General features: G+C 62.0%; 42 protein-coding genes and 4 pseudogenes (2 of these 46 cut by a window edge). 24 read left to right on the plus strand and 22 right to left on the minus strand.

The window, feature by feature from the left end:
- The 5 genes from virB10 to L1081_RS28670 form a co-directional block, all read left to right on the plus strand.
- Positions 1–979: the 3' portion of a type IV secretion system protein VirB10 gene (virB10, locus tag L1081_RS28650; protein WP_489416887.1), read on the plus strand. 359 nt of this gene lie to the left of the window's left edge; 979 of the gene's 1,338 nt are visible here — the last part of the coding sequence; its start codon lies beyond the left edge, outside the window; it ends in the stop codon at positions 977–979.
- A complete protein-coding gene (gene virB11 / locus L1081_RS28655) occupies positions 948–2,102 on the plus strand; it encodes a P-type DNA transfer ATPase VirB11 (RefSeq protein ID WP_489416888.1) in 1,155 nt (384 codons plus the stop codon). Before virB10 ends, virB11 begins: the two co-directional genes overlap by 32 nt.
- On the plus strand, positions 2,068–4,023 hold the full coding sequence (locus tag L1081_RS28660) for a type IV secretory system conjugative DNA transfer family protein (protein ID WP_489416889.1): 1,956 nt from the start codon (positions 2,068–2,070) through the stop codon (positions 4,021–4,023). The genes virB11 and L1081_RS28660 overlap by 35 nt, the downstream gene beginning before the upstream one ends.
- 67 nt (positions 4,024–4,090) lie before the next feature.
- Positions 4,091–5,299: an LPD7 domain-containing protein gene (locus tag L1081_RS28665; protein ID WP_489416890.1), complete on the plus strand. Its 1,209-nt coding sequence runs from the start codon at positions 4,091–4,093 to the stop codon at positions 5,297–5,299.
- A gap of 462 nt (positions 5,300–5,761) precedes the next feature.
- Entirely contained in the window at positions 5,762–6,478 is a 717-nt protein-coding gene (locus L1081_RS28670; RefSeq protein WP_489416891.1) for a TraX family protein, read from the plus strand.
- A gap of 73 nt (positions 6,479–6,551) precedes the next feature.
- Here L1081_RS28670 and L1081_RS28675 read toward each other — a convergent pair whose 3' ends face one another.
- Positions 6,552–7,595, minus strand: a complete 1,044-nt coding sequence (locus L1081_RS28675) for a relaxase/mobilization nuclease domain-containing protein (protein WP_489418001.1) — start codon at positions 7,593–7,595, stop codon at positions 6,552–6,554.
- A 55-nt stretch (positions 7,596–7,650) separates the two neighbouring features.
- A complete protein-coding gene (locus tag L1081_RS28680) occupies positions 7,651–8,097 on the minus strand; it encodes a hypothetical protein (protein WP_489416892.1) in 447 nt (148 codons plus the stop codon).
- Positions 8,098–8,142: 45 nt separating this feature from the next.
- On the opposite strand from L1081_RS28680, the pseudogene L1081_RS28685 reads away from it, so the two are divergent.
- Positions 8,143–8,439, plus strand: a pseudogene (locus tag L1081_RS28685) (integrase arm-type DNA-binding domain-containing protein); the annotation flags it as partial.
- 226 nt (positions 8,440–8,665) lie between these two features.
- Here the strand turns inward: L1081_RS28685 and L1081_RS28690 are convergent.
- The 5 genes from L1081_RS28690 to L1081_RS28710 all read right to left on the minus strand — a co-directional run bounded on the left by L1081_RS28690 (position 8,666) and on the right by L1081_RS28710 (position 28,638).
- Positions 8,666–9,919, minus strand: a complete 1,254-nt coding sequence (locus tag L1081_RS28690) for a glycosyltransferase (protein WP_489416893.1) — start codon at positions 9,917–9,919, stop codon at positions 8,666–8,668.
- A gap of 145 nt (positions 9,920–10,064) precedes the next feature.
- Positions 10,065–23,834, minus strand: a complete 13,770-nt coding sequence (locus L1081_RS28695) for a calcium-binding protein (protein ID WP_489416894.1) — start codon at positions 23,832–23,834, stop codon at positions 10,065–10,067.
- A gap of 22 nt (positions 23,835–23,856) precedes the next feature.
- Positions 23,857–25,092: a hypothetical protein gene (locus L1081_RS28700; protein WP_489416895.1), complete on the minus strand. Its 1,236-nt coding sequence runs from the start codon at positions 25,090–25,092 to the stop codon at positions 23,857–23,859.
- A gap of 67 nt (positions 25,093–25,159) precedes the next feature.
- Entirely contained in the window at positions 25,160–26,515 is a 1,356-nt protein-coding gene (locus L1081_RS28705; RefSeq protein ID WP_489416896.1) for an HlyD family type I secretion periplasmic adaptor subunit, read from the minus strand.
- The gene (locus L1081_RS28710) at positions 26,512–28,638 is read right to left on the minus strand and encodes an ABC transporter transmembrane domain-containing protein (protein WP_489416897.1); all 2,127 of its coding nucleotides are present in this window, start codon (positions 28,636–28,638) and stop codon (positions 26,512–26,514) included. The genes L1081_RS28705 and L1081_RS28710 overlap by 4 nt, the downstream gene beginning before the upstream one ends.
- Before the next feature lie 385 nt (positions 28,639–29,023).
- Between L1081_RS28710 and L1081_RS28715 the strand changes: the two genes are divergently transcribed.
- The 3 genes from L1081_RS28715 (at position 29,024) to L1081_RS28725 (ending at position 31,180) form a co-directional block, all read left to right on the plus strand.
- Entirely contained in the window at positions 29,024–29,179 is a 156-nt protein-coding gene (locus tag L1081_RS28715) for a hypothetical protein (protein WP_489416898.1), read from the plus strand.
- Between the two features lie 61 nt (positions 29,180–29,240).
- The gene (locus L1081_RS28720; RefSeq protein WP_489416899.1) at positions 29,241–30,146 is read left to right on the plus strand and encodes a DUF6088 family protein; all 906 of its coding nucleotides are present in this window, start codon (positions 29,241–29,243) and stop codon (positions 30,144–30,146) included.
- Positions 30,143–31,180 (plus strand): nucleotidyl transferase AbiEii/AbiGii toxin family protein, encoded by a 1,038-nt coding sequence (locus L1081_RS28725; protein ID WP_489414404.1) that lies wholly within the window; start codon positions 30,143–30,145, stop codon positions 31,178–31,180. The genes L1081_RS28720 and L1081_RS28725 overlap by 4 nt, the downstream gene beginning before the upstream one ends.
- 198 nt (positions 31,181–31,378) lie before the next feature.
- On the opposite strand, the gene L1081_RS28730 is transcribed toward L1081_RS28725, so the two are convergent.
- The 4 genes from L1081_RS28730 to L1081_RS28745 form a co-directional block, all read right to left on the minus strand.
- Complete coding sequence (locus L1081_RS28730) at positions 31,379–32,149, minus strand: hypothetical protein (protein ID WP_489416900.1); 771 nt, start codon at positions 32,147–32,149, stop codon at positions 31,379–31,381.
- A 405-nt stretch (positions 32,150–32,554) separates the two neighbouring features.
- The gene (locus L1081_RS28735; protein ID WP_489416901.1) at positions 32,555–33,598 is read right to left on the minus strand and encodes a relaxase/mobilization nuclease domain-containing protein; all 1,044 of its coding nucleotides are present in this window, start codon (positions 33,596–33,598) and stop codon (positions 32,555–32,557) included.
- Between the two features lie 55 nt (positions 33,599–33,653).
- The gene (locus tag L1081_RS28740) at positions 33,654–34,235 is read right to left on the minus strand and encodes a hypothetical protein (protein WP_489416902.1); all 582 of its coding nucleotides are present in this window, start codon (positions 34,233–34,235) and stop codon (positions 33,654–33,656) included.
- Positions 34,236–34,795: 560 nt separating this feature from the next.
- Entirely contained in the window at positions 34,796–35,317 is a 522-nt protein-coding gene (locus L1081_RS28745) for a cupin domain-containing protein (protein WP_489416805.1), read from the minus strand.
- 172 nt (positions 35,318–35,489) lie between these two features.
- Between L1081_RS28745 and L1081_RS28750 the strand changes: the two genes are divergently transcribed.
- From L1081_RS28750 to L1081_RS28775, 6 genes are all read left to right on the plus strand, one after another.
- Positions 35,490–35,885, plus strand: coding sequence for a helix-turn-helix domain-containing protein (locus L1081_RS28750; RefSeq protein WP_489416903.1), 396 nt, complete (start codon positions 35,490–35,492; stop codon positions 35,883–35,885).
- A gap of 637 nt (positions 35,886–36,522) precedes the next feature.
- Positions 36,523–37,236, plus strand: a complete 714-nt coding sequence (locus L1081_RS28755) for a transporter substrate-binding domain-containing protein (protein ID WP_489416904.1) — start codon at positions 36,523–36,525, stop codon at positions 37,234–37,236.
- 15 nt (positions 37,237–37,251) lie between these two features.
- Positions 37,252–37,923 (plus strand): ABC transporter permease subunit, encoded by a 672-nt coding sequence (locus L1081_RS28760; protein WP_489416905.1) that lies wholly within the window; start codon positions 37,252–37,254, stop codon positions 37,921–37,923.
- A gap of 4 nt (positions 37,924–37,927) precedes the next feature.
- Positions 37,928–38,608 carry an ABC transporter permease subunit gene (locus L1081_RS28765; RefSeq protein ID WP_489416906.1) on the plus strand — a complete coding sequence of 227 codons (681 nt, stop codon included), beginning with the start codon at positions 37,928–37,930 and terminating at the stop codon, positions 38,606–38,608.
- 13 nt (positions 38,609–38,621) lie between these two features.
- Positions 38,622–39,209, plus strand: coding sequence for a hypothetical protein (locus L1081_RS28770; RefSeq protein ID WP_489416907.1), 588 nt, complete (start codon positions 38,622–38,624; stop codon positions 39,207–39,209).
- A 2-nt stretch (positions 39,210–39,211) separates the two neighbouring features.
- Positions 39,212–39,964, plus strand: a complete 753-nt coding sequence (locus L1081_RS28775) for an ATP-binding cassette domain-containing protein (RefSeq protein WP_489416908.1) — start codon at positions 39,212–39,214, stop codon at positions 39,962–39,964.
- Between the two features lie 29 nt (positions 39,965–39,993).
- Here the strand turns inward: L1081_RS28775 and L1081_RS28780 are convergent, their stop codons facing one another.
- Positions 39,994–40,545, minus strand: coding sequence for a chorismate mutase (locus L1081_RS28780; protein WP_489416909.1), 552 nt, complete (start codon positions 40,543–40,545; stop codon positions 39,994–39,996).
- 392 nt (positions 40,546–40,937) lie between these two features.
- Here L1081_RS28780 and L1081_RS28785 point away from each other — a divergent pair, with 392 nt between their 5' ends.
- Positions 40,938–41,291: a DUF433 domain-containing protein gene (locus L1081_RS28785; protein ID WP_489418002.1), complete on the plus strand. Its 354-nt coding sequence runs from the start codon at positions 40,938–40,940 to the stop codon at positions 41,289–41,291.
- Here the strand turns inward: L1081_RS28785 and L1081_RS28790 are convergent.
- Positions 41,265–41,786 carry a cupin domain-containing protein gene (locus L1081_RS28790; protein ID WP_489418003.1) on the minus strand — a complete coding sequence of 174 codons (522 nt, stop codon included), beginning with the start codon at positions 41,784–41,786 and terminating at the stop codon, positions 41,265–41,267. The two genes, L1081_RS28785 and L1081_RS28790, sit on opposite strands and share 27 nt — an antisense overlap.
- Positions 41,787–41,871: 85 nt before the next feature.
- Between L1081_RS28790 and L1081_RS28795 the strand changes: the two genes are divergently transcribed.
- From L1081_RS28795 to L1081_RS28805, 3 genes are all read left to right on the plus strand, one after another.
- On the plus strand, positions 41,872–42,237 hold the full coding sequence (locus L1081_RS28795) for a helix-turn-helix domain-containing protein (protein WP_489416910.1): 366 nt from the start codon (positions 41,872–41,874) through the stop codon (positions 42,235–42,237).
- A 513-nt stretch (positions 42,238–42,750) separates the two neighbouring features.
- Complete coding sequence (locus tag L1081_RS28800; protein ID WP_489416911.1) at positions 42,751–43,062, plus strand: type II toxin-antitoxin system HigB family toxin; 312 nt, start codon at positions 42,751–42,753, stop codon at positions 43,060–43,062.
- A 34-nt stretch (positions 43,063–43,096) separates the two neighbouring features.
- Positions 43,097–43,471, plus strand: coding sequence for a helix-turn-helix domain-containing protein (locus L1081_RS28805; RefSeq protein ID WP_489416912.1), 375 nt, complete (start codon positions 43,097–43,099; stop codon positions 43,469–43,471).
- Between the two features lie 736 nt (positions 43,472–44,207).
- Here L1081_RS28805 and L1081_RS28810 read toward each other — a convergent pair.
- The gene (locus tag L1081_RS28810) at positions 44,208–45,146 is read right to left on the minus strand and encodes a zincin-like metallopeptidase domain-containing protein (RefSeq protein WP_489416913.1); all 939 of its coding nucleotides are present in this window, start codon (positions 45,144–45,146) and stop codon (positions 44,208–44,210) included.
- A 752-nt stretch (positions 45,147–45,898) separates the two neighbouring features.
- Between L1081_RS28810 and L1081_RS28815 the strand changes: the two are divergent.
- The 4 genes and pseudogenes from L1081_RS28815 to L1081_RS28830 form a co-directional block, all read left to right on the plus strand.
- Positions 45,899–46,276 (plus strand): annotated as a pseudogene (locus tag L1081_RS28815) (IS3 family transposase); the annotation flags it as partial.
- A gap of 15 nt (positions 46,277–46,291) precedes the next feature.
- The gene (locus L1081_RS28820) at positions 46,292–46,537 is read left to right on the plus strand and encodes a helix-turn-helix domain-containing protein (protein ID WP_489416914.1); all 246 of its coding nucleotides are present in this window, start codon (positions 46,292–46,294) and stop codon (positions 46,535–46,537) included.
- Positions 46,538–46,991: 454 nt separating this feature from the next.
- Positions 46,992–47,378: an ester cyclase gene (locus L1081_RS28825; RefSeq protein ID WP_489416915.1), complete on the plus strand. Its 387-nt coding sequence runs from the start codon at positions 46,992–46,994 to the stop codon at positions 47,376–47,378.
- A 1,258-nt stretch (positions 47,379–48,636) separates the two neighbouring features.
- Positions 48,637–48,889, plus strand: a pseudogene (locus L1081_RS28830) (IS3 family transposase); the annotation flags it as partial.
- A 95-nt stretch (positions 48,890–48,984) separates the two neighbouring features.
- Here L1081_RS28830 and L1081_RS28835 read toward each other — a convergent pair.
- A complete protein-coding gene (locus L1081_RS28835) occupies positions 48,985–50,895 on the minus strand; it encodes a putative Ig domain-containing protein (RefSeq protein WP_489416916.1) in 1,911 nt (636 codons plus the stop codon).
- 1,276 nt (positions 50,896–52,171) lie between these two features.
- On the opposite strand from L1081_RS28835, the pseudogene L1081_RS28840 reads away from it, so the two are divergent.
- Positions 52,172–52,339: pseudogene (locus tag L1081_RS28840) on the plus strand (group II intron reverse transcriptase/maturase); the annotation flags it as partial.
- A gap of 73 nt (positions 52,340–52,412) precedes the next feature.
- Here L1081_RS28840 and L1081_RS28845 read toward each other — a convergent pair.
- The 7 genes from L1081_RS28845 to L1081_RS28875 all read right to left on the minus strand — a co-directional run.
- Complete coding sequence (locus tag L1081_RS28845; RefSeq protein WP_489416917.1) at positions 52,413–52,688, minus strand: spore coat protein U domain-containing protein; 276 nt, start codon at positions 52,686–52,688, stop codon at positions 52,413–52,415.
- Positions 52,689–52,696: 8 nt separating this feature from the next.
- Entirely contained in the window at positions 52,697–52,939 is a 243-nt protein-coding gene (locus L1081_RS28850) for a hypothetical protein (protein WP_489416918.1), read from the minus strand.
- 71 nt (positions 52,940–53,010) lie between these two features.
- Positions 53,011–53,169 (minus strand): hypothetical protein, encoded by a 159-nt coding sequence (locus L1081_RS28855; RefSeq protein WP_489416919.1) that lies wholly within the window; start codon positions 53,167–53,169, stop codon positions 53,011–53,013.
- The gene (locus tag L1081_RS28860; RefSeq protein ID WP_489418004.1) at positions 53,159–54,400 is read right to left on the minus strand and encodes a lipase family protein; all 1,242 of its coding nucleotides are present in this window, start codon (positions 54,398–54,400) and stop codon (positions 53,159–53,161) included. Before L1081_RS28860 ends, L1081_RS28855 begins: the two co-directional genes overlap by 11 nt.
- Before the next feature lie 104 nt (positions 54,401–54,504).
- Entirely contained in the window at positions 54,505–55,908 is a 1,404-nt protein-coding gene (locus L1081_RS28865) for an MmgE/PrpD family protein (RefSeq protein ID WP_489416920.1), read from the minus strand.
- Positions 55,909–55,977: 69 nt separating this feature from the next.
- Positions 55,978–56,982 (minus strand): NAD(P)-dependent oxidoreductase, encoded by a 1,005-nt coding sequence (locus L1081_RS28870; protein WP_489418005.1) that lies wholly within the window; start codon positions 56,980–56,982, stop codon positions 55,978–55,980.
- Positions 56,983–56,993: 11 nt separating this feature from the next.
- Positions 56,994–57,671, minus strand: the 3' portion of a protein-coding gene (locus tag L1081_RS28875) for a hydantoinase/oxoprolinase family protein (RefSeq protein WP_489416921.1). 1,455 nt of this gene lie beyond the right edge of the window; only the last 678 of its 2,133 coding nucleotides appear in the window; the start codon falls outside the window, past its right edge; the stop codon is at positions 56,994–56,996.

The following is a 57,671-nucleotide window of genomic DNA, read 5'->3' on the forward strand; positions in this document are numbered from 1 at the left end:
GAAGGTTCCGCCGCTCGGCCGCATCGATCCGCCCAGAGCGATGCCGGAAGCAGCAGCGACCGCCGCCCCTCCCTCCCCGCCGCCACCGTCGGCAAACGGCGCCAACACGGGACCGCCGCAGAAGACACCCGAGCAGATCGCATTGGAACGACAGCTGGGCGCCCCGGTGCTTCGGCGTGCCCAAGCCGCACAGGCGCACAGCGCCACGACGCCGCACGCGTTCGCGGATCCGACGATGCTGCCTGCCGGCGGCGTGCCAAGCATGGCCCAGCTGATCGGTACGCTGCAGCCGCCCCACGCCGGTTCGGCGGCACCCGGCGGCAGTCAGCTCGCCGCCAGCCTTCGGCCCACGCCGACCCCGGCGGTCGTCGCCCAGACCCTGCCGACACGGCGCATGCTTTTGCCCAAAGGCGCGTTCGTCGATTGCACGCTGGAAACCGCCATCGATTCCACCTATGAGGGCATGGCCACCTGCATCGGCGCGAGCGACGTCTACGGGGCAGACGGCAAGGTCGTGCTGCTGGAGCGTGGCACCAAGTACGTCGGCGAACAGCGTGGAACGCCGCGACAAGGACAGGGCCGCGTCTTCATCGTCTGGAACGAGGCGCGCACGCCGACCGGCGTCGTGGTCCAGTTGGCTTCTCCGGGCACCGACGAATTGGGACGCAGCGGCCTCCCCGGCTTCGTCGACACCCATTTCTGGGATCGCTTCGGTGCCGCGGTCCTGATCTCGGTGATCGACGGCACGATGCAGACGATCGCCGCCCATCAGCAAAACAGCACCTCTGTCGGCAGCGGCGGCGGCGTGGTGATCGGCCCGCAGGGCAGCCGCGACGTCATCACGGAGGTCCTACGCAACACCGTGTCGATTCCGCCGACCGTGATCAAGAACCAGGGCGAGCGGATCCAGATCCTGGTCGCCCGCGATGTGGATTTCAGGAGCGTCTATGCGCTTCGAACCGAACCGGCCATCCCTTGATGGCGAGCCCGGCGCCGCCGCAGGCGACTGGCAGCCGGCGCGGGCGCGGGCGCACGCGCGTGACGCAGCCTCCGCTGAGTCGCCATCGTCGCTTGCTCTCTTTCTCGGTCCGCTCGGCAGCTTATTGGATGATCCCGCGGTGACCGAGATCTGCATCAACGAGCCCGGTGCAGCCTTCGTGGAACGGCAGTCCGGCTGGACACGCGAGGCGTTGCCGTTCGCGAACTTCGACTGGTGCATGTCCATCGCCAAGCTCGTGGCCAACTTCACGCGACAGCGCATTTCGGCCAACGAGCCGCTCCTGTCCGCCACGCTCCCGGGCGGCGAGAGAATCCAGATCGTGCTGCCGCCTGCGACCCTGGACCAGACCGTCTCGATCACGATCCGGCGTCCCTCGAACACGCTCTGGACCCTCGAAGAGCTGGGGAATTTGCACATCTTCGAGACCACGTCCAGTGCTCCCGCGACTCCGGCGCGCCAATCTGAACTGGCGTCCCTGTCACCCGAAGACCGGGAGCTGACAGAACTCCTCGCACGCCGGCAATTCGTGCCCTTCCTGCGACGCGCCGTCCGGTTTCGCAAGAACATCCTACTGTCCGGCGCCACCGGGTCCGGCAAGACCACGGTCGGCAAGGCGCTGATCCTCGAGGTGCCGTCCGAGGACCGCCTGATCACCATCGAGGACGTGAAGGAGCTGTCGCTGCGCAACCAGCCCAACCACGTGAGGCTCTTCTACTCGCAAGGCGCCCAGGGGCAGGCCGAGGTCACGCCTGGCCAACTGCTCGCCAGCGCCAAGCGGCAACGCCCCGACCGGGTGTTCGTGTCCGAGCTTCGCACCGGCGAGGAGGTTTACGACTATCTGGTGTCCGTGAACACCGGCCACCCAGGCTCGATCACCAGCGTGCACGCCGACAGCGCGGAGATGGCCTTCGTCGCGCTGGCGCAGTTGATGAAGCGCAGTCAGGCGGGCCACGGCATGACCACGCGTGACGGCGTGGAATTGGCGCAGATGAGCGTGGACATCGTGGTGCAGTGCGCGCGAGAGCGCCGGGACGGCCTGCTGCGGCGCATCGTGCAGGAGATCTGGTATGACCCTGGCACCAAGATCCGAAGGCTTGCCTAGCCCCTTCAGAATCGCGGTCGCGCTGCTGGTGGCGGCGCTGGTCGGCATGTACGTCGCCGGCCAAGCTTTCCTGATCGCGATGAATCTTCCGCCACAGCGCGCCACGCTGCTGACCCTACACGAGTACTGGCAGGCCTACGGCGAGCGGCCGGACGTGCGCCGTGTCCTCATTGCGTCGCTGGCCGGCTCCCAGGGGCTGATGCTCGGTTTGGTCGGAATTGCCATGCTGCCTCGCCGCCGGCCGCTGCATGGCGATGCCCGATTCGCAAGCCGTCGCGAGATCGCGCGATCGGGCCTCCTAAACGAGCACGGCATCATCCTCGGGCGGCTCGGCAATCGCTACCTGGTGCTTCCCGGCCAGCAGGGCGTCGCACTCGAGGCGCCGCCGCGCAGTGGCAAGGGCATCGGCGTGGTCATCCCCAATCTGCTGAACTGGCCCGGCTCGGCCATCGTCAGCGACATCAAGGGCGAGAACTTCACGCGCACCGCCGGCTTCCGTGCGGCCCATGGGCAGCAGGTGCATCTGTTCGATCCCTTGTCCGAGAGCGAGCGCTCGGCACGCTGGAACCCGCTCGGCTACGTCTCCGAGACGCCCTACCGGTGTATCGACGATCTGCAGCGCATCGGCACGATGCTCTTTCCCGATCCACAGGCCGGCGACCCGTTCTGGACCTCATCGGCCAGATCTCTGTTCCTCGGCATCTCCCTCTATCTCTTCGAGACCAAGGGTGCCACGCGCACCTTGGGCGAGGTCCTGCGCCAGGGCATGGCCAGCGATGCCGAGGGCTTTCAGAAGCACTGGAAGCGCGTGATCGACGCCTGCGAGCGCGCCGGGTACCCCTTGTCGCAGGAAGCGGTGCAGAGCCTCTACGATGTGATCGACCTGGCGCCGACCACGGCCTCCAGCATCCGCAAGACCTTCACCAGCCGCCTGGATCTGTGGCTCAATCCGATGATCGATGCGGCCACCTCGGCCAACGACTTCGACTTGAGGGAACTGCGCAAGCACCCGATCTCGATCTATGTGCAGATCAACCCCGACAACATCGCCCGGCTGCAGCCGCTGCTGAACCTGTTCTTCCAGCAGGCGATCGGTCTGCAAACACGAGAACTCCCCGAGAACAATCCGCAACTTCGCCACCAGGTGCTCCTGATGCTCGACGAATTTCCGGCGCTCGGGCGCATCCCCGTCATCGCCGACTCCACAGCCTTCCTGCCCGGCTATAACGTGCGCACCGTGGTCATCGTCCAGTCCAATTCGCAGCTGATTGAGAAGTACGGTATCGAGGGCGCCAAATCGATCCGAAAGATGCTTGCCGCACGCATCGTGTTCCCGCCCAAGGAGTACGAGGACGCCGAGGCCATCTCGCGCGAGTTGGGGACCTACACCGTCCAACAGAAGAACGTCAGCCGCCCGATGTGGGGCGGGGCGAACAAGGAGCCGACCGTGAGCATCAGCGAGCAGCCGCGCCGTCTGCTGCTGCCCCAGGAGGTCAAGGAACTGGGGCCGGAGCGGATGATCCTGTTCTACGAAGGCCTGCGGCCGGTGCTGGCGCACCGGATCCTCTACTTTCGCGACAGGCTTTTTGCCCCACGCGAACTGCCGCCACCACCGGTGCCGAAGCTGAACGTCGACAAGTCCGGCGGCGTCGCCGCGACCACGCCGGCGGCAACGCCCGATGACAGGAGAGACACGCCCCGCACGGGTCCCGGATCGATCTCCAACGCCACGCCTCAGGACGGTGGTGCCGCGCTGACAGCCAGGCAGACCGGTACCGTGGCCGGCGATGTATTGAACGACGACTTGAAGCTGGACGATTTCTCGTTCGACTTCGACGACGTGGAGATTCCCACCGAGAAGCTCAGCGACGAAGACATGAAGCGCCACGCCGATGAGTTCATGGTGCGAATCCTCGACTGATGCCACATCGAACCGGTTCGGACAGCCCGGGTCGCCCTGCCTGACAACACACGTGAAAGGAGCCGCAATGTCCACAGACCGTTCTTCCGGAAACCAAGCTCCGAACGGGACCGAGAGCACCGCACCTTGGAATGGCGCGGGCTCCATCCAGGGAGATGCGCCTGCTGCGGGCCACGGTCATTCCCGGGTACCCGATGCCATCGAGCGCCGCTACCTGCGCATCGACAATCGCTACTTCTTCCCGGACCGCACCCTCGCGTTCATCGACGACGGCCGCCGCCTCCGCGTGCGGACCGAGAACCGCGAGGTGCTGCACAGCGTCGTGGCGATCGCCGAAGCGCGCGGCTGGCGGATCATCGAACTCAAAGGCACCGAGATCTTCCGTCAGCGCATGTGGCACGAAGCCGCGCTGCGAGGCATCGGGGCCCGAGGCTACGAACCGACCTCGGCTGAGATCCTCCAGGTCCAGCGTGCGTTGAAGAAAAGAGGGTCGCCCTCGCACGAGAACGGACGGGGTCCGATACCTGCGTCGCTGGACCGCGAAGCAGCAACCGTGCACCAAGGCGCCGTACCCGCCGAAGCCGGTTCCAGTGCCAGTCTTCATCCGCACGAAGAAGAACCGCAAGACCGCCGATTCGAGCGCGGAGGGCCAAGATCGCCTGTCAGGGGGATGCTCGTGGCGGCCGCCGCCGCACCCTATCAATTCGATCCGGCGCAGCGCATGTCCTTCTACGTGATGGTTCGCGCGGAAACCGGGGCTCGCACCATCTGGGGTACGGACCTCGAGCGGGCCCTCGCAGAGTCCGCTTCGCAACCGCGCATCGGCGACCAGGTGGTGCTCACGCAACTCGGCACCCGTCCGGTCAACGTCCGGGTGGCGGCCCGCAATGCGGAAGGCGAACTGGTCGGCGAAAAGAAAATTGTCGCGCAGCGTGCGCGGTGGAGCATCGAGACATCCGATCATCTTCGCTCGATGGAACACCACGCCACGCGCATACGCACCGGGGAATTGCTGTCCGATGCGGCCCGGGGTCACCACCCCGAACTGGCCACGGCGGCGACGGACCTCAAGCTGGCCGAGCAGTACGCACAGCGCGTAACCAGCGATCGATCCTCCCAGCAGCGCCTCGTACAGCTGATTCGCGAGCGGATCGCCGAGGCGCTGGCGCAAGGTCGCGCCATCCACCTTCCGGATCGACTCCCGCGCCCCGCGCGCATGCATGCGCGCCAACGCACGGCCCGAAGCCGGGATGAGTTGAGCCACGAGCGCGTCTAGCAATCGTTGGAAACCGGGGTTGAAGCTTGCAGCTTTTCGTCCAGCCTTGCGTGCGCGTTGTTCGCGCCTCTCTCCGGTCCTGCGCTGGCGCGGAACACCATCCGAGGCGCCTGCTCGACACTCCGGGCGAAGGGCCTATGCCTTCGGCACCGAGACGCGGCGAGGCTGTTCGGTCCTACTCCACCACCAGCTTTCTGGTCAAGGAACGGGTTTCGGTCCGCTCGAACGCGCGTCATGCCTTGAACACGACAAGTTCATTGCGGCGGACAACACGGACATGCAGGCCGGCCGCCCTCAACCGCGCGTCCTCGGCTGCACAGCGCAACGCCGAGAGCTTGTTGGTTGTACGCAATGCCGGTGCTCACCGCGTCGCACGGCGTGGCGTGGCGCCAGCAATGGATCGAAGGTATTGAACCGCCCCCAGCGTCCTGATGCACAAGGGATTCAACCGGTCCCGTCACCATGTCTCGAAGGCTCCAGATGCGCAACCGAGTGAAAACTCAGCCGCAGGTGAGCGACTGGTCGATCTCGAACGGCTCGCTCGAAGCGCTCAAATGGGTCGGTCTGTTGCTCATGGCGGGCGATCACGTCAACAAGTACCTGCTGCATGGGTCGAGCCCGGCTCTCTACGCATTGGGTCGCATGGCGATGCCGCTCTTCGGCTTCGTGCTCATGGTCAACCTGACACGCCCCGGAGCGCTCGAGAGCGGCTTGCACCTGCGCGTCATGAAGCGACTGGCGATCTTTGCCCTGCTGGCGACACCCGCTTTCGTTCATCTGGTCGGCTGGTGGCCATTGAACATCCTTGCCACCCTTTTACTGGCAACGCTGATCGTCTGGCTGCTGGAGCGGGACGGCTGGCCCGCGCGCTGGATGGCCTTGATCGCCTTCCTCGTTGGTGGCGCCGTGGTGGAGTTCTGGTGGCCGGCGCTGCTCTGCTGCCTGGGCGCCCGGGCGTTTCTGCGCAGGTCCACCGGTCTGCGGATGCTGTTGTGGGCCTTGGCGACGGCTTCACTCACTGCCATCAACGGCAACTTCGCCGCAGTGGCCGCCCTGCTCTTGATCTGGGGAGCTCGGCAGGTTGAGATTCCGTTGCCGCGCAGTCGGTGGGTCTTCTACGCCTTCTATCCAATCCACCTCTCGCTGATCGCCCTGGTGTTGATCGTCACCGAAATTTGACCTGGCGGGGATGCTCCGATGCCGATCCAATGCCGCGGCACGGGGTCGGTCTGCGTTCGAGTGCGCGTCGCGTTCACCGGGTGCGCGTTCCGGGCGGCTGAGCATTGTCGCGGTCTGGGGTTCGGCGTCTGATCTGCTCTTTCCAGTGGTCGGCCAGTCGCTGTGAGTCGGTTTGTATGTCCGGCATTCTTTCGACGAAATGATCCACTTGGCCGGCAAGATCTGCCTCGCCCCGTCTTCGAAGCGCATCTGCTGTGGCGCGCCAATCTGCGACCACCTCCCGCCGGGTGTTGCGCATCTTCTCTTGTCCGTCATCCACGGCGCCTCGCCCCGACCTCAGCGCCTGGAGCAGGCTCTCCAGCTTGGCGCGCATGAAGGTCGAAGTCTTCGGCGACCGATGCCTGGTCCGGTCGCTCGGGGGCAGTTGCCCGAATGCCCGAAGCGCACGGAGCCGATGATGGATTGCATCCCTGTAGGGCTTGCGGGTCTGCCCTCGCACCTGGCGCGGCGTGGCATTGGCCGCCACGCCCTGCTCTCGCATCAATGCGGCGAACTGCTCGCGCCACTGGCGCAGCGTGTCCTTTCGGATGTAGAGGCGCTTGCCAGGCTCGAACTCGTGTTCGCACTTGACCACCAGATGCACATGGGGGTGCGGCTGGTCCGTGTGCAGCACCATGGCGTAGCGATGTTGCAGCGCGAAGTTCTCGCGCGCAAAGACACGGGCGGCCGCCCGTACCTTGTCCGCTGGCGTGCCGGCGGGCATGGACAGGACGATGTTGTGCACGAGCTTCGCACGCGTGTCTTTCTGCCCCACAGCGGGCCTCGGCTTGTACTGGCTTCTGCAAAGCGCCAGCTGCCAGTCGGCCGTGATCTCCTTGGCGGCACCCCGGCCCTGCGGCGCCAGTCCCTCGTCGGTTTCCAATTCCAGCTTGCCGTGCCGGCCGATGTAGCGCAGATGGGCCTCGACGCCGCCGACGTCCCGTGCGCCGCCGGAGACCTTCACCATCACCTCGGGCGTGCGCCCCACCGTGCGCTGGATCTGGGCGATCTGGTCGGCGCCGAAGCGCAGCGTGCCGCCAGGCCCTCGCCGACCGTAGCTCACGATGTCCAGCGCCATGTCGCGCGGCGCATCGGCCGCGCCGCGGCCGCTTTGACCCGCGCGCGCGATCTGTTCAGGCACGGGCACTCCCGGCGCCGGTCTCCCAGCTGATCAGGTTGCGGCGCACGAGGGCGGCCGTGGCTTCGCGTGCCTCCTCGACTTCCCGCCGGACCCGCGCGATCGTTTCACTCAGGTCCGATGCAGGCTGAGACAGAGTGTTCGGCATGCCGAACATTCGGAGCTGCCGCCCCAATGCGGCCAGTTGGGCGCCGGTCCCTTTGATCTGGTCCAGCTCGTTCGGCGGCAGCACGGCCGCGTCACGCACATGGTTGTGGATCAGCAGGGCGAGGTAGCTGGCGGTCTTCATCCCACGGGCACGGGCTCGCTCTGCCGCCAGCGCGTGATCGCCTGTACGAAGCCGCAGCGTGACGCGGTCCGCTACGCCGGGGCGGTTTTCCGATTCGCCTTCAGGCCGCTGTCCACCCAAGTCCAGCCAGCTTTCGCCGTTGGTCTTGAGCACCCCGGCATGTACCTGCTGGTGAAGACGGCCGGGAAATACTGGCGAATGGACTACACCTTCGCCGGCAAGCGGAAAACGCTGGCGCTGGGAACCTACCCAGAGGTCTCGCTGGCCAAAGCCCGGGATCGCCGCGCCGCCGCCCGCGAGCTGCTGGCAGACGGGACCGACCCGAGCGCGGCCAAGCGCGAAGAAAAGAGAGCCCGAGCCGACGCGGCGGCGAATACGTTCGAGGCGGTTGCGCGCGAGTGGCTGGGAAAGACTGCGGCCAAACGAGCCAGTGGAACGCAGCTCAAGGTCAAGACATGGCTCCAGAAGGACGTGTTTCCCTTCATCGGCAAGATGCCTATCTCCACCATCGGTCCGCGCGACATTCTGGAGCAAGTGGTCCGCAAGCTGGAAGCTGGAAGCACGCGGCGCCATCGATTCTTTCGCAGTTTGACCACCGCCGGCGCACTCAGCTGGGTGTTCTCTCTCGGTCAGGATATCCATGCTGCGTCCACTACTCATGTCAGTGGACGCAAGGGTGACGCGACGCCTCTGTCAACTCAAGAGGGCACTGAGGCCACGCTTACCCCTCAGCGCAAACCCCGGCAGCAGAACTCGGATACGCAGGGGCATTCTGTGAAGGATCGATCAATCGGTCATACCCTGCGACGCCGGCATCCAACCCGTATCCCTGAGCAGCTATTCCAGCTTCATGCCCAAACTCCATCCCGGGCGCGGGGGTCTCCAGAAAATCCAGTACCGTTTGCGCAATTCTCCGCGTGTCGAAAAAGTCCACCAGTCTTCCACTGACACCATCCCGAATCACCTCGCGCACAGGCGCGGTATTGGACGCCACGATCGGCGCGCCGCAAGCCATCGCTTCCAGCAGCGACCAACTCAGCACGAAAGGGTACGTTAAATACACATGAGCGGCGGAAACTTGAAGCACTCGCAAGTACTGCGCACGGGGAACGCGCCCCAAAAAATGAGTTCGGTCTGGGTCGAGCGATATCTCGCGCAGCATCTTCACCCTCCAGTTCGGAGCGTCTGACGGTCGCCGACCATAACTAACACAGTCGCCGCCAACGATGATTGCGTGGCAGCGCGGGTGTGAGGCCTGGATCCGTTGCAGAGCCCGAACGAAGATGTGAAAACCACGGTAAGGTTCCAAGTTGCGCGCAACATAGGTAATCACGGGATCTCCAGCCTTCAAATGGGCGCCGTTCGGCATCGTGATAGTTGCCCGGGGATCGGGGCCTAGCCCGTGCGTGTCGATACCTTCATGCTGCACCACGATCTTGGGTTGCAGGATCATAGGAAAGCGGCTGCGCTGCCATAGAGTTGGACTCACCGCCACATCGCATTGCACCAGATCGAGTGCATGCTGCGCGTTCCAAGTGCGAATGCGTGCACAGTCATCGAAACTGGATGGAAATTCCGGGTCAAAACCCACGTCTCCGCCCTCTGCTCCGTAGTACCACTCGCACAGATGTACGAGGCGTGCTTTGGGGAATACATCCCTCGCGTACAGCATTTCGCCCCATCCGGGATGACCCAATATCACATCGGGCACGTAGCCTTTCTGGCGCAAGCTCAACATTGCCCGTGCGACAGCTTGTCCGTGAAGGACTGCGGACTCCATCGATCGCAGATAAGGGTGCTGTCGCGGGTGTGGCGAACGAGCGAGGCGGTAGCGAATCATCGCTCCGAACCCGTCAAGACCAGGGGCGCTCTCTCGACCAAGCGCTCGAACTTCCCACCCTGGGCGTTGCTGCCACGTTCTGACGAGATGGCCGAACTGGCCGGGAAAGTTCTGATGGACCACGAGAATCCGCATCAGACGCTCCCCAGGCCGCGCGTGTGCGGCCCCCCTTGAGCGAACGTAAGCCCCGTCAGATTTGATATCGAGCTCAGACTGGCGCTCCTCTCTTTTACATAAGTTCCATCAAGCGCGGGAATCGCACGAGCCTGTCTGAGCGGGGCTAAGCTATGGAAGCCAGTTTCATTTGGGCGACACTCTCAATTCGCGCGATGCTGGGCTGCAGAAGCACTGCACTGCCCGGATCTATTGCAGTGTCATACTGGTGAACGGTAGAAGGAATGGGCTGCATGCCGCGAGATGCCGGTCCGTTACCGCCAAGATTCTCTCCCACGTGCAGTGCCTCTTCGAGACTTGCCCAAGCATCCACTTGTGCCCACACGTCTGTCGGGTAACTCGATACGCGTTGCGCCGATGGATTCGACAAGAAATCCCCCGAAATAGGCCGAAACCAGTTCTTGTTCGATTCAATGCTCCGCAGCAACTGCGCAGATGCCGGGTCCAGCCCCTGCCGCAATGACGGAGACAGGTTTACCTCAGAACTAACGCTGGCTTGCGAAGGTCCTGTCGAAGTCGCACCTTCAGAAAGAGGAACATGTGACCCCAAATCGTTCGGGCTTGAGGAGTACTGCTCGCTCGACGAAGAGGCAGCCAGTTGCTCCTCTTCGGCGCTATCTCGACCATCGCCTTGATTCGAATCAAGCGCGTTCGAGAGCCGGGGCGATGCTGAAACTGGCGAACCACCAGTGGTTTCAGTATCGCGGGCAAAGTCCATATCGACACTCGATGACGCTCGTATGGACGTCGACGATTCAACAGTCAAGGCAGATACTTGCGAGGGCTCCGCAGGCCATTCAAAAATGAACGCTTGCGCCTGTATGAGGATGGGGTCGTACAGGATGTCTTGCGGCATTGTTGCGAAGCTGCTACTAGCCAACTGCTCTGTGGCGGGGCTGTACGAGGCATAGGCCAACGCGCCATCGTGAGCAAAGCGATAGGCCAAGTTCCCACCGAGGCCGCTACTATCGCTGGAGCCCAGCCAGGCGGCCGTCAGTATTGCTTCCGAGGGTGACCAACCGACCAGCGAAGAATTTTCTGCATATGCACTATCGTAGGCCGCCACCAGTGCAGTGAAGTCCAAGTTGGTCAGCCGGCTGCTTCGTAAGACGTTCCCTGATTGCGGCGCGTAGTCCGTCGTGGAATCCACAACCACCTGCAGGTTCACGATGGTTCTGTTTGCTTCGGAAAGGTACCAATCTTTCAGTCGCACGGAATCAGATGTGCCACTGACCCTTAGCAGAAGATCCGGACCATTGCGAGAGAGTTGGATTTCATCCAAGCGCACCTGCCCCAAGCTAAGGGTATCGTCATGTTCGCCGGCGCCGGAACGAGAGGCGTTGACGACATCTTCGCCGCCCCCCCGGTTGAAGGCCACGAGGTCTGCTCCGCCACCGAGGTTGAGCGTATCGTTGCCCAACCCACCCGCCAGCAAGTCCGCCCCGGCGCCCGAGTTCAGGACGTCGTCGCCCAGACCACCGTCAAATGCATTGTTGCCGGCGGCGTCCGACAAATGATCACCGCCACCTTGCCCCAGCAGCACGTCAGCGCCCGCGCCTCCATCCAGCGCGTTGCCCGCGGCATTGCCCATCAGCCAGTTGTTTGATGCACTGCCGAGGCCGTCGATAGATTCGCCACCCGTCAGCACCAGGTTTTCGAGGTTCGGGCCAAGTTTGTATGTAGAGCTGCTACGCACCGTATCAATGCCCTCAGCGGCATACTCGCCGATCCAGTCGCCCTGAGTATTTACGATGTACGTGTCATCGCCGAGTCCGCCAATCAACTCGTCATTTCCCGTTCCTCCATCCAAAACATTGGCCGACGCGTTTCCGATCAGCAAATTATTCAGATCGTTGCCACGCCCGTCGATCGCGTCGGCGCCAGTGAGAATAAGGTTCTCAACCCGACCTCCAAGCGTATAGCCGATCGAACTCAGTACTTGGTCATCATTGTCGTTCCAACCCTCCTCCTGTACAACATCACCAGCATCGTCCACCACATAAGTGTCATTTCCAGAACCCCCAATCAAAAGATCAGCGCCTGCACCACCATCCAATAAATCGTTGCCGCCTCCGTCACGCAACGTGTTGGCAGCACTATTTCCAATCAATGTGGTATCGCCGTCGCTGCCTACGCCATTAATGGCCGACGTTCCAGTTAGGACCAGTCTTTCAATATTCGCGCTCAGAGAATATGAACTCGAGCTGAGAACGACATCATTGCCCTCTTCACTGGCTTCCAAGACGGAATCACCCGCGTTGTCCACATGGTAGGTATCGTCGCCGGCGCCTCCTCGCATGGTGTCCGTGCCCGTACCGCCGTCCAACGTATTGTTGGCTTCGCTTCCAATAAGGAGGTTGTTTACGGCATTTCCTACGCCACGGACAGCTGCGAGTCCTGTCAGAGTAAGGTTCTCTACGTTATCGCCCAGCAGATAGTCGGTCGCGCTTGAAACTGTATCCTCGCCCTCGCCCGCATACTCCAGTACAACATCGTTGGGGTTGTCGATCACGTAGGTGTCATTGCCAACATCGCCGATAAGCGTGTCTGCCCCTCTTCCACCATCAAGCGTATCGTTCCCGGCCAAGCCTGCGAGAACATTGTCAACCATCCCGCCTGTGAGGGAGTTGTCAGCAACGTTACCTGTCCCGTTGATTGCCAGCCCGTAGCGCAAGTCGAGGTTCTCGAGATTGGCGCCCAATACATAGTCAACGGCACTTAAAACTGTATCGAGGCCCTCGTCGACCGCTTCCATAACAGTATCCTGGGCGCCATCTACGAAATAGGCATCGTCGCCGGCGCCGCCGGCCATAGTGTCAGCTCCGAATTGCCCGTCAAGAACATTGGCCTGGGAATTTCCCAAGAGAACATTGTCGAGTTCATTGCCGGTCCCATTGCTCGGAATAATAAATCCGGTGAGAGTTAGATTTTCTACATTCTCTCCCAACACATAGCTAACGCTGGATTGAACGGTATCCAGGCCTTCATCGGCGCCCTCTATAACTGTATCTCCGCCCCAAACGACATAGGTATCATTGCCGGCTCCACCCGTCAACACATTCTGTGAGTCATTGCCAATGATCAGGTTGTCAAGCGAATTTCCCGTTCCGTTGATCGAGCCCGCATAAACACTTAGAGTGAGGTTCTCTAGATTCTCGCCGAGTGTGTATGAGGTGTTGACCTTAACCGTATCCGTTCCCTCGCCAACATTTTCAACGATCACATCGGTAGCTGACTCGACGACATAGCTGTCATCTCCGAGGCCGCCAATGAGAGTGTCAAGGCCAATAGATCCGTCGAGCGTATCGTTCCCATCCGCGCCATTCAGCAAATTATTGGAAATGTTACCAAGCAAAACATTGGCGAGCGAGTTACCCGTCCCACTAATGATGTCGGAGCCCGTGAGCGTCAGGTTCTCGAGGTTGGCGCCAAGTGTGTAAGAAACATCGGACTGAACCGTGTCAGTGCCTTCTCCGCTGCTTTCAATAGCTATATCACCGCTTCCGATCACATAAACGTCATCGCCGGCGCGGCCTGTCAGCGCGTTACTTGCACCGTTTCCAGTCAACACATTGTTCAGTGCATTGCCTGTTCCATTAGTGGCCAAGGTTCCTGTGAGCGTCAAATTCTCGAAATTCTCGCCGAGTGTGTAGCTAAAAGAACTTTGGACAGTATCGATTCCCTCGTTCAAATTCTCAATAACGACATCGGCGCTGCTCTCTATGATGTAGGTATCGTTTTCCTTTCCACCGATCATCGTATCGGCTCCGGCGCCACCATCCAAAATATTCCCGTAGTCATTTCCCGTCAGGATATTGTCAAGGGAATTGCCCGTACCCGAACGAGCATAGTAGTCTGCCAATACCAGGTTTTCGATGTTGGCGCCCAGCACATAGTTATAGGAAGATCGGACGGTGTCGAAACCTTCGCCAACGTTCTCAGTGACCGCCGTCGTCGAGTTGGAGACTAAGTAGGTATCGTCTCCACTCCCGCCGATGAGCGTATCAGTACCTCCTGCCCCATTCAGCGTGTCGTTTCCTGTGCCACCGGTCAGCGCATTGTTGGCGCTATTGCCTTGAAGGAGATTGTTCAATGAGTTGCCGGTGCCATTGATTGCGTTCGAGCCGGTCAAAGTCAGATTTTCCAAGCTTGCACTCAGTACGTAGGCGACCGACGACTGGACGGCGTCGACTCCTTCGTTTGCGTTCTCCACGATAGTGTCAGAAACGTCGCTGATCACGTACGTGTCGTCACCCAGGCCACCGCTCAGGATGTTCGCTGCGGCATTGCCGATCAGCATGTTGTTCAGCGAATTGCCCGTGCCGTCAATTGCCGCAACTCCGGTCAGCGTAAGATTCTCGACATTGGCCGACAACGCGTAGCTCACCGACGACTGGACCGTATCGGTACCTTCGCTCAGGCCCTCGGCCACAGTGTCAGCAGCACTGTCAACAATATACGTATCGTCGCCCAGCCCGCCGTTCAATGTGTCGTCGCCGACTCCGCCATTCAGAATGTTATTGCCTGAATTGCCTGTCAAGACATTGTTATTGGAGTTTCCGGTCCCGTTCAACGCCGCGGAGCCTGTAAGTGCAAGATTTTCTAGGCTGGCGCCAAGCGTATAGCTGAAACTGGCCTGTACAGTATCAACACCTTCATTGGAATTTTCCACCACCGAGTCGCCACTGGAAACTACATAGGTATCATTCCCCAAGCCACCAGTCAAGATGTTAATTCCGCTATTTCCGGCAAGAACATTATTGAGATTGTTGCCGACCCCATTGATTGCGCCAGTTCCTGTAAGGGTGAGATTCTCCAAGTTGGCGCCCAATGTAAGGCTGATACCACTTTGGACTGTGTCCGCACCTTCATTAGTACTCTCGACAATAATTGCAGAGGTCGAGGCGACAATATACGTATCGTCACCCAAGCCCCCAAAGAGAGTGGTCGCCCCGCTCCCGCCATCGAGAGTGTCGTTACCTGCTCCACCATTCAAGGTGACGGCGCTATTGCCAGTGACAAGAAGGTTGTCAAGTGCGTTCCCCGTCCCCGTTGCGCCATTCTGCGAGATCGAGAGATTTTCGACATTTGCAGTTAACGTATAGTTAACATACGCGCGTACGGTGTCGATGCCTTCATTCGCGCCTTCAGTCACTACATCGAGCGCACCATAGACTTCATAGAAGTCGTTGCCGTCTCCTCCCAACATCGAATTAGCACCCCAGCCATAGTAGCCGCGCAGGGTGTCATCGCCCATCCCTCCAACTAAAGTGCTGGTCCCGTTCTTATTTCCCACCAGGTCATCATTGCCTGCTCCGCCATCCAGTCGATCATTGCCATCCATCCCGAATAGATAGTTGTTTCCACTATTCCCGATAAGGACATTGGCTGAATTGTTGCCGCGAATTCGACTATTCGAATTTCCCGTCAAGGCTCCATTCTCGACGTTTCCAATATATACATAGTCACCATTCTGATAGTAATAAGAATCGTAGAGAAAAATATCCTGATCGGACTGCAAGGTGTCATTTCCTTCGCCCGCATTTTCAATACCCCTGCCTTGCCCGCCGTTCACAATGTAAAGATCGTCTCCTGCACCACCGTAGAGAGAGTCGTCGCCTCCTTGTGCAACTAGAGTGTCGTTGCCACTAGCGCCATATAGGGTGTCAGCCCCCGCGTTCCCGGCTTCGAGCAAGTTGGCGCCGGAGTTTCCGTTGATTACGTTGTTGAGGCCGTTGCCAGTCCCATTGAGGGCTCCAGTTCCGGTGAGAGTGAGATTTTCAAAGTTATCCCCGAGTACGAAAGTCGTGGCGATCTGAATGGTATCCACGCCTCCCCCCACCTCCTCAACCATTGCAACGGCTGAGTTGGAGAAAATGTAGGTATCGTTCCCAGCACCTCCAATGAGCGTATCGGTGCCCCCCCCACCGTTGAGCGTATCGTTTCCGTCTCCGCCAGCTAAAACGTTAGCTGAGCTGTTCCCAGTGAGCACGTTGTTGCCCGCATCTCCGGTTGCGTTGATGGCTGCAGTTCCGAGAAGAGTAACGTTCTCAACATTGCCACCGGAGACGAAGGTGATGTAGCTCTGAACCGTATCGTTCCCCTCGCCAGCATTCTCAATAACTACATCCGTGGTGCCGTCTATGACATAAGTGTCGTCGCCTGCACCGCCGATAAGCTGATCACCCCCGGCGGCACCGTCCAGCACATTGTTGCCAGCGTTGCCCAAGAGAGTATTCGCCAGAGCATTGCCGCTTCCGTTGATCGATGAGACGCCGGTCAATGTAAGATTTTCTACATTGGCGCCCAACGTGAAGCTCGCGGACGAAAGAACAGTGTCAATCCCTTGATCGGCGCTTTCGCTCACAGTGTCGCCGGCCCCAACGACATAGGTATCGCTCCCGATCCCGCCCGAAAGGACATTCGCGGCACTGTTGCCGGTCAGAACGTTGTCCAGACTGTTTCCGGTGCCATTAATGGCGGAAGTCCCGATCAGCGTCAGATTTTCGAGGTTTGCGCTGAGCGTATAGGAGACGGATGACTGGACCGTATCCACACCGGCGTCGGCGTTCTCGACGGCGGTATCTGCGCTACCTATCACATAGGTATCGTCACCGAGCCCGCCCGTCAAAACGTTCGAACCGCCGTTACCTGTCAGGATGTTGTTCAGGCTATTGCCTGTCCCATTGATCGCGGTGGTTCCGGTAAGGGTCAAATTCTCGAGGTCCGCACTCAAGGCATAGGCAACCGACGACTGGACAGTATCGATACCGCCATCGGAATTCTCGACGACGGTATCGCCCAAGCCGACGACGTAAATGTCGTCTCCAGCGCCGCCGACGAGCACGTTCGCAGCCGAATTTCCCGTCAGGGTGTTATTCAGATCATTGCCAGTCGCATTGATGGCGGTCGTGCCGGTCAATGTCACGTTCTCCACGTTGGCAGACAAGGTGTAGGAAACGGAGCTCTGAACCAGGTCGGTTCCACTGCCCACGCCCTCCGTCACCGTGTCCCCAGCGCTCTCGACAATGTAAGTGTCGTCGCCACCGCCACCAACCAGTGAGTCAGCGCCTGCCGAACCATCCAGTATGTTGGCAAGCGCGTTGCCGGTCAGCACGTTGGCGCTTGCATTGCCGGTTCCATTGATCAGTAAGTCAGGCGCGAGGACTAGATTTTCCAGATTGGCGCCGAGGATAGAGGTGAACGCGGCTTGGATCGTGTCGACGCCTTCATTGACGTTCTCGGTGACAACGACTTTCGATGTGTCGAGGATGTAATAGTCGTTCCCGGTGCCGCCGATCAGAGTATCCGTGCCTCCAGCCCCGTTCAAAATATCGTTGCCGGCTCCGCCCGTCAGCGAGTTGTTCGCGGAGTTGCCCAGCAGCCCGTTGTCGAGCGTATTGCCCACACCATTGATTCGGTTCGTTCCTGTTAGTGTCAGGTTCTCGACGTTGCTTCCCAGTGTGTAGGTAAAGCCGGCTTGGACGGTATCGATGCCATCGCTGACGTTTTCCTGAACCGTGTCTCCGCTCGTGACGATGTACGTGTCGTCGCCCGCGCCCCCCGCAAGAATATTATTGGCGCTGTTCCCGGTAAGCACATTGGCCAGGCTATTGCCGCCTGCGTTGATCGCGGCGGTGCCAGTGAGCACGAGATTGTCAACGTTTGCAGCGAGGGTATATGTGACCGAACTCTGTACGGTGTCGAGCCCTTCTCCATTGTTCTCGACGATGGTATCGGCAGCGTTATCGACGATATAGGTATCGTCCCCAGCCCCACCCTTAAGCGTATCGATTCCGACTCCACCATCTAGCACGTTGCTCGCGGTATTGCCAACCAGTAGGTTCGCGAGCGCATTTCCCGTTCCAGTGACGGCGCTGGATCCGGTCAGTGTCAGATTTTCTAGATTGGTTCCGAGTGTGAGCCCGATGCTGGTTTGAACTGTGTCCGTACCCTCGCTCGAATTCTCCACGATGGTGTCGGTCGTGCTATCAACGACATACGTGTCATCTCCCAGTCCGCCAGACAACGTATCAATACCCGCGCGCCCATCGAGCGTATCGCTGCCTGCTCCGCCATTCAGCGAGTTCGCGCCTCCGTTGCCGATCAACAAGTTGTCGAGGTCATTCCCCGCTCCATTGATCGCCGAAGTACCCGTTAGCGTGAGATTCTCAACATTGGACGCGAGCGAATAGGTGACAGAGCTTTGAACGAGATCGACGCCGTCGTTCGAGCTCTCAACCACGAGGTCGGCCGAAGCATCGACAACGTAAGTGTCGTTTCCACTCGCGCCCACCATGAGGTCATTTCCCGCGCCTCCGTCGATGGAATCATCTCCAGCATAACCATAGACCGTGTCGGCCCCGGCAGCACCGGCGAGGCTGTCGCTCGCGAGCGTTCCGTTGATCAGGTCTGCGCCGCCGGAGACGGTGCCAAAAGCAGCTAGATCGCCTTCGCCCCAGATCGTTCCATCATCAAACACGACCTGCGCAATGCCGCTGAGACCGCTGGCCGAATCGTTTCGATACTGCAATTGAATCGTGACTTGGTCCGAACCATCAAGGCTGAACAATAGCAAGTCTTCGCCGCGCCGAGCGGCGATTAGGTTTGAAGGAGTGAAGCCGGGGCCAAGACGAAGGACGTTTTCCCTCGCGCTATACGGAGCGGCCCGATCGTTAATAGTGTCGAAACCCGATCCGATATTGAAAATATAGGTATCGCCTCCCGCGCCGCCCTGAAGTAGATCACTCCCGGTACCGCCGTCCAGCGTGTCATCGCCGCGTCCGCCATTGAGCGTATCGTTTCCGCCCAAACCGGAAAGGAGGTCATTGGTTTCGTACCCGTGCAGCACCTCATCCGCGGCTGTCGCCGGAGGCATCGCGCCCCTGATGAAGGCAGAATCCCAAACAGAGTTATCCGAGAGAAATTCGATCTGTTCAATCGTCCCAATCGGCCCACTACCGAAGTCATGGAAATAGCCGTTCACGCGAAGTCGGTCGATTGGCGAAAGCGAGAGGATGAGATCCTCGTTGTCTCTGGAGATCGAGACAGCGGCTGGCAGGATGTTGACAGCCATCACAATCTTGTCCAGCGCTCCACTTCCGTTGGTTTCACCGCTGATCGTGTCCGAGCCCGATCCATATGCAAAGATATCGTCGCCGATGCCGCCCACTAGAAGGTCATCTCCGACGCCGCCATCGAAGGTGTCATCTCCTGCACCTCCATCCAGGGTATCGTTACCAGCCAACCCGTTCAAGACATCATTGCCGTTGCTGCCCGCTATTTGGTCGTCTTGCACACTGGCAATCAGAAGCAGTTGATCGATGGTCTGCCGCGTCCAGATGGTTCCATCGCTGAACTTGATTTCCTCGATTCCCCGCCCTGCGGTCCCGTTATATTGATTCTCGATTGTCAGTTGGTCTGGCGAACCTTGGATCGTCATAACAAGGTCGTTGTTGACGCGCCTCGCCATTACCTCGGTCGGAGCAACGCCGGCACCGATTCTGACCGTGTCGGTAGCTGTTGTGCCCCCACCGTCACGAACAGTGTCCCTCCCGGAGCGCAAGCCGAAGGTGTAGATGTCGCTTGCGGATGAATCCCAGGAGATGTCACTGCCAAGCGTTCCCGGTTGAGACATGGAGATGGTCGACGGCAACCACGCAGTGCCATCGGCGAACTGGATACTGGCGACCTGGTTGCCGTAGAAATAGGCCTGTGTCTGAGTGCTTGGGTTATAGGCGTATTTGGTAGAGGCGAAATGCCCTTTGATCGTCACTGCATCATTGGTGCCATTGATCGCGAGCACCAGATCGTCTCCCAGTCTGATTCCTTGGACATCTTCCCGTTGGACGCCCGCATTGAATTGAAGGGAGCCAGTCCCACTCAATCCGCTGTATGCACCGTCAAAGTTGTAGATGGTGTCGCGGCCATAACCGCGGCCGAACACATATGTGTCCACACCAGCTCCTCCGGAGAGCTTGTCGTCACCGAGGCCGCCGTCAAGCCGATCGTCGCCATAGTCGCCGTAAAGGAGATCGGTCCCTCCGTCACCGACCAGGGTGTCATTGCCGTAAGACCCGTAAAGGGCATCGTTTTCGTCACCCCCTTCCAGCAAGTCGTCGCCGTCCCCGCCGACCAGTTGGTCAATGCCTGAACCGCCTCTTAGGAGATCGTTGCCCGCCTCGCCATAAAGACGATCATTCCCGGTGCCGCCGTAGAGCACATCGAGGCCGTCGCCTCCTTGAAGTTCGTCGTTGCCTTCGTCTCCGCTCAGCTGATCATCGTCATCCTGGCCGACCAGAAGATCGTCGCCGGTGCCGCCAAAGAGAGCGTCAGCTCCTTTGCCGCCCTGGAGTTCATCGTTGTCATCCTCGCCATCGAGATGGTCATCCCCGGCGAGTCCGAACAACCTGTCTCTCCCCGCCCCGCCGAGCAGGGAGTCGTTGCCATGATTTGCCTCAGCCAGCGCATCATCGTCGCCAACCAACAAGTCGTTGTCGGCTCCGCCAAGGAGGGTGTCATTGCCGCCGCCGCCTACCAGTTGGTCTGCTCCTTCGCCACCGTCCAGATAGTCATGACCTTGGTACTGCGCGTCCAAGACTGAATCATCCCCAAAGACCGTGTCGTTACCGGTGTCGCCGAACAAGTCATCGCTTCCGCCTCCGCCCACCAGTTGATCGGCACCGTCGCCGCCGTCGAGGTGGTCATCACCATGGTATTGCGCCGCCAGAGTGTTGCTGTCCCCCCAGATGATGTCGTTGCCGGCACCGCCGAACAGCTGGTCGTCGTCGCCATCGCCCAGCATCTGGTCGTCACCCTCTTCGCCATCGAGGTAGTCTTGTCCATGCGCCGAGCCGGCGACGACATCGCCATCGCCATCGCCAGTCATCGCGTCGTTGCCTGCGCCTCCAAAAAAATGGTCGCCGTTTCCACCGCCAACCATCGTGTCAGCGCCGTCGCCGCCATCCATGTAGTCCACCCCATGGTAGGCGGCGTCCAGTTGGTAGCCGTCGCCGAACATAAGGTCGTCGCCGATGCCGCCAATCAGTTCGTCGTCGCCGCCATCCCCATACAGCGTGTCGTTGCCGTCGCCTCCATCCAGATAGTCGTTTCCATGGCCAGTGACGACTGCATAGTTCAACAACACCGGGTCATCGGAATCACCATCGCCTTGCAGTTCGTCGTTGCCACTACCGCCCTTCAGGAGATCACTGTCCACACCGCCAACGACGAAGTCATCGTCATCGCCTCCGTCCAGATAGTCATCTCCACCTTGGGCCAGCATGAAGTCGACTCCCGCGCCGCCCAGCAATACATCCGCATCGGCCTGCGCCGCCAGCTGGTAGTCGATGCCAGTGAACTCCGCCACCCAACCGTTGGGGCTGCCGTCCGGGTTGTACTGGGGCAACCGGGCAATCTGCCAAACCGCGTAGTTCACAGCGCCCGCATTCATGTCGCCGAACATGTTGTCGTCGCCGGCGCCGCCAACGAGCAGGTCTCTGTCCGAGCCGCCAAACAACGCATCGTTGCCGGCATCCCCGACCAAGGTGTCGTCGCCTGCCGAACCCTCTATCAGGTCGGACTGTGCGTCCGATTCGGCGACGCTTTGCGCCAGCACCTCATCGATCGGCTTGAAGATGTCGGCATACATCCTGTCGTTTCCATCGAAGCCGAAACCCACATCGCGCTCGGTGCCCAATTCGATCAGGTCGGCGCCTGCGCCTCCCTCGACCCCGTCACGGCCGGCACCGGTCTTGATCCAGTCGTCGCCTCCTCGGAAGGCGAACACCAAGTCAGCACCGCCGCCCGAAATGATCTCATCGTTGCCCGCGCCATCGTAAAGTTCGTCAGCGCGATCCGGCGCAACGGACGTAGTAGTAAGCACATTGCCCAAGTCGTCGTAGGCGACGGGATCGACCGGTTGAAGGTCTCCGCGTATCAGGCGAGAGGTCTGCGGCTCTGTCGGGGAGAGCGATTCGGGCAGGTTGATGCCGAGGTTGCCGGAGGCGAAACTCTTGACCACTATGTTCACGCCCGCGCCGCTGATGCTCAGCGTGACGGTGCCGCTGGAGTCGGCGCTGGTCGTGTAGGTGAAGCGCTTGTCCTCGCTTTGCCATATGTTCGTGCTTCCCGCGACCCGCGTTATGTTGTCCGTGCCAAGGATGGTCTCGCTGTTGTCGCTGGCGATCACCTTGATCAGGCCCTGGCCGTCGGCATCCAGGATGGTGTCGCGGCCCGCATCGGCACGGACGATGTAGGTGTCGCTGCCGGCACCGCCCAGCAGGGTGTCGAGGCCTTCGCCACCGTCGAGTGTGTCGTCGTCGGAGTCGCCTTGAAGGTAGTCGTCACCAGACTTGCCATTGAGGTAGTCCGCGCCGCCTCCGCCATACAAGTGGTCGCCCTCCCCGGTCGTCGCAGCATCGGAACCGCCGACCTCGTTGTCCTGATTGTTGCCGAACACGATTCGCTGGGCTTCAACAGCACCCGCATTGACTGCTAGGCCGCGGGTCTTTACCGTCAGTCCAGTGGCAATGTCCACGTAGGTCCGGTTGCTACGATAGCGCTTGTCGTCCAACGCAATGCTGCTGTCCAAGTTCCTGCTGTTCTGCTCGACTACCTTCGCGAGCATCGTGGAGCGATCATCCAGCCAGTTGTCGGTAAAGGTCGATGGACTCGCTGCCGACTGGTCGGCCTGCCATGTTGCATAGGTGCTGGGCCGCAGCATTGAAGCCTGGCTTTGACTAAAGGCGAAGGTACTCAGGGAGTCCAGCGCGAGCACCGCGCCGAAGTCGCTGCGAGCCAGACCACGAAGCTCAGCTGCCGTCAGCGGCCGGATACCGGTGGTGTCAGCGTTGGCGAAGGTGTTGAACAACGCGATGGCATTGGCCTTGAAATCGGCATCGGTGACAGTGGGCGCCACCTCATTGCCCAGCACGCTGCGCCGCAGCATGTCGAGCACTTGGGCGCTGTCCTGTTCAGCTATGTAGCCGAGCCATTGGGCCGCAATCGCATTCTGCGGGCCGACGAGTTGCTTGAACCAGCTCTCAGCGGAAATGCCACCGTTGATGACGTCTGCCCAGGTGTTGACAGCCAGTCCAGTGTAGGTCTGGATGATGAAGCTGTTCCGGCCGCCACCGAAATATGCCGAAAAATTCCCTTCCTTGTTAAAGGCGTACTTGAAGGCATCCCAAGCGAAGAGCATGTCGCGCAAGTCGCGCAGGGTGTCGAAGGCGACGGACTGGCTGGACGGGTCCTTTGGTAGGAGGAGCCGGTCGGTGTACACGCCGCCAAGCTTTCCCAACAAGGCGATGCCCGGCCAAGTCTGATTGAGGTAGTACTCGGAACCGGGGAGTTCGTTGCCACGGAAGAGAGTATCGCGAACGCCATTGAGGTCCTGGTCACCGATTTCCTGGACTGTCGGAAGCTGTCCTTGGATAGCACTTGAGTCGTCGAGGATTTGCTTAGCAAAGTACTCTCCTACCTTGTTCGAGGCGACCTGCAACAACGTGTCGTCGCAAGGCACTCCACGCACGTCGCATTGCCGCTGGTTGTATTCGCGGATGATCTTGGAGAAGACGCCGTCACCCCGGTTCACGCCCGAGGCGCCGATCAGCCAGATCACCGATTGCCAAGCCTCCTGGCCCATCTGCTGCTTCACGAAGTCTGTGGCTTGGCCCCATTGCGTAATTGTCAGGTCGGGCCAGTCTTGCCACAGCGACTGGTTGGCCGGTACTGCCGATCGCAGCACCTGCTCGAGGACGTATTGATAGACGGTTGCATACGCCCCCACTGTTGAGCTCCCGGCCGCCTTGGCTTGGGCATCGAGCGTTCGAAGCTGTTCCATCTGCACGGCGTTGAAGACGTATGACGTTGGCATGGTTTACTCGCTGAAAGAGAAATCAGCGACGAGCGCTGCTCGTCGCAACAAATGGCAGGGGTGCCTGTGGATCGGTGGTTTGATAGCTGGTAACGAACTCGGTGAAGCCCCTGGTCAGTTCGCGCCATTGCGGCAGGAACTTGATGGGGAAGGTCATGCCCGCGGAGAGACCCGGCGCTACAAACGAGTAGTAGGTCGCAGGTCCAGAACATGTTGCCTGGTCGCTGTCGGCTGAGGCTTTTTCGTACCGCTTTGAGCAAGAAAATATTGCAGGCTGCCCCAGATGCCAAGTCTTGGGCTCTGCCATTGGCTCGTAGAAGATGCTCGTCTGCTCCGGCTTCTTTGGTTCGTCCAGGACGTCCTTTGCAACGTGACCGGTGTATTCGTACAGGCCAAGCTCAGGACGCGCAGTACGTGTCAGTTCTTGCCAGTTCACGAGATGCCTGGGCCTGCCTGTCAATCGAATAGAGCGGAGATTGACAAATGCTTCCTCTTTGACCTGTGGAAGTCTGGCCGGCCAGTAAAGATCGGGTTGCCCATTGAGATGATCGCGATCAACGCACTGCAAGACGATCGCCGCCAGATTCGCCACTCCATTGACCACGTCGTAGCGCCTGCAAGCGCTGCCATCGATGGGCGAGCCATTGGGCGCGCGAAGAACCTTAGAGTCGTCGCAGAGCTTGGGATCGGCATGGTACTGCGGCGAGAAATCGGGAATCACCGCATAGAGCAGCCATTTCTGGTCGGGTTGCGACATTGACCCGCCGTACCCAGCGCGCTTGCGAAAGGCGTATTGGCCAACATGCCGATACGTATCGCCAGCTGTGCGAGCGCGTTCATTGTTCAACGGGGTAAGTCCCTGCGCTCGCCGATTGATCCAGGCGCGCTCCTCGCAGTCACTGAGGGAGGCCGGCGTGCCGTCGCGATCCATCCCGCGATTCGTGTTGCGATGCTGCTCTTCCTCCCATGTGAGCTGGATCGTGCTGCCCTTGCCGCCGATGTGCTTGCGTTCGTAGTCGCGCTGGCAGCCGATCAGCGCCGCCGCTGCAGCACAGATCAGCGCAATGGTGCTCCAAGGCCAAAAGGTTCGCCTGACGCTTACCTCTGTTTGAATCTGATCGATCTGCGTGGCGTTGAAGAAGAATGGCGCTGGCATAGTTTGTTCACTATTTGCAAAACAAGAACTCGCGTCGAATGCTGTCTTACCGGTTGGTTGTTTGATAGCGCGTGGCGAACTCGGTGAAGCGCTCGTGCTCAAGTTGGCTGGTAGTAGCACCAACGACTCGCATCGTTTCTGTAGCCTGCCCGGCAGGCGTAGAGCAATCTCATCTTTCCCTCGCCGCTTCCTGAAGCGTCCTGCTGACAGGGCTCAGCAGATACTCTATGACCGTGCGCTCACCTTGGTGGATCTCCGCGCTGACATGCATGCCGGCGTCCAGTGTGTAATGCTGCGCTTGTGATCGGTCAGCTGCTTCAAGGTACTGCGTTTTAAGTTTGATCAAGGCCCTATAGCCGCCGACCGACTCTGCAGTCCTGCCGCCGCTTTGTGCCGTATCGTTGGCGCTGGGCGTCGCGTCAGGTGCTACGGATTGCACTTGCCCGTCCAGCAATCCGTACTTTTGGAACGGATAGGTGGCCAGTTTGAGCTTGACCTCTTGGCCCGGGCGTACGAAGCCGATGTCTTCGTTCTTTACCTGCACCTCGGCCAACAGCACTTCACCCTTGGGTACGAGGGTCAGCAACACCATTCCGGGCTGGACTACCGCTCCCTTAGTTGTAGTGGCCAAGTCCTTCACAATGCCCGCCTGAGGAGCCTTGAGTTCGGTCAGTGTTTCCTTGAAACCAGCTTTCTTTTCCTCCTGCTCCAACTTGAGCAGGCTGCCCATAATTTCGGTGCGTTCGGTCAGTAACTGGCTGCGATAGTTGCTCGTCAGTGCTGCGATCTTCTTGTCCTGGGCACCAATGGCTGCAGCGAGCCCATTCACGGTCGCCATCTGCGCCTTGAGGTCCTGGGCCTTCTCGACAGCTTCGCGCTCCTTTTCGTTGCCAGCTAATTGACTGAGAAAGCCTTCGTTGACAAGCTTTCGATGCGCCTCCGCTGACTGCTGATAACTCGGCAGCGTCGCCTTGAGCTTGTGCAGCGTTTCTTGAGCCGCCTTGAGATCCTGTGCTGTTCGTTCACGCACCGCAGCTTCCTGCGCCAGCGCGTCGCGATAGGCTTGACTGCGGGTATCGCTTTGCAACTGCACCTGGCCGAGCAGCGTAGGGTGGTCACCGGTCAGCGCGTTCAGCTGCCGTCCTCCAAGTTCGGCGTCGATGCGTCGCAGGGTCAAGCGTTTCAGCGCGAGGTCGGAAGCCAGGCTCCGGCTGTCCGCGACACTAAGAGTGGAGTCAAGTCTAAGCAGGACTTGGCCGGCCCGCACCAGATCGCCCTCCTTGACAAGGATGTCGCTCACGATGCCTGCCTCCGCCGGCTGCACGATCTTGACGTAGCTTTGCGGCACCAACTTTCCGTCGGCAGCGGCGACCACGTCCAACTTGCCGAAGATAGCCCATAGGAGCATCAGGCTGCACAAGGCTACGACCGCATAGAGCACTGCTCGCGGTAGCGCCGGTGGCGGACTGTCCTGGATGCTCAGTAGTCCAGGCGCAAATTCGAGCGCCTCAGCATTGAGTTTCATGCCTGCGCTTCCCTCACGCGAGCGACCGCTTTGCGCAGCTCGCCGTCGCGGATCACGTAGACCTCGTCGACATGCAGCGTGCGCGGCAACGCGTGGGCGATGAAGATCAGCGTGACCTGCCCCTTGAGATGATTGACGGTGGCCGCAAACGCCTCCGCTGTCTGATGGTCCAGGGCTGACGTTGCTTCGTCGAAAATCAGGATCCGTGGTCGCTTGAGCAGCGCCCTGGCGATGGCGATACGCTGCTTTTGGCCACCACTCAGGCCCGTTCCGCGTTCGCCGATCTCTGTCTTGTAACCTTGCGAGAGGGCTTCGATGGTGTTGTGAATGTCAGCCTTTTTGCATGCGTCAACTACCTCGTCGAAGCTGGCCGATGGATTTGCAGCCAGCAAGTTGTCGTAGATGCTGCCGCTGAAGAGAATGGTCTCCTGCGGCACGACGCCGAAGTAGCTTCGGAGCTCGTTGGCGGACAGATGGCGAGTGTCGACGCCATCGACCTTGACAGTGCCCTCGCTTGCACGATAGAAGCCCTGCAGGAGCTTTGCCAACGTCGACTTGCCCGATCCGCTGGGGCCCATGATCGTGATGGTTCGCCCGGGTTCCACGTTCAAATGCACATCACGGTACAAAAAAGGCCGGTCTTCGCTATAGCGAAATCCCACCGCCTCGAATTCGATGCGCCCACCTGTCTCGCTTTGGCGAGATGGGGTCAAAGAATAAGGTTCGGCAGGCGCGTTCATCAAGTCGCCGAGGCGCTGAACTGCCAAGCTCGCTTCTTGGAACTGCTGCCACAGGCCTACCAGCCGCAACATGGGTTGGCTGATGCGCCCCGCGAACATCTGAAAGGCCACCAACATACCAATGGTGAAAGGCGCTGCTCCTGGTGTCGGATTCATGACAGCCCATGCGCCGACCATTAGCACCAGCACGGTCATGACTTGCTCCATCGCGCTTGCGACGGTGTTATATGTATTGCCGATCTGTTTTGTCGCGAATCCTGATTGGAGATAGGTCGCGAGGTAGTCGCCATAGCGCGCGTTCAGCAACGGCTCCATCTGTAGACTCTTGACGGTTTCGTGCCCCGCCACATGCTCGGTGACGAAAGCTTGATTCCTAGCGCCCAGCAGAAACTGCTGATTGAGTCGGCGCTGGAACATCGGCGCTACCAGGAACGACAGAAGACCGATGACACAGAGGATGCCCAGAACGATCAGCGTCAGGGGCACCGAGTAAGTGAACATGACCGCGACCGCGATCAGCAGGAACGGGACGTCCAGCACCAAGCTTATTGCAGCGGAAGCAATGAACTCCCTGATGGTTTCCACACCATGCAGACGTGCCGCAATGACGCCGGTAGCACGGTGCTCAAAATACTTGACCGGAAGTTTGAAAAGATGCTCGAAAACCGTTGCTCCGAGCACCGCATCCACCCGATTGCCGGTATGCAGTACGAGATACTGTCGTACCCAGCCCAGCAAGGCTGTAAAGACGACAAATATTCCCATCGCCGTTCCAAGCACGATCAGGGTGCTCTGTGTCCGATGGACCACAACCTTGTCGACGACTGCTTGCGTAATGAGCGGAAACGCCAACGAGACGAGCTGAAGGAACAAGGAAGCCAACAGCACCTGCTTCCATACAGCCTTGTGTTTGAGTAGTTCGGGGACGAACCAGCCGAATCCAAAAACGCTGGTATGGCCCGCGCCATCGGGATCACTGGGGTTCTTGCTTTGTACTTTGGCCTGAACGACGCGGCCCGCAAATTTACCGGCGAACAATGCATGCGGCTCAGTAATGACCTCGTGGCCCGAGCCCGGCGAAAGATAGGCGACATTTTCACCGTCTGCGCGCAGAACCAATGTCGTGTCGCCACCCTCCATGTCTGCGATCAAAGGAAAGGTGAGTTGCGCCAACTTACTCGGCGCAACTGCCTTGCGCTTGGCGTGGAACCCTAGTTCGCGCAATGCGCGCAACAGCGCGTCCGGATGATGCGGGGGCGGAAAGCGATGCGCGAGCAAGCGAGCGTCGAATGTGACGCGATGCAAAGCGCACAACGCTCCCACGAGCCACACCAGGTAACTCCCAGCGTGATCCGAGCTACCGTTACCTCTCAGCAGTTCCATATCTCCCCACCCCCAAATTTTTTCTGAATGTATCAGGGATGGGAAAAAATCACATTATTATTTCGAGGTGTATCTCGTAACTCTCCAAATAAGAAAACAAAAGTACTGCTTGCGAACTAACCATCGAACGATTAGTAGCTTTTTTTCTGACCAATGCCTGTTGTTTTCCTGAAAGCGAATGCTGAATAAGCTGAGTCTCTCCTTTATCTTTATGGAGGCCCGCTCTTTCTCATCGAGAACACCGCTTCAACTTTGGATGCCCTGTCACGCCGCCTCATTCCCGGGCTATCTCAAGGTTGCTGCGCGGTGACCGGAACCGCGCTTGAGCTTCCGATGGTCATCCAGTTCAGCGCGCCTTTGCCTCAGTTTCGCCGGACCCTTTGCCATGACCGCTGGCGACAATTCAACTGCCTCGGTGGCTAGCGCCTGTCTCGATCACATCGAGCGACTGCGGGACAAGCATGGACGCTTGATGGAAGAAGCACGCCACCCGGACATTGATGCAGATGGCGTCTGGCCTGTGCCTTGTGGCTCCTATTGAGGAAACCTCCCGGGAGAGATCGTTGGGCACTCTGCTGCCGTGAGTCGACAGGCTGCTCTTGGTGGCAGCGGTCATCCCGTGGCAGCTCAACGACCGGCTGCATCCAGTCTCGAGCGGGCATACCCCTGAAGGCTGCAATGGAGCCAAAGAACGCTGGAGGACCCGTTTGCGCCCTCAGATTGTCCGAAAAATGTATGTGAATTTCGGACAATTGAATTTGACTTATGTCCGAAAAATGTATATATTTTTCGGACAGGAGTTGATTATGTCCGACATCGCGGCTCGTATCTCATCGCTGATTGACGCTTCCGGCCCCGGCCATGTCTGGGTTCCGGCCGACTTCGCGCAGCTTGGCTCCCGGGATGTCATCGACAAGACCTTGCAGCGCATGACCTTGCGTGACCAACTCCGCCGCATTGACCGGGGGCTTTACGACAAGCCAGTCACCAACAGGCTCACCAAGCGCACGACAACCCCGGACTACCGGGCCATCATTGACGCGATTGCCCGTCGTGACAATCTGCGCATCTTGGTTGACGGCATGACTGCCGCGAACGATTTGGGCCTGACCGATGCTGTCCCTGCTCACGTCACTATCTATACCGACACCCGTCGCCGCTCCATCCAACTCGACAAACTGCTGATCGAATTCAAGCTGTGCGCGCCAAGCCGGTTGTACTGGGCGGGTCGTCCGGCCATGCGTCTAGTGCAAGCCTTGCACTGGCTGAAGGACACGTTGTCTTCGGACAGCGACCATATCCGGCAAAAGATCGGCAGGCTTCTGACTGACAAGACGCACGGCGATGCCATTCGCGATGATCTGACGCAAGGATTCAGCGCGCTTCCAATCTGGATGCAAGATTACCTACGGCCCCTTCTGGACCTCACGCCGGACGCGGCAAGCAGTAGCAAGCCAACGCCTGCCAAACAGAAATCGCACAACGACATACCGGCAGGCGCGAAATGAACGAGGCCTATCAGACAGTCATCGCGGCCAGCGACGAAGAGCGTCGCGATCTGTTTCTTGGCACGGCGGCTCGCCTTGGCACCGCCGTCCAGAACGTCGAGAAAGACTTCTGGGTTTGCTGGACGCTCGATGCGCTTTTCAACGGGCTGGAGCCCGGCGGTCCGCGCCTTCTCTTCAAAGGCGGAACATCGCTTTCAAAAGCCTTCGGCCTGATTTCGCGGTTCTCTGAGGACATCGACATCACGGTGTTCCGTGAAGACTTGCAGCAGGACGTAGACGTGGCGGAGCTTGAGGCCATGAGCGGCAAGAAGCGCCGTGCGCGACTCGATGAGATCCGTGACGCCTGCCGGACCTATATCGACGGCCCCTTCTTCTCGCAATTGCAGGCGCGCGCGGCGGCAAGCATTCCGGATGGCCGTTTCAGACTTGAGAGAGACCCGGATGACGCGGACGGGCAGAGTCTGCTTCTTTGGTATCCGGCGGTCACGACCCGAGAGGGGGACTACATCCGATCGGCGGTCAAGATTGAAGCTGGCGCGAAATCGGCGCTTGATCCGCACACACCGGCAACGCTGCGCCCTTATGTCGATGATGACCTCCCAGACCAAGAACTGGAAGTCTCCAACGTCGTGACTGTGAAACCGGAACGGACCTTCTGGGACAAGATCACGATCCTTCACGGTCTCTATCAATGGCATGAGCGCCGGGGTGTCTTGCGTCACGGTGGACAGCGTGTCTCGCGTCATTACTACGATGTACATCGCCTGATGCAAACGAAGGAGGCGCCGCAATGGCTGGCAGACAAGGCGCTGGCTGAAGATTGCGCTCGTCATGCGCGCTTGTTCTTCGGCAGCCCCGATCTGGGTCTTGAGGCGGCCAAGGCGGGTAGCTTCACGCTGCTCCCGGCTGCGACCATGATGGATTCCTTACAGCGCGACTATGACGCGATGACCGGGATGATTTTCGGACCGGTCCCCGCCCTGGACGAGGTTCTTGCCAGCGTTCAAAAAGCACAAGATGCCGTCGATGCCTAGGCATCGGCGCAGCGCGGAAGCGATGACGACGACGCATCGCTTGCCCGTTGAGCCGCCTTGCGCCCGTGGCAGGGTTCACACTCGTAGAACTCAATATCGGAAGGAGAAAGCGGAGCCTCACTCAACGCGGCATCGCACGATCAATGCCTGGCGGAGAGAACTTCGGTGAAGCCGCAGGAGCGGCTTATTGCTGCGGGCTCACGGCGCGCTTGCTTTGGCGGCGACCGGGGCTGCTGGCTTGATCTCGCTTCTTAGTTCGGTGCCACCACGCTCCAATGCACGGGCAGCTCGCATCTGAACGTCATAGATCGCGATATGGGTTGGCGAGCTTGTGATGAGAAAGCCTTTTGCCACAACGTCACTGCCTTTGCGCAGTTCCATGCAGCGCATCCGAACGTCTGCATCGCACCCCTTCTGAAATTTCACCAGCTCCCGTCTTGCCGCCTCTTGTCCCGCCGTCTCTGCAAATGCGGCTGGACCGGCCATGAGAAGAACGAGAACGGCAATCGGGAGCTGCAGCGCGAGAACGACGATTGTCGAAACCATGAAACTTTGCAAAAGATCGCCTGGCCATTTGAACATCCACGCTGGTGGCTTCGGCACGGAGGTGTTTGCGAATTTCCGGTCCATCCATTGGCGCGCGAACAGCAGCGCGGTTAGCAGCAAGACAACAGCAATCGCGATACGCGAGCCTCCGCTCCAGATTGTTGTCTGAATCTTGGCAAGTCGATCAATCAAAGCATAGAAGCCCTCGATGAAGGTCGCCTCCGTTGATAGCGGGAACAAGCCGGAGTCGAGTCCCCATTCGTACACATAGTTCCGGTGACTGATTGAACCGGAGAGATGCACGAGATATCCGCCTACTGCCGTACCAATCGCGGCGGCGGCTTTGAGAATTCCGGACCATGGAATCGATCTTGGTTCTTGGCTCGCTGGCTTGACGGGTTCTTTTTCTGCTTCGGCGCTCATAGACCTCCTCTGAAAATTCGCATGCAATATCGCCGTCGCATGGTAATTGCCTTGCATGGAACTCCTTGAAGTTGGATCGAGCCTTCGAGTAGCGGCTTGCTTAACGACGGTGAATTTCTGACTTGAAGACCCCCGGCAAAAGCAGAACCGGCACCGGAGCCAGAGCAGCGCTGCCATCCGGACTCGCTCCGGCAATTGCAGCTTCACCCAGCGCCCCCTAGACTCGTCATCCGCATGGATTTGCGCCGAGCGTGCGATGACTCACAGCTTCTGACAACTGGCATTTTTGACAGGAGGCGACACCCTGACCCTGGCGCATCCACTACCACGCTCAGACGACCACGCCGTCACGGTGTCAATGCGGCAACCCTGCAGAAGGTGGCTGAAACGGAGACGACTCAGCCATCATCGGACACGTGGCCCAGACGAGTTGGCATCCGCGCGCTCCAGCGCTCGACTTCTCTCTGTTTCCCTCCATCGATCCGCCATTCGCTGCGCATCGGTCTGCACAGCCGGCATGCGCGCGACGAAGCGCCCCACCCGGTCGGCCAACTCGGCCTGGTCCTGATTTCGAAGCGCATCCGCCGTTGCGCGCCAATCTGCGACCACCTCCCGCCGGGTGTTTCGCATCTTCTCTTGTCCGTCATCTACGGCGCCTCGCCCCGACCTCAGCGCCTGGAGCAGGTTCTCCAGCTTGGCGCCCATGAAGGTCGAGGTCTTCGGCGGCCGGTGCCCGGTCCGGTCGCTCGGGGGCAGTTGTCCGAATGCCCGAAGCGCGCGCAGCCGATGATGGATCGCATCCCTGTAGGGCTTGCGGGTCTGCCCTCGCACCTGGCGCGGCGTGGCATTGGCCGCCACGCCCTGCTCTCGCATCAATGCGGCGAACTGCTCGCGCCACTGGCGCAGCGTGTCCTTTCGGATGTAGAGGCGCTTGCCAGGCTCGAACTCGTGTTCGCACTTGACCACCAGATGCACATGGGGGTGCGGCTGGTCCGTGTGCAGCACCATGGCGTAGCGATGTTGCAGCGCGAAGTTCTCGCGCGCAAAGACACGGGCGGCCGCCCGTACCTTGTCCGCTGGCGTGCCGGCGGGCATGGACAGGACGATGTTGTGGACCAACTTCACACGCGTGTCTTTCTGCGCCTGAGCGGGTCTCGGCTTGTACTGGCTTCTGCAAAGCGCCAGCTGCCAGTCGGCCGTGATCTCCTTGGCGGCACCCCGGCCCTGCGGCGCCAGTCCCTCGTCGGTTTCCAATTCCAGCTTGCCGTGCCGGCCGATGTAGCGCAGATGGGCCTCGACGCCGCCGACGTCCCGTGCGCCGCCGGAGACCTTCACCATCACCTCGGGCGTGCGCCCCACCGTGCGCTGGATCTGCGCGATCTGGTCGGCGCCGAGGCGCAGCGTGCCGCCCGGCCCGCGCCGACCGTAGCTCACGATGTCCAGCGCCATGTCGCGCGGCGCACCGGCCGCGCCGCGGCCGCTTCGGCCGATGCGCGCCGTCTGTTCAGGCACGGGCACTCCCGGCGCCGGTCTCCCAGCTGATCAGGTTGCGGCGCACGAGGGCGGCCGTGGCTTCGCGTGCCGCCTCGACTTCCCGCCGGACCCGCGCGATCGCTTCGCCGAGGTCCGGTGCCACCGGACCGGTCAGAGTGTTCGGCATGCCGAACATTCGAAGCTGCCGCGCCAACGCGGCCAGTCGGGCGACGGTCACTTTGATCTGGTCCAGTTCGTTCGGCGGCAGCACGGCCGCGTCACGCACATGGTTGTGGATCAACAGGGCGAGGTAGCTGGCTGTCTTCATTCCACGGGATTGGGCCCGCTCTGCCGCCAGCGCGCGATCGCCTGTGCGAAGCCGCAGCGTGACGCGGTCCGCCAGGCCAATGCTGTCTTCCGTTTCGCGTAGGGAGCGCTGTCCACCCGAGCCCAGCGAGATGTCGCCGTGGGTCTTGAGCACCTCGTCGACCATCTTCGCGAGCAGAGTCGACGCATTGAGATGATGCCGCGCCGCCAGCGCGGCGAAGTGCGCCCTGGTATCGGGCGGCACCCGGGTTCCGATCACGCGGCTGGGTCGAGAGGACTGGGTCATTGCAACGCCATGGTTGTTAACAATGTCTGACGGCAGACTATCCTGCCCTCATGGCCGCACAAGGACTTTGCCCTCGGAATTCCAGCCCTCATGGCCGCACAAGGACTTTGCCCTCGGAATTCCAGCGTCGAACTCCCCTCGCCGTTTCGCGGCTCCGGAGCGTTGCCGTCGATCGGCAGTTCGGAGCCCTTCAACAATGTTCGGCATGCCGAACATTCCGGAGGTAGACGGAACGATCCCGCCCTCGTAGCCCCACAAAGACGTTGCCCTCGAAGTTTCGACGTCGTCCTGCGACCGCCGCGTCCAGGCTGCCGAAATCGAAAATTCATTCCGCTCGCAGAGCGGGCCCGTCCGGCCGCCGCATAAATTTCCTCACGGCTCCATCAAGCAGAAGACCTTCGCTGTTGCTACCGTTCGAGACTTTCTCGGTGTTCGGCATGCCGAACACCGAGAGAAAGCTAAGGACGGAGAGGTGAATTCGGCACGTAGCGAATTCGCAGGGGAACCATCGAATGGGCATCGGCGTCGCCCCGCAGCGCGGCAGGGCCGCCAAGAACAACCTACTCTCGCAGCGTGAACACCACTGACAGGTAAGAGACCGGCTGGGTCTGAATGGCCTCGATCCCATGCAGTGCGGTCGCATCGAACAGCAGCGAATCCCCTGCCCTCACCTCCGCAGTCCTGCCGCCGTAACGGTAGCTGACCTCCCCGGACAGAAAGTACAGGAACTTGAGACCCGGGTGCTGGAAGGTCACGTAAGGATCGGCACCGGGCAGCAACGTGACCAGGTAGGGCTCGACGAACAGGTTGCCCGACAGGAGGTGACCCAGCAGCTCGTAGCGGTAGTCCGCCACCGCGCCGATGCGATCGACCAAGACACCATGCCCCGCGCGCACATGGCAGAAGTCCGTGCGCCGCGCCTGATCGCCGAAGAAGCGCGAGGTCGGCACACCCAGACCATTCGCGAGACGCTCCAGGGTCTCCACCGAAGGCGAGACCAGACCGCGCTCGATGCGAGAAAGCATCGAGGCAGAGATCCCCGAGGTCTTGGCCAGTTCGCCGCCAGACACCTCGGCCGCCATGCGCAGCGCCCTCACCTGCGCGCCGATGCGGGCCGCGGACAGGCTGCGCACGACAGGTGCGGGTTGCCGCGGTCGGGCTCGCGTCACCGAGACTGGCAGTCGCAGAGGTCGGGCGCTGGGTAGCGGGGATGCAATTGCTCGATTGGGCATATTGAGACTTGCCTAAAGCGAAATGCGCAAGTCTGAATTCTACGAAAAACGTAGAGACGAGAAAAGTCGATCTTACGACTATCGTAGAGTGCCTCCCAACCCTTCTCCTCGCTCAGTCTTCGGTGCTCGCTTAAGACTTGCGAGATTGGCAGCAGGTTTGCCACAAGACAAGCTTGGCGTTAAAGCGGGACTGGATGAGGGTACTGCCAGCGCACGCATTTCTCGCTACGAGAGCGGGATTCACGAGCCAAACATTTCTTTCGCGCATCGGCTGGCGGACGAGCTTGGCGTTCCAGTCCCCTACTTTTACGCAGCGGATGACGAACTCGCCAAACTCATCCTGTGGTTCGGTCAGCTAGACACCAAACAGCGCAAGTTGCTGCTCGAATTCGCAAGTCATATCAAATCTTCTTCGTAGGTGACAGTTGTGGTCGCCCGAGCGCAGGACGTGCGCCGTTGTCGAGGCCGCATGGAAATCGGCGACGGTACGCACGCCTCGAGCGCCGCGTACGCCCTCGAACGCCGCCAGGCCACGTGGGTGGCGACGCCCGAAGCCCTGGACATCGGACCGCGCGAGCTATGCGTCGGTCAAGAGGTGGCTCCGACAGCAGATCCACCGCAGCATCTCGCCATGCCACGGCCGGCCATGCCCCCTGCACGCCTCGCCGGCAAGGCATGTTCCGCGCGGATTCGCACGGGCGTCGCTTCAGGGGACGGACAAGGCCGGCGTCGGCGGCGCGGTGCGCGGACCCGATGCTTGCGCCGCGAAGCAGGCGCCCTCGGCAAGACATGCCGCGACGCAAGTCCGCGACACGACTCGAATTGCCCGCGATGCAATGCGCGCGCCCCTCTGCGGGCTCGGCCCTCTGCATTCGAAGCGCGGTCCTTCGAATGGGCAATTGCTTCCGATGCAAGCATTGCGCACGCTCCGAAGCTCCTCGACGATTCGCGCATCACAACGATTCGTCTCGGAGACAATGTCCATGCGCTTCCACGCTTCGCTTCCCGGCTTGCTTCGCCGGCCCCTCTGTCTGGCGCTGTCGTCATGCCTCTGCATGGCTGCGGCCAGCGCCCAGGGCAACTACCGCATCGCGACCGAAGGCTCGTACCCGCCCTGGAGCTTCAAGGACTCGCAGGGAATGCTCCAGGGCTGGGATGTCGACATCGCACGTGCACTGTGCGAGAAGATGAAGGCCAAGTGCGAGATCGTCGCGCAGGACTGGGATGGCATCATCCCGGGCCTTGTCGCCCGCAAGTACGACATGATCGTCGCGAGCATGGCGATCACGCCGCAGCGGCGCGAGCGCGTGGCCTTCTCGGCCAAGTACAAGGACACCATCTCGCGCTTTGTCGCCCGCAGGGGAACGCCGCCGAACGTCGATCCCGCGGCGCTCAAGGGCAAGACCATCGGTGTCCAGCGCGGCTCGGTCCAGGCAGCCTATCTCGCGCAGAACTACAGGGACGCCGACCTCAAGTTCTACGACACGCCGCAGGCCGCCGAACTCGACCTCGTTGCCGGCCGCGTCGAGTACATCCTCGGCAACATGGTCACCTACCACGTCGGTTTCCTGAAGACGCCCGAGGCCAAGGACTTCGCGTTCGTCGGCCCGGAGCTCAAGGGCGGCATCCTCGGCGAGGGCAACGGCATCGCTGTGCGCAAGGACGATGGGCAGACCCTGGCGAGGATCAACGCCGCGCTTGAAGCGATCCGGGCTGACGGCACCTACGACCGCATCACGGCGAAGTACTTCCCGTTCAAGCTGATGTAGGCGCCGCGACCCCTGATGAACATCCTCCATGGTTTTGGCGGCCAGTTGCTCCTGGGCGCGCTCACGACGCTGCAGCTCGCGGCCGCCGCGCTGGTGCTTGGCACGCTGCTCGGCGCAGCCGTCTGCGGCCTGCAGCTCTCGGGCCACCGCGTTCTGCGGGCCGCCGGTGACGGCTACGCCGCGGTGGTCCGGGGCATTCCCGACCTGCTGATCGTCTTCGCCGTTTTCTTTGGCGGCTCGCTCACGCTGGCCGCGCTCACCGGCCGCTATGTCGAGATCGACACCTTTCTCGCCGGTGTGGCCGCGCTGGCGCTCTCGTTCGGTGCCTATGCTGCCGAGATCGCGCGGGGCGCACTGATGTCGGTCCCGAAAACCCAGCGGGAGGCCGCGAGGACGCTCGGACTGTCGCGCGCCCAGGCGCTGTGGACCGTCGTGCTGCCGCAGGCGGCCCGCTTCGCGCTCGCCCCGTTCGGCAACCAGTCGATCGTTCTGCTCAAGCAGACGTCGATCGTCTCCATCGTCGGGTGCGACGAACTCATGCGCAAGGCCGCAGAGGCCTCCGGCGCGACGCGTGAGCCGTTCACGATGTATCTCGCCGCCGCCTGCATCTATCTTGCGCTGACCGGCTTCGCCACGCTGTGCCTCGAGTGGGCGGAGCGCCGTGCCGCGCGCCCGTTGGCCGCCTGACCCCATGTTCGACACCACCCTTCTGTGGTCCGTGCTGCCCGCGCTGGTCGAGGGCGCCTGGCTCACACTCAAGCTCACGGCCTGGGTCATCCTCCTGGGCACGACCTTGTCGATCCCCGTCGCCCTCGGCAGGAACGCGCGGGCCGCCGGTCTGCGCGCGGCGGCCCATGCCTACGTGCTCTTCTTTCGCGGGACCCCCGCGCTGGTCCAGCTGTTCCTGCTCTACTACGGGGCGGGCCAGTTCGACGTGATCCGGCATTCCGTGCTGTGGCCCGTGCTGCGCGATCCCTACTGGTGCGTGGTGATCGCCCTGGGACTGAACTCGGCTGCCTACTCGGGCAAGACACTGGGCGCCGCACTGGCCGCGATCCCGCGGGGCACGCGCGAGGCCGCCCGCGTCCTCGGGCTCGGCCGCATCCGGGCCTTTGGCCTGATCGAGCTGCCGCTCGCGGTGCGCACGGCGCTGCCGGCCTTCGGCAACGAGATCATCCTGACCTGCAAGGCGACATCGCTCGCCAGCACCGTCACCCTGCTCGAGCTCACGGGCAGCGCCCGCCTGCTCACCGCCGAGACCTACGCACCTTACGAGATCTTTCTCGGCGCAGGCCTCGTCTATCTCGCCATCAACTACGTCCTGCTGCGCGGCGTCCGCGCGCTCGAGGTCTCGTTGAATCGTCCACACTGAACCAAGCAACCGCATGAGATTCCTCACCCTGGGCCCGGCAGGCAGCAACCACGAATTCGTGACCCGCCGCTACCTCGACTTTCACGGCCTTCGCGACACCGCGATCCTGGACCTGGTCTCCGACTTCGAGCGCGGCGCCGATGCCGTGCTTCGGGGCGAGGCCGATTTCATGATCCAGTGCGCGGTGCATCCCGCCGCTGTGTCGACAGTCGCGAAGTGCTTCGTCGGCCTCCACCTGATCGACACCTTCATCTCGCCGAGCCAGGACCTGGCCATCCTCCAGCGCCACGACGCCGCGCAACCCACGTCCCTCGCGGTCATGCGCCCGACCCTGCCGTACATCGACCGCCGCCAGTGGCCGCAGATCGAATTCGTGGAGACCGTCGCCGAGGTCACCCAGGGCGTGCGAGACGGGAAGTACGCGGTCGGCCTCGGCTATGCATCTGCCGCGGACAAACACCCCGAACTCCTGCATGTCAGGCAGTTCATCGGCACGGTCGACGATGCCTGGATGGTCTATGGGCGCACCCGCGTGAGCACCGGGGGCTTGATTGCCTGGCGCGACAGCCCCGCCGGCCTTCTCTATCGGCGGGGAGCCTGAGCATGGGCACGGCCATCTCCTCTCTCGACCCGATGGTCTCGGTCGCGGGGCTGTCCAAGCATTTCCACGCGCAACAGGTGCTCAGCGACGTCGATCTGAGCGTCGCGGCCGGTGAGCGCGTGGTCGTGTGCGGCCCCTCGGGTTCGGGCAAGTCGACGCTCGCGCGGTGCATCTGCGGACTCGAGAGCTACGGAAGCGGCACCGTGTCAGTCAACGGTGTCGTGGTCTCGCCGCGCATGCGCCACGCCGATCTGGTACGGGCCAACATCGGCATGGTGTTCCAGCAGTTCAACCTGTTTCCGCACCTCACCGTTCTCGAGAACTGCACCTTGGCACAGCGATGGGTCCGGCGCCGCTCCCGGCAGGAGGCCCGACAGACCGCACTCGCGTATCTCGACAAGGTCCGGCTCGCCGAGAAGGCGTCAGCCTATCCGGCTCAGCTCTCAGGCGGACAGCAGCAGCGCGTCGCCATCGCGCGGGCACTCTGCCTGAATCCTTCTGTCATGCTGTTCGATGAAGCCACGTCTGCACTCGATCCGGAGATGGTCAAGGAAGTGCTCGAAACCATGATCCTTCTGGCGCGGGACGGCATGACGATGATCTGCATCACCCACGAGATGGGCTTCGCGCGGGCGGTCGCCGACAAGGTCGCGTTCATGGACGGCGGGCGCATCGTGCAGGCCGCGCCGCCCGGCGAGTTCTTCGGCAACTGCGCGGACCCGCGGATCCAGCGATTCCTCAGCAAGGTCTTCTGACCCGAAGTCCTTGCTCGAAGTTCGTGCGTTCACTCGGCGCAGACGCGGGCCAGGCCGCGGTCCAGCCCGATGGCGAACAGCGGCGACAGCCCATGCGAGTCGACGTGCCGCGCGGTCGCATGCGCCAACCGCTCGCGGCAATCCGGCCGCTCGCGCAGCGACCGGGTCGCGACGAGTTCGTCGATGAACCGGAGGCGGAGCCGATCGAGCGCCGGACGGAGTTCGTTCCTCAGGTCTGCGCGAGGTTCCGCCGGCGCTCCTCCCTCCCGCCGCCAGCGAGCCATGAGCGCGAACTGGACAAGTTTGCTCGCTTCGATCTGGTCGGTGAAGAACGCGGTCACCAGTTCTCCTGGCAAACCGCGCGCGCCCGCCTCTTGCGCAGCCGCCGCAACGACTTCTTGCTCGCGCGGATCGCCCGGCGGATCCGCGACCGGCTGGCGGCTGTCCCATTTGGTCAGCGCCACTTGCCGGGACAGATCGAGCCGCGCCGCGCTCAGGGCCACGAGGGTCGAGAAGCCCTCGGACCGATCGGGCTCCGTGGCATCCGAAGCACAGGCGAGTGTGGCCAGCGTGATGGCCATTGCGCCGGCCGCTCGGAAACAACGAATCAGAACGCGCATGTGCATCGGGAACCTCCGGAAGTCCAGCGACGCGATCCGGGCTGCCCGCCACCGGATCGACCGGAGGCAAAGATTAGTGCGGGGACGATCGCGCGTCGCCTGTCAACATGCACAGTTGCGCACCGCCGGTCGCGCGCAAAGGTGCCGCCGCTCCGGCAAGCCTGCGCACTCATGAAGCGACATGCCCAGACCCACCGGCAACCCGCCTGCAGTCTTGGCTTTTTGCGGCCGACCGCGCGCGTTGCGCGCTCGAAATCAAGGAAAGACTTGATCGGCCTTCACGACATGGCGAAGACGTCGACTGGATCACCGTGGACCGGAGGATTGGCCTGCAGCTTGATTTCACAGCCACTATGTGCAAGGCACTCGCTCGCGCCAAAGTGGTAGATGCAGCGGACGAACTGATCACGAGATCGACAGTGACGGGTGGCAAGCCTTGCTTCAAGAGGACACGGCTGCCCATCGAACCCGTTCTGTCCTCTCTCGAAAAGGGAATCCCGGAAGATCACGTGCTGGACGAGTATTCGCTCACGAGCGAGCCGCTGACCGTCGCGCAAGTTGAGGCGGCGATTTCATGTGGGCGGCGCACGCACGGGCCCGATGTGTGGCGCAGTTGCGCGGCCGGCGCGACGCGAAACTTCAAGGGTAGAGTCCTTGTGCGGCTACGCCCCAAGAACAGCCTACTCCCGCAGCGTGAACACCACTGACAGGTAAGAGACCGGCTGGATCCGAATGGCCTCGATCCCATGCAGTGCGGTCGCATCGAACAGCAGCGAGTCCCCAGCCCTCACCTCCGCAGTCCTGCCGCCGTAACGGTAGCTGACCTCCCCGGACAGGAAGTACAGGAACTTGAGACCCGGGTGCTGAAAGGTCACATAGGGATCGGCACCGGGCAGCAACGTGACCAGGTAGGGCTCGACGAACAGGTTGCCCGACAGCAGGTGACCCAGCAGCTCGTAGCGGTAGTCCGCCACGGCGCCGATGCGATCGACCAAGACACCCTGTCCTGCGCGCACATGGCAAAAGTCCGTGCGCCGCGCCTGATCACTGAAGAAGCGCGACGCCGGCACACCCAGACCATTCGCGAGACGCTCCAAAGTCTCCACCGAAGGCGAGACCAGACCGCGCTCGATGCGAGAAAGCATCGAGGCAGAAATCCCCGAGGTCTTCGCCAGTTCGCCGCCAGACACCTCGGCCGCCATGCGCAGCGCCCTCACCTGCGCGCCGATGCGCGACGCGGACAGACTTCGCACAACTGGCGCAGGCCGCCGCGGTCGGACACGCGTCATGCAGAAGCAAGTCACTCGGAGAGGAAGGCCACTTGGGGCCACAACATTTGAGGTCGAGCCCGCCCTTGCATTTGGCGCCGTCGTGAGAGCGCTGCGAACGGCGGATGGTGTCGGACAGGAAGCATTGGCCCACCGGGCAGGCATCGAACGGTCGCACATGGGAAAAATCGAGCACGGTGAACACATGCCCACACTCGCCATGATCCTGCGCATCGCGAACGCTCTCGGCCGCACTGCTGGCGAACTGCTGCTCGAAACCGAGTCCGTTTTGACCGAGCAGCAAAATGCTGGCAGTAGCCGCAGGCAACGGACTGTTAATCCGTTGGTCACTGGTTCGAATCCAGTACGTCCCCCCACCCGCTAAGCTGCATGGTTATTGAATGGCTTGCTATCGAAATGCAAGTATGCCATTTTCATTTCTCCGCAAGTTTTCTCTGATGTAACGGCGGATGTAAGGAAATTTCGGGTATGGCGTGGGTGTTGTTTGCGCCCGACGAAGCCCGCCCGCGGCGCCTCAGCCCGATGCGCCCGGCGGCCAGTCAACGAGCCCAGCCCATACGCCCCGGTGGCGCGGCAGTGAGGATCTTCGACAGCCTCGACGCGCGGGCGCTGCATCTACGGCAGCGGCGACGGCCTTGGTGGCGGTTCTGGTGAGAACCACAACATGCTGCGCGCCTACGACCGCTGGCGTGCAGCGCGAAATTCAACCAACTCAACTTTGAGTCGGTTGAGCAGGCCGAGGCCGAGGCCGCCAACGACACACAGGCCGCGTAGCCGCCCGATGCTGGGGATTCCAGCATCACCACCAGCCCGCCGCGTGCGGGCTTTTTCATGGCGTCGCCAGCATTAGTCCCAATTTGGGACTAAAATAGACTTCATGCACATCGTTTCGCACTCGACGCTGGTCAACTTCTATAGCCAGCCCGACTATCAGGATGCTCAAGCAGCCCTTGAGGCATGGTACGACGTTGCCCGGCTCGCGAAGTGGACTTCGCCCGCCGACGTGAAGGCCACCTACGGCAATGCCAGCATCGTGGGAAACAACCGTGCAGTGTTCAACATCAAGGGGAATGACTACAGGCTGATCGTCGCCATCGCCTACAAGATGCAGTGGGTTTATATCAAGTTCGTGGGCACCCACGCCCAATACGATCAGATCGACGCTGCCACGGTTGGCCAGTCGAAGTAGCCCCCTAGTTTCCGTCGTCAAAGGAGTGACCAAAATGGAAGTCCGAGCCATCCGCAACGAAGCCACCTACCGCGCCACGCTGGCCCAGGTGTCGGCGCTGATCGACCTCGACCCAGCGCCTGACACCCCCGAAGGCGAAGCGCTTGAAGTGCTGGGCACGCTGATCGAGGCCTACGAGGCCAACCACTATCCCATCGCGCCGCCAGACCCCATCGAGGCGATCAAGTTCCACATGGATAACGCCGGCCTCAGCGTGGGCGATCTCGTGCCCTATATCGGGCCGCGCAACCGGGTCTACGAGGTGCTCAATGGCACGCGTCCGCTGACCATGCACATGATCCGCCGCCTGCTCACACTCGGCATTCCGGCGTCCTCGCTCGTCGGCCAGCCAGAGCCTGTCGCCGCCTGAGTCCGCCTCCAGAGCCCGCTGCACGCGGGCTTTTTTGTGGGCGGCGCGGGGCTGGTACTCACAATGTGAGTATCCGGTTGGTGCGCCGTGCGTGGGAGAATTTTCATGTGACCGTCGTTATGATGAAAGCACGCCCGGTACAAGCGGCAGCGTGGCCAGGAGTTCACTTGTACGCGCGATTTGAAGGTCCGCTTCGGAGAGAGCTGTACAGCCGCTTCGGTTAAGGGTTGTCCGACACCTGCCCATCCGTTCTGTGCTCTCTCGAAAAGGGAATCCCGGAAGATCACGTGCTGGACGAGTATTCGCTCGCGGAGCGAGCAGCTGACCGTCGCGCAAATTCAGGCGGCGATTTCATGGGGGCGGCGCACGCACGGGCCCGATGTGCAGCGCGTGTTGCGCGGCCGGCGCGACGTGCCGGCATCGCATCGATGCAGGAGTGGAATCGAGACCGATCGATACGGCGCGCGGTCAGCACCCCCTCTGTTTTCACCCCGACCCTGGTGCTCCGCCGGTCCTCATCCCTTTTCCGTTCCGCCTGCCGTGCGACCGTTCGAGGTCGGCGTGCGGAACGCAAGCGTTGCGGGTCCGCCATGTCGATCCGCTGAACGCTGGATTCGGGCCACGCGGAATTCGCGCCGGCACGGGCTCCTGGTGCGGCCCGGCCTGGCTGCGAGGCCGGCGTGCGACATCGCCACGCGCCGCCTTCACCCCACCTCGATGCGTCGGCCCCTCACCGCTACACGATAGATCCGGACCCGCCAAGCGCAGGCATCTCCCGCGCCAAGATGTACGCGAACGCCTCCTCCGCAAGGCGCGCCGCCGTGAAAATCGCCGTGCGGTCGGCCCGCAGCACCTTCAGCCAGGCGTCGATGTAGGCCGCATGCCCCTCGACCGTGGCGTCGACCAGCCCGCAGTGCCCCAGGAGGAACGCGCTGCCGAGCTCCGCCACCAGTTCCTCGAACGCATAGGCCGCATCGCCGAAACGCCGCCCGAAGCTGCGGTTCAGCCGCTCGGGATGCCCGGTCCAGTGCACCATCTCGTGCAGCGCCGTCGCGCACAGCGCCTCGGCGCTCGTGAACTGCCGCGGCCACGGCAGACGGATCTCATCGAGCGTCGGCAGGTATGCCGCCCGGTCGAACCCGTGCCGGATCGTCGCATTGCAGCCCCCGAGCAGCCGCATCGCCTGCTCCACGGGACCCTGCGAGGCCGCCGGCGAGGCGATGCCCAGGTCCACGACCTCGAGCGGCAGCCCGTCGATCTGCGCCAGGTTGAAGAGCCAGAACGGCCGGCACAGCAGAACCCCGGCGCGTGCACCGGAACGGGCCGTCAGGGCCTCCTCGTCCACGCCGCCTTCCGCGAGGACATCGTCGGTATCGTCAAGGCGCGCCCGTGCCCTGCGCTCGAAGTGCGCGCACAGCACGCCCCGCTCACCCTGGCGGACCTGGGCGCCGAGGCTCTGCGCCTGCCTGTAGGTCAGCCACACATGGGACGCGTAGCCCGCCTCGATCGCCGCCTCCCAAAGCAGCAGCACATTCGCGCCGCGGTAGGGCGTCCCGGTCTTGCCGTTGCGAGGCACCCCGCGCGCCGCCGCCCGCGTCCAGCGTTCGCGGAACACGCTGCCGCCCTTCTCCAGCATCGCGATGATCCGGTCCGTCACCATCTGCCGCACGTCCATGCGCCCCCGCCCCCGCACAGCAGCGCCCGCGGATTCGGCAACACCCTCACCTGCTTTGGGTGAGTCCTCGGGGGGTCCGGGGGGAACGCCCGTGGCTGTTCGCGTCCTCGCGTGATGCGGGGTGGCGCTGGAAGATGAATTCGCGTGCATGGCTTGGCCTTTCTGCGGCATGTGCCGCGGTGGTTGAACATCTGCTTTCGGAGCCGCCTCGACGCATGAACAGCGCGCGAAAAGGGCCGATGTCCAGGGACCGCCCGCAAGCCGCAGCCGAGTGCAGCGAGGACCGGGTGAGGACGGTGGCAAAGCCCGCAGCCCTGGACAGCGGCCCGTGCGCGCTATGCGTCGGTCAAGAGGTGGCTTCGAACGCAGAGGCCACACGGACAGGCCGCAGGCACCCGCACGCAACGCCGCGCCGCCCAAGGCGGCGTGCCATCGAGGCCGCTGCGAAGCGCGCCTCCAGCCCTGTCGGGAACCGCCGAACGCCGAGGCGAGCGGCCTGGCCAGTGACTGCCGTGCAAGCACGGCCACTTGGCGACCCGCGCCGATTCCCCGGTCGGCGGGCCCTTCTCCGACCATCGCGCGCATCGGCGTCCAGGCGTCACCGCCGTCCGCGCACCGCACGCTGGCCAGGCACAGGCAAGATGCGCCGAGCGGCGCAACGGTCGCGCCCCTCGAAGACTCGAGCAGTTCGGCCGTCGAGCCCACTGGTCGAAATCAGAGTCGACAGCAGCCTCGGACTTCGTACTTGGTATCCAGATGCTGCGTTGGCCAACACGATGCTGGATGCGGCCATCGAGACGGTAGCCGACGGCGACGCCCAGCCCATCGTTCACTCAGATCGCGGTGCCCACTATCGCTGGTCAGGCTGGCTGTGGCGTATCGGAGAAGCGAAGCTCATCCGTTCGATGTCCCGCAAGGGGTGCTCGCCTGACAACGCCGCATGTGAAGGATTCTTCGGACGGCTGAGAACGAAAATGTTTTACCCCCGGGACTGGAAGGCGACGACCATTGAGTAGTTCATCGAGGTAGTTGATGCCTACATCCGTTGGTACAGCGAGAAGCGGATCAGAATCTCCCTTGGCTCTCGCAGCCCCATCGAATACCGACAAAATCTCGGACTCGCGACATAAAACCAGTCCCAGTTTTTGTTCGCGCCCCCTCAACAGTTTTCCGATGTGTCGAGTCGCACGTACTTGAGTTCGCTCGAGCGCGGCCTGAAGAGTCCGACCCTCAGCAAGGTGAGCGAACTGTGCGAGGTGATGGACGTGCATCCACTCACTTTGCTGACGCTCGCTTCCACCGCCAACGACAGGGGTGCTCGATGGAGCCTGGTCGCGCGCACGACGTGGCTTTGGTGCTCAAGGCATCCGTGGACGCTAACGATGCGCTGATACGCGGCGACGTTGACCGGTACCGCGAGCTGGTTTCATGGCGCATGACTTTACTTTGATGTCCCCCTTTGGCGGCAAGCCCTCCAAAGGACGCGCGCCAGATGCTCAATGGGGAGGGGATGCGCACCTTCTTCCGAAATGGCAGGCTGTCCATAAAATTGGGTTCATGCTTACGCCGCGAAGGACATGGTGGTGCTGGCGGTGATCGAGCACGCGCAACGCTTGGAAGTTGGCGCCCTGCCACCGCAGGACTGTTCGTTGCGGGTGACACTTGTCTGTCAACGCGAAAACTCACGCTGGGTATCGGCGCACCGGCATGCAGACCCGCTCGGGCCGGGGATCAGCATGGCCGAGGCCGCTCGGCTCGCAAGACCGAAATGACAGACAAGGCTGCATCCCGTCGAACCTGTTGAACCTGTTGAACCGACTGCTCCTATGCAAAGGACTTGTTGCAATGCTCGAAAACGAACTGGTCTCCGCTTACCGTCTGTACATCGCCTGTCTGAATGACCGAGATCTGGACCAGCTCGGCAACTTCGTCGACGACGACGTCGAATACAACGGTCGCCGGATCGGCTTGGCCGGGTACCGGGCGATGCTGGAGGGTAACTACCGGGACATTCCGGACCTGAGGTTCGCTGTTCAGATGGTCATTGCGGATACCGCCTCCATCGGAGCGCGCCTGAACTTCGATTGCGCTCCTGCAGGCCGGTTTCTTGGGCTGGAGATAAATGGACGGCGCGTATCGTTCAGTGAGAACGTTTTTTATGAGTACGCGGATGGACGAATTCGCTCCGTGTGGTCAGCGGTGGACAAGGGGGCTATAGAAGCCCAACTCTAGGCGCCGAGCTCAACTGGATACCACCAGGGACTCGCGCTCTCGTAACGCGGCCTGTAATACGGGGCTCTTGTGATCGGATGGCGTTCGTTCGCGCTGTCAAATTGGCCGCGCATGAACCAGGCCGCCACCCTCCCGAAACACGCGCCGATCCGTGGCGGACCTTGTTGGCGTGCAGCGCAACTGCCGCCTCATTACTGATGATGATCGCCGGAACAAGACGGCCGGCGCAAGGCACAGCTCATGCGCTCGCCCTGCCCGCCCTCGTTCAGATGGTCGGGTCAGTACACCGCCCATTCCATCACAGAGTCCGCACGGTGGCTCTTTGGTGCTGGGTGAAGGCCTTGGGCTTGGCTACCTGATCCGATCCATGAGCAGGCAGCTGGTGGCTGAACTCCATTTACGAAGTGCCCGGGACGCACTGACCAAGGCCAATGAACGGCGGGAATATCTTTTTGAGTGGGTCAGCCCCTGAAACCGGCTTGGCTCCGGTACTTCGACAACGGGGAAGGTCTGATGACCACCCGCGCGCACTTCGTGCTCATGGTTTCGATCGAGCATCCTCGCTGCGCAGGGCGATCAATGCGGCTTCGGCGTCACGCGGGCGCACGACTCGCATTCCAGGTTGTTGGATCGCCGCACCGGCGGACGATGCCCGATTGGCGCGAAACCAGTGCGCCGCGGTCCGGTCTGATAAGCAACATCTCGTTCTTGCGAGAGGGTCTCGCAATGTTCGCTCCTGCAGGCAGCTTCGGACCCCAAGCAATCTATGAATAGGTAATCTCGTGCGGGTGGAATGGAACTCCTCGCTCCATTCCCACCAGCTTGACTCTGACGCAGTCTCCACTCATGCCGGTGATGACTCCGCTCACTCCCCCGATTTTGACCAAGTCACCACGACGCGCGGGCACGGAAAATTTCTGCCGGATGCAGGCGAGCGCATCGTTCTTTTTCAGGGCCATGACTGTCCACGTAAGCGAAAAAATCCCAGCGAGCAGCTGGGTGTAAATCTTGGTGCGGTGGCGCACCCAGGTCCCGCAGAGGAAACGGGAGAACTAAAGTTGCGTCCATCCCCGCATTTCGTGCGTCGGACGACAGGCTGCTTGTGCGTACTTGGATCGACTGAGGTGCGATTCCCGCACTTCGGATGGCTTTCCGTGCGGAAAAACCTGCGAAGGCCGACTTTCTGCGCACCAGGTCACGCTACGGCCACATCTTTGTCGTTGTTGGGCCTTTTGTTAACAAATCGCCGTAGAGTCCGGCCGTATCGGCTGGCGAGGCTGTGGTGCCGGCCTCGGAGTTGGCAGCCGCTCGTGCCGAGATCGCCAAGCTTCAACGCGTGCTTGGCAAGAAGACGTTGGAGAACGAGATCCTCAAGGAAGCTGCGGAGTACGCTGCGGGAAAAAAAGTGGATTGCGCGTTCGCCCCTTGCTGAACGGGGACGACCAGTGAAGGCCGTCTGCCAGGCTCTTGGGTTGGCGCGCTCGAACATCCACCGCTCGCAAGCGCGCTCCGAGTTCCAGGGACGAGCCTGAAAGAAATAGTGGCCAATGCCGCATGCCTTTTGAAGCTGTGCTTCAGGATAGGTGGTGCGGCATCCTCCCACTGGCTAGGGTGTGTAGCGTTCGACGGAATCGAGGCTGTTGCTGTCGAATCCGCCCACTGCCAGCACGCTGCCGTCGTCCAGCAACACGGCCGAGGCTGCCCCGCGAGCGGTGGACATGGCGGCGGCTGCGGTCCATACATTCGCATCAGGGTTGTAGATCTCGGCGGTCGTCAGTCGAGCACCGCCGCTGGTGGCTCCCCCGGCCAGCAACACGCGCCCATCTGCGAGGGTGGTCATGGTGGGCAGCGTGCGCATGCCGCTGAGGGTGCTCGTTGTCCAACTCGAAGTGTCGGGATGAAAGCGCACGGCGGTGTTGCTGCCATCCGTCATGGCGAGCACGCTGCCGTCGCCGAGCAGCACCGAGGTGTAGACGTTGCCATTCGGAACGGTATCCGGTAACACCGTGGTGCTGCCGCTGTCGTTGACGGGGAACAGTTCGGAAGAGTTCACGAATCCGGTTCTGACGATGCCACCGATCAACAGCACGGCATTGCCGCCCGGCAGCAGTTGCGCGGCGTGCTGGGCGCGCGCATTCGACAGTCGCGTGGCCATGACAGTCCAGGTGCCGGCCGCGGGGTCGTACATTTCGGCGGTCTGCGAGAACGTGAGACTTCCGCCCCTGTTGTAGCCACCGATGACCAGGACCTTGCCGTTCGGGAGCAGCGTGGCCGTTTGCCGGGTGCGGGCCTCGGCCATACTGGCGGTCGCGGTCCAGGTGTTGGCCACCGGATCGTAGATTTCGGCGCTCGCAAGGCTTGCATTGACATTCGTATCGCCTCCGGCGACCAGCACCCGGCCGTCCGGCAGCACCGTTGCCGACGGATCGGAGCGCGCGGACAACATCGAAGCCGCGGGCGACCAGCTGTTGGTTGCAGGGTCGTAGATGACCACCGAATTGGTGATGGTGGAAGTCGCGAAGCCGCCAATGACCATCACCTTGCCGCTGGGCAGCCGCACCATCGCGAAATAGTGCCGGGCGAGCGGAACCGCGCTCATCGTTGTCCAGCTTCCGCGCCCGGTGACGATGATCCGGATCTGCGTTTGCACCGAGCCCACACTGTTGCTTGCGGTAACGGTGTACGTCGCTTGCCGCCGAAGCACGGTCGGCGTGCCGGTGATCGCGCCGGTCTGCGTGTTCAGGCTCAGGCCGGCCGGCAGCGCCGGCGAAACCGAGAATGCGGAAGCCGGGCCGCCGGTGACTTGCGGCGTGTTGGGAACGATGGGCTCGCTTGTGACGTACAACGCATCGGGCGTGGCATAGCTCACGCTGACGGGCGCCACCAGTGCCGGGTTGACGGCCAGTCGCAGCGTGACCACGGCCGACCCCGCGGCGTTGCTGCCGGTGACGATGTAGTCGGCCTCGGCGGCCGGTGCGGTGGGTGTTCCGCTGATGACGCCCGATAGCGCGTCGAACAGCAGTCCGGCGGGGAGTGCCGGCGCGATGGCGTAGCCAGTGATCGGACCGCCGCTGCTGCTGGGTGCATTCGGCGCAATGGTCTCGCCCACGGTATAGACCGCAGCCATGACGCGGTAGGTCAGCCCGGCAGGCGCGGCCGGCGTGCTCCGCACTTCGATTTCGACGCGGGCCGTTGTGTTGCCGCCGGCGTTCTCGGCGGTAACCACATACACGGCGGCCGGCGCGACCGCGGTGGGCGTTCCGCTGATGACGCCCGTGGCGGTGTCGAGGACCAAACCAGCCGGCAACGGGGGTGCAACCGAATAGCGCTCGACCGTGCCGCCGCTTGCGCTGGGGCGGTTCGGCACGACCGGCTGTCCGACTTCATAGACCGCAGAAGTCATCGCATAGCTCAAGCCGGCAGGCGGCTGCGGGCCGGCGGGAATGGTGCCGACGAAGCCTATGCCGCCCCCCGAGCCGCCGCCGCAGCCGGACAGCAGCGCAATGATGCCCAGCAACAGGGCAAGGAAACAGGAGGTGAGGGATCGCGGGCGGGCAGACGGCACGCGCGCGGCTGGAAGGACAAATGAAGATGTCATATGGCCGTGAGTCCGAGAGCAAGGTGGTTACCTGGAGCGTTTCGGACCGCCGTTTGAACACGGCAATGCCGCAGGACCGCTCCGTGCGGAGGCCATCTCCCAATCCCGCGCGCGAACGCATGAAGGACCGCTGCAGATTGGCCTTTTTTACGAATTTAACATTTTGCAGCCCGAACCAGCCATCGCTTTTTAGACGCGTCGGCTCGCAATAGCTTGACTGTAGAAATATTAATTACATCTTGTACGAACGGCGCCTTTACCAGAATCTCCGAACCAAGCTGCTTGCGCTGCAAACCCGCGCGGCGGCAAACAGATATGAAGCGCGAGAAGTGCCTACATCGCGTCCACCACGGCCTGGAACCGTGGCTGTTCCGGGAGCTCATCAATCATTTCTTTCGAAATGCCCACTCGGCCTTCGAGACCGACACATCGGATTCAGGGTCCAAATGAAGGCATAGACAGCTTTTCCTCCATCGCTACTTCGCCTCGGGCCCCTAAGCCGAAGTTCGTCGTGCACCGAAGCCGCCCGCTCCAGCAATGCGCCGCCGCCCTCACACTGCTTCCGATCTCGGGCTGGTTTACACGGGATGACAGATGTATCTTTTCGTACAAGCGGGCACTCCCTCCGCCTACAGCGGGCGACCGGCAAAGACAAACAATGCGGGCATGGTGGAACTGGACGACTCAGATCAGCATGCCTTGGCCGCTCAGGCGGCGGAGTGGCGCAGACGCGCGCTCCGTGGAGACCGAACGGCACGCGGCATTGCCCACTCCCTGGAAGTGAAGGTGCGCAAGCTTGGCGGCGCCGCCCCGCCGCTCAGCCCGGAACTGGACACCCGGCCGCTTGCACCTTGGCTGCCTTCTCGGCAGTGGTGGAAGCCTTGGCGCCGCAACTGACGGAGCACCGCAGACAGGCGGCCACCACGCCGCCCCTGAAACAGGGGTCGCGCCCGCACTTCGCAAAGTACGTCTGGCCTGATACCTGCTCGGAGCAGCTTCATGCACTGCTCCGAGAGGCCTGGGTCGCGGCCCGTTCTGAGTAGGAGGCCCCCAAGCTTCCGTGCTCCGCATCACTGAAGACGGATGTGCAGAAATTGAACCGGGGGAATCGCCCGAAACCGGCTCCGGCCGTCGTAGTGCAGCTGTTAGGGTTCGAAGAGGGCCGCCAGGACGCCAGGTTGCGCAGCACGCGCGGAAGCTCGCTCTGGAACCGATCGCGGAGACGAAAGCGGATCCGAACTCCGATGGCTTTCGACCTGAGCGCGCGGCTGCCGACGCCATCGAACAGTGCTTCACCGTCCTCTCGCGCCGCACCTCGGCGCAATGGATCCTGGAGGGTGACATTCGAGGTTGCTTCGACAACTTCGATCGCTGAATCACTGAGGTCCACTGTGCGAAGTTGCCAGACGAGACGGCAGCCGCCAAGAACAGGCCAGTCAGAAAGTGACGGTCACCACGATAGTGTCCGCATAGGTGCCGGGCACCACCGTGGTCTGGCTGGCTGGAATGCGCCCGTAGACGGTGTGCGAAGCGTTGCCCGTGACGCCGCTCGTGCTGCCCGAGACGCTGCTCGCGCCCCAGACCGTGCCATGCGCTGCATCGGTGTACAGGTTGTAGTTCAGCCCGTTGGCGCCCGAGGTCATCTTGCGCTGCGCGACCGTTCCCGCACCCGGCCCCAGGCCGATGGTGTAGCTGACCGCGGTCGGCAGCAACCCGGCGATCAGGCGATCAGGCGCGCTTGTATCGCGATCGTCGATGTGCTGTCGGTCACCAGCGCGCTCAGTGGCGCGTAGTTGCCGAAGGCAAGGTCGCCTGCAATGACGGTCACGCACAGAACAAGATTGCAGTTCTGCCCGGTCCCGGCCTGCGCCGTGCCGGCCACCGCCAGCACGGATGCCGCCAGCGCCATGTTGCGGATGCCGTGCTTCAGCGCGACGAAGGGGACGTGGCGATCGGTTCGCATGGGTGCGGATTCAGATGGATACGACCACCGCGACCAGATACCCCGTCGCGATGCCCTGGATCGACGCACGCCTAACGTTCGCGGCGGCTGACCCCGATGCCTGGATCTTGATCTTGATCTTGATCTTGATCTTGATCTTGATCTTGATCTTGATCTTGATCTTGATCTTGATCTTGATCGCAGTTGCTCAGAAGTGCTGACGATGTCACCGACATGGCTTCAATCGTCATTGAACATCAGGCCCTCCTGCCGCGCCCCTGGGGGACCCGGCTGCGCGATCTTCGAGCAGTCGCTCGAGACTTTCTTTTTCGCCATCACCGTGCGCGCAAAGGCCATCGAGTCACCGAATGACCCGTGCAATGCGCCGTCATGCCCGTGGCCCTCGTAGCGAATCCAAACTACGCCGTTACCGGACGCGCACAGTGCTGACACGGCAGCGTATTGGCGCATGGGAGTGATGGTTGCATCGGCCAGGCCGGTTCCGACGAAGAGCGGTACGCCGATGTTGCCCATCGGCATGTCCGTCACGGGGATGCGAAGTTCCCCCAGGCGTTCCATGGAGATCGACAAAGCCTCGCTCAGGTCTCCGATACGCAGCTTCCTGGCGAGTTTCATGACCTCTCCGGTACAAGCGGTGCGTGCCGTATCGAGGAGCTGGCGGCCCTTGTCGCTGACGATGTCGTCGATCCGCGGACCATCGTCGCGCAACCCTCCCGCTGCGAAACTGAGGAACATGTTGCTCGAGTTGCGCACCGGCATTGAAACCGGCCCGGCTGGAAACGTGCTGACAAGTCCGGTCGCCACGGCGCCAAGCACCTTCAACTCTGGCGCGTAGTCGCGCGCGAGCCTCGCCGCCCCCAGCGCAGCTCCGGAGCCCTGAGACTGGCCCGAGATGATGACCCGGTTCGATGTCTGCGCAGGACGCGCCGCGATGGCCGCACGGATGGAATCCAGCACCGAACGCCCCTCGACCTGCCAGTTCAGATAGGGATGTGGGCCGGGGCCGCCCAGGCCTTGATAGTCCGTCACGACCACGGCAAAACCCGCCTTGAGCCAACGATTGATGTAGGTGGCATCGCGCGGACGGAACCCGGTCCACGAAGGCGCACACGCATCCGCGATTCCGAGCGTACCGTGGGCCCAAGCCATGAGGGGCCAGCCTGCGGCTGGCGCATTTCCGACGGGCAGGTAGAGCGTGCCACTGACTGGTATCTGGCCCGATTGCCAGCGCGCATCGGTGGACGTGTAGAGAATGCGCCGGCTTTCACCGGCGGCATCGATCTCCGGCTGATCCGGCATCGCCTCCTCGCGCAAAAGCACGCCGGGTGCGTTGGGCAACTGGTCGGCGAACCGGTAGAACGGTGACAACTGCATGTCACCCGCGGCTGGTCCCACGGGCAGACGCCCCAGTGCGAGCGCTGCGCTCGAGACGGCCATGAAGGCGAAGGCCAGCACGCTCATGACCACCCGGCGAGACGCGCGGGCAGGAGGCTCGCTCGCGGCAGACGTCGCGTGTGGCTGCGCCGAGCCACCGTACTTCTTCTTTCCGTTGGGCTGCTTCAGCCTCATGCCTCCTCCCGCGCTGCGACGGCTTGTGACTGGCTGGACATGGCGTCGAACAGCAGCTCGTAGGCCGTCTGGTTCGCCAAGTCGGAGACGAATTCGAGCGCGCGGTCCTGGGCGGCACGGCCGATGTGCGGCGCGGCCATGCGGCGAAACTTCCGCTCGAAGTCGTCGTCGGTCATTGGTGTCTCCAACGATCCAGGGCCGCTGATCCGCTCGCTGCTGAACTCTTCGCCCGATGTCAGAACCACAGTCACCCGGTTCGCGAGGTGCTTGGGAAACAGCTCCGTCAGCGCGGCGTCCTCGCTGACCGTCGTCTTGCCCATGAGCGCAATGGCGCGCGGATCGGCGATCCGCTGCGCCGAATACGACTCGATGGTGATATCGCCATCCAGCAGCGCCCGCGCCACGTTGTACGGCAGGCTGTGGTCGGCGGTTTCTCGTGTCCGGGGCCGCCACTTCTCGGGCGTGTCGGCCAGCACGCGCACGTTGAACTCCGAGGTTTCGATGCGAATTGCGGCAATGGCGTCGATGTCGGAGATCTTCTGTCGCAGGTCAATTCCCGCCCATACCGCGGTATGCAGTTCCCCGTTGGTCGGGAAGGTCTTGGTAAGCGAGCGCAGGATCGCGAACTGTCCGTTCTCGCGGCTGCCGAAATTTCCGAGGTCGAGTTCGAACTCGCCCGTCACCTGCTTGAAGAACCCCATCTCGCCCTCGAACACCGGAGCCGGCCCCGTCATTCCGTGGCGCGCGAGCGTGGCGGCGAAGATCGCATTTCGCGCGGCGTTCGCCGCGGAGCAACCCTTCCAGTCGGACAGCGATCCCGACCGCACCTGGCGCATCGCAATGTGGGCGCTCAGCGCGATATTGATGGCCTGCTCGGCTTGCGCTTCGTCAAGCTTCATCAGCCTGGAAGCCGCCGCGGCCATCGCGACATTGATGTAGTTCACCTGGTCCCAGCCGCGCTTGTTCAAGCTGGCGGCGTCCTGCAGCCTCATCTGGATTTCGTAGGCAACGACGATGGCCGCGATGAGCTCTCTGCCGGTCGATCCTTCGGCCTCCGCCAGCGCCAGGCATGCTGGAATGTTGTCGCTCGGATGGCCGGGCTCGCGCGCCATGTAGCCGTCGTTGTAGTCCAGAAAGCGCACCATGACGCCGTTGGCAAACGCGGCCAGCTCAGGTGTCGTCCGAAGGCGGGTACCAAAGACGGTGGAGGATGGCTGCGGCGTATTGGATGCCACCGCCACGGCGATCTTCACCGGGTCCGCGCCATAGCCCCCCAGGATGCAGGCGAGACTGTCGATGACACGCCTGCGCACACAGGCGTTCACCTGCTCGGGGATATCGTCCACAGAAAGTTCGACGGCATATCGCGCGATACGTCGGGCAAGCGGCAGGTCAGACATGCATGGGCCTTTTCAGTTGTTCGGGAAATCAGGTTGCGAGGTCTTCTGGAGCCTGGCGCGGTACGCAGGTCATGTCGATCCCGCGCGATGGCGCCCGTCGGCGATCACGCAGGCAGGCGGCGGCGCCCCACCTTCCAGCACCGCAACGACGCATTGCGCCGCGATCCGGTTCGTGCGCAGCAGGCCCTCGCGCGTGGATGCGCCCGAGTGCGGCGTCGCAATGACGTTGGGCAATGCGATCAGCTCGCTGGTCACGCTCGTGCAGGAAGGGTCGGACTCGCCGAGGAAGACATCCAGTCCCGCACCGGCAATGCGGCCGGCCTTCAGGGCATCGAGCAGCGCGGCGTCGTCCACCAGGCCGCCGCGGGCCGTGTTGACGAGGATGGCCGTGGGTTTCATGCGCGCCAGCGCCTCGGCATCGATGAGCATGCGCGTTGCGGGCGTCAGCGGCGCATGCAGGCTCACGACGTCGCTCGAGGCCAGCAACTCGTCGAGGTCGACATGCGCGACGCCCATTTTTCGGGACCACGCCTCGTCGGGGGTTCCCGTCACCGCGAGAATCCGCGCCTCGAAGCCCTGCAGGCGCTGCACGACGCCGCGGCCGATGCGGCCGAGCCCGACGATGCCCACGGTCTTCCGATAGAGATCGGCCCCGGTGAGGATGGTCCACGACCCCGCGTTCATCTGCATCTGCGATTCGCGCAGCCGATGGCTGACGGCCAGCATCAGGGCCAGGGCATGGTCGGCAACGCAGGCGTCGTTGCCCCCCGAGGCAATCGCGCCCACCTTGCCGAGGTCTGCCACGGCCGCGGTGTCGACCCGTTCATGGCCCACGCCGCGGCGTGCGATGACCTGCAGCCTGGGCAGTTTGCTCAGCAACGCCCGGGTGACCCGCGCATGGCCGACGATCCAGCCGTCGGCATCCGCGAGCATCTGCACGAGGTCGTCCTCGGTGAGCTCCCCGTCGGCCTTGCCGGGCGGCAGCTCGGCCAGGCGGACCTCGCATCCGTGCGACTTCAGATAGGCAATGGTCTCGTCGTCGAAGAACCTCTGCGTGACCACCACGGTCCGCATCGCTTGATCGTTCACCTGGCGTCCTCCATGCTCAGTTCGGCCTTTGCCTGCGTGGCGGCGCGTCCGCCGTGGTCGATGTCGACGACCAGGTTGAAGAAGCGGTCGACCGTGAAGCTGCAGTCGGGGCCGAAGCTGCAGCTCGACTCCCTTTCCTCGACCACGGCGGGGCCGGCGATTCGCACACCTGGCGCGAGCGCATAGCGGTCATAGACCCTGGCCTTCCTGAAGCCGTAGCCGTCGAAGTACACGTTCCGTTCGCCGCGCAGCGCCTCGCCTTGCACGCAGGAATAGGCCAAGGTGATGTCCTGCGCCGGCAGGGACGCCTTGAGCCGCCAGTTGACGGCCTCGATGGCCACGCCCTTGACCACACGGCCAAAGCGGGCCAGGTAGGCGGCGTTGAATGCCTCCTTGATCTCCGGGACCTTCGAAGCATCGAGCGGCCCGCCGGGGAGGTCCACGGTGACATCGAAGCCTTGGCCGACATAACGCATGTCGGCCTGCCATCGGATGGCGATCTCACCATTGCCGAGCGCGGCGCCGGCCAGCAGATCCCGGCTCGCGGCTTCCATCCGCGCGAACAAGGCGTTCACCACCGGCCAGTCGGCGCCATCCAGGCGCGTCAGGTAGCCGCGCACCTCGTCGACAGCGGGTGCTGCGACAAGGAATCCCAGCGCGGAGATGACGCCCGC

Origin of the sequence: Variovorax sp. MSC1_012 (genome assembly GCF_023667525.1) — a bacterium.
Lineage (GTDB): Bacteria > Pseudomonadota > Gammaproteobacteria > Burkholderiales > Burkholderiaceae_C > Variovorax > Variovorax beijingensis_B.

Bases quoted from the DNA above. Each gene is read 5' to 3' on its own strand.
- virB11 (WP_489416888.1), top strand. From the start codon at position 948: ATGCGCTTCGAACCGAACCGGCCATCCCTTGATGGCGAGCCCGGCGCC.
- L1081_RS28660 (WP_489416889.1), top strand. From the start codon at position 2,068: ATGACCCTGGCACCAAGATCCGAAGGCTTGCCTAGCCCCTTCAGAATC.
- L1081_RS28665 (WP_489416890.1), top strand. From the start codon at position 4,091: ATGTCCACAGACCGTTCTTCCGGAAACCAAGCTCCGAACGGGACCGAG.
- L1081_RS28670 (WP_489416891.1), top strand. From the start codon at position 5,762: ATGTCTCGAAGGCTCCAGATGCGCAACCGAGTGAAAACTCAGCCGCAG.
- L1081_RS28675 (WP_489418001.1), bottom strand. From the start codon at position 7,595: ATGGCGCTGGACATCGTGAGCTACGGTCGGCGAGGGCCTGGCGGCACG.
- L1081_RS28690 (WP_489416893.1), bottom strand. From the start codon at position 9,919: ATGCGGATTCTCGTGGTCCATCAGAACTTTCCCGGCCAGTTCGGCCAT.
- L1081_RS28695 (WP_489416894.1), bottom strand. From the start codon at position 23,834: ATGCCAACGTCATACGTCTTCAACGCCGTGCAGATGGAACAGCTTCGA.
- L1081_RS28705 (WP_489416896.1), bottom strand. From the start codon at position 26,515: ATGAAACTCAATGCTGAGGCGCTCGAATTTGCGCCTGGACTACTGAGC.
- L1081_RS28710 (WP_489416897.1), bottom strand. From the start codon at position 28,638: ATGGAACTGCTGAGAGGTAACGGTAGCTCGGATCACGCTGGGAGTTAC.
- L1081_RS28715 (WP_489416898.1), top strand. From the start codon at position 29,024: ATGACCGCTGGCGACAATTCAACTGCCTCGGTGGCTAGCGCCTGTCTC.
- L1081_RS28725 (WP_489414404.1), top strand. From the start codon at position 30,143: ATGAACGAGGCCTATCAGACAGTCATCGCGGCCAGCGACGAAGAGCGT.
- L1081_RS28730 (WP_489416900.1), bottom strand. From the start codon at position 32,149: ATGAGCGCCGAAGCAGAAAAAGAACCCGTCAAGCCAGCGAGCCAAGAA.
- L1081_RS28735 (WP_489416901.1), bottom strand. From the start codon at position 33,598: ATGGCGCTGGACATCGTGAGCTACGGTCGGCGCGGGCCGGGCGGCACG.
- L1081_RS28740 (WP_489416902.1), bottom strand. From the start codon at position 34,235: ATGACCCAGTCCTCTCGACCCAGCCGCGTGATCGGAACCCGGGTGCCG.
- L1081_RS28745 (WP_489416805.1), bottom strand. From the start codon at position 35,317: ATGGCGGCCGAGGTGTCTGGCGGCGAACTGGCCAAGACCTCGGGGATC.
- L1081_RS28750 (WP_489416903.1), top strand. From the start codon at position 35,490: ATGCGCAAGTCTGAATTCTACGAAAAACGTAGAGACGAGAAAAGTCGA.
- L1081_RS28755 (WP_489416904.1), top strand. From the start codon at position 36,523: ATGGCTGCGGCCAGCGCCCAGGGCAACTACCGCATCGCGACCGAAGGC.
- L1081_RS28760 (WP_489416905.1), top strand. From the start codon at position 37,252: ATGAACATCCTCCATGGTTTTGGCGGCCAGTTGCTCCTGGGCGCGCTC.
- L1081_RS28765 (WP_489416906.1), top strand. From the start codon at position 37,928: ATGTTCGACACCACCCTTCTGTGGTCCGTGCTGCCCGCGCTGGTCGAG.
- L1081_RS28770 (WP_489416907.1), top strand. From the start codon at position 38,622: ATGAGATTCCTCACCCTGGGCCCGGCAGGCAGCAACCACGAATTCGTG.
- L1081_RS28775 (WP_489416908.1), top strand. From the start codon at position 39,212: ATGGGCACGGCCATCTCCTCTCTCGACCCGATGGTCTCGGTCGCGGGG.
- L1081_RS28780 (WP_489416909.1), bottom strand. From the start codon at position 40,545: ATGGCCATCACGCTGGCCACACTCGCCTGTGCTTCGGATGCCACGGAG.
- L1081_RS28785 (WP_489418002.1), top strand. From the start codon at position 40,938: ATGTGCAAGGCACTCGCTCGCGCCAAAGTGGTAGATGCAGCGGACGAA.
- L1081_RS28790 (WP_489418003.1), bottom strand. From the start codon at position 41,786: ATGGCGGCCGAGGTGTCTGGCGGCGAACTGGCGAAGACCTCGGGGATT.
- L1081_RS28795 (WP_489416910.1), top strand. From the start codon at position 41,872: ATGCAGAAGCAAGTCACTCGGAGAGGAAGGCCACTTGGGGCCACAACA.
- L1081_RS28800 (WP_489416911.1), top strand. From the start codon at position 42,751: ATGCACATCGTTTCGCACTCGACGCTGGTCAACTTCTATAGCCAGCCC.
- L1081_RS28805 (WP_489416912.1), top strand. From the start codon at position 43,097: ATGGAAGTCCGAGCCATCCGCAACGAAGCCACCTACCGCGCCACGCTG.
- L1081_RS28810 (WP_489416913.1), bottom strand. From the start codon at position 45,146: ATGGACGTGCGGCAGATGGTGACGGACCGGATCATCGCGATGCTGGAG.
- L1081_RS28825 (WP_489416915.1), top strand. From the start codon at position 46,992: ATGCTCGAAAACGAACTGGTCTCCGCTTACCGTCTGTACATCGCCTGT.
- L1081_RS28850 (WP_489416918.1), bottom strand. From the start codon at position 52,939: ATGCGAACCGATCGCCACGTCCCCTTCGTCGCGCTGAAGCACGGCATC.
- L1081_RS28855 (WP_489416919.1), bottom strand. From the start codon at position 53,169: ATGACGATTGAAGCCATGTCGGTGACATCGTCAGCACTTCTGAGCAAC.
- L1081_RS28860 (WP_489418004.1), bottom strand. From the start codon at position 54,400: ATGAGCGTGCTGGCCTTCGCCTTCATGGCCGTCTCGAGCGCAGCGCTC.
- L1081_RS28865 (WP_489416920.1), bottom strand. From the start codon at position 55,908: ATGTCTGACCTGCCGCTTGCCCGACGTATCGCGCGATATGCCGTCGAA.
- L1081_RS28870 (WP_489418005.1), bottom strand. From the start codon at position 56,982: ATGCGGACCGTGGTGGTCACGCAGAGGTTCTTCGACGACGAGACCATT.